Origin of the sequence: Paraburkholderia sp. LEh10 (assembly GCF_017814945.1) — a bacterium.
Taxonomy (GTDB): Bacteria; Pseudomonadota; Gammaproteobacteria; order Burkholderiales; family Burkholderiaceae; genus Paraburkholderia.
Map to the genome: position 1 here is coordinate 1 of NZ_JAGIPX010000066.1, position 42006 is coordinate 42006.

At 64.3% G+C, this 42006-nt stretch carries 35 protein-coding genes and 1 pseudogene; 21 read left to right on the plus strand and 15 right to left on the minus strand.

Annotated features, from left to right (window positions below; genetic code table 11):
• Positions 1–281 precede the first annotated feature (281 nt).
• The gene (locus J8I87_RS35300) at positions 282–719 is read right to left on the minus strand and encodes a PaaI family thioesterase (protein WP_209936974.1); all 438 of its coding nucleotides are present in this window, start codon (positions 717–719) and stop codon (positions 282–284) included.
• 241 nt (positions 720–960) lie between these two features.
• On the opposite strand from J8I87_RS35300, the gene J8I87_RS35305 reads away from it, so the two are divergent.
• A complete protein-coding gene (locus J8I87_RS35305) occupies positions 961–2571 on the plus strand; it encodes a methyl-accepting chemotaxis protein (protein ID WP_209936939.1) in 1611 nt (536 codons plus the stop codon).
• A 95-nt stretch (positions 2572–2666) separates the two neighbouring features.
• On the opposite strand, the gene J8I87_RS35310 is transcribed toward J8I87_RS35305, so the two are convergent.
• Positions 2667–3767 carry an AGE family epimerase/isomerase gene (locus J8I87_RS35310; protein WP_209936941.1) on the minus strand — a complete coding sequence of 367 codons (1101 nt, stop codon included), beginning with the start codon at positions 3765–3767 and terminating at the stop codon, positions 2667–2669.
• Between the two features lie 134 nt (positions 3768–3901).
• Between J8I87_RS35310 and J8I87_RS35315 the strand changes: the two are divergent.
• The 5 genes and pseudogenes from J8I87_RS35315 to J8I87_RS35335 all read left to right on the plus strand — a co-directional run.
• Positions 3902–4218, plus strand: a pseudogene (locus J8I87_RS35315) (MgtC/SapB family protein); the annotation flags it as partial.
• Between the two features lie 267 nt (positions 4219–4485).
• Positions 4486–5796 (plus strand): hypothetical protein, encoded by a 1311-nt coding sequence (locus tag J8I87_RS35320; protein ID WP_209936942.1) that lies wholly within the window; start codon positions 4486–4488, stop codon positions 5794–5796.
• A 352-nt stretch (positions 5797–6148) separates the two neighbouring features.
• The gene (locus J8I87_RS35325) at positions 6149–6307 is read left to right on the plus strand and encodes a hypothetical protein (RefSeq protein WP_209936943.1); all 159 of its coding nucleotides are present in this window, start codon (positions 6149–6151) and stop codon (positions 6305–6307) included.
• Between the two features lie 418 nt (positions 6308–6725).
• Entirely contained in the window at positions 6726–7022 is a 297-nt protein-coding gene (locus tag J8I87_RS35330; RefSeq protein ID WP_209936944.1) for a hypothetical protein, read from the plus strand.
• Between the two features lie 256 nt (positions 7023–7278).
• On the plus strand, positions 7279–7893 hold the full coding sequence (locus J8I87_RS35335) for a flavin reductase family protein (protein ID WP_209936945.1): 615 nt from the start codon (positions 7279–7281) through the stop codon (positions 7891–7893).
• Positions 7894–7911: 18 nt separating this feature from the next.
• Here the strand turns inward: J8I87_RS35335 and J8I87_RS35340 are convergent, their stop codons facing one another.
• On the minus strand, positions 7912–9294 hold the full coding sequence (locus J8I87_RS35340; RefSeq protein WP_209936946.1) for a polyhydroxyalkanoate depolymerase: 1383 nt from the start codon (positions 9292–9294) through the stop codon (positions 7912–7914).
• Positions 9295–9530: 236 nt separating this feature from the next.
• On the opposite strand from J8I87_RS35340, the gene J8I87_RS35345 reads away from it, so the two are divergent.
• On the plus strand, positions 9531–10184 hold the full coding sequence (locus J8I87_RS35345; RefSeq protein WP_209936975.1) for a glutathione S-transferase family protein: 654 nt from the start codon (positions 9531–9533) through the stop codon (positions 10182–10184).
• A gap of 110 nt (positions 10185–10294) precedes the next feature.
• Here the strand turns inward: J8I87_RS35345 and J8I87_RS35350 are convergent, their stop codons facing one another.
• Both J8I87_RS35350 and J8I87_RS35355 read right to left on the minus strand, forming a co-directional pair.
• Positions 10295–12841, minus strand: coding sequence for a heavy metal translocating P-type ATPase (locus J8I87_RS35350; protein ID WP_209936976.1), 2547 nt, complete (start codon positions 12839–12841; stop codon positions 10295–10297).
• A gap of 108 nt (positions 12842–12949) precedes the next feature.
• On the minus strand, positions 12950–13594 hold the full coding sequence (locus tag J8I87_RS35355) for an FMN-binding negative transcriptional regulator (protein WP_209936948.1): 645 nt from the start codon (positions 13592–13594) through the stop codon (positions 12950–12952).
• 238 nt (positions 13595–13832) lie between these two features.
• On the opposite strand from J8I87_RS35355, the gene J8I87_RS35360 reads away from it, so the two are divergent.
• From J8I87_RS35360 to J8I87_RS35375, 4 genes are all read left to right on the plus strand, one after another.
• A complete protein-coding gene (locus J8I87_RS35360; protein WP_209936950.1) occupies positions 13833–15248 on the plus strand; it encodes a DUF1254 domain-containing protein in 1416 nt (471 codons plus the stop codon).
• Positions 15249–15497: 249 nt separating this feature from the next.
• Positions 15498–19271, plus strand: coding sequence for a DUF748 domain-containing protein (locus tag J8I87_RS35365; protein ID WP_209936951.1), 3774 nt, complete (start codon positions 15498–15500; stop codon positions 19269–19271).
• A gap of 243 nt (positions 19272–19514) precedes the next feature.
• Positions 19515–20255: a peptidoglycan DD-metalloendopeptidase family protein gene (locus J8I87_RS35370; protein ID WP_209936952.1), complete on the plus strand. Its 741-nt coding sequence runs from the start codon at positions 19515–19517 to the stop codon at positions 20253–20255.
• 107 nt (positions 20256–20362) lie between these two features.
• Entirely contained in the window at positions 20363–20995 is a 633-nt protein-coding gene (locus J8I87_RS35375) for a septal ring lytic transglycosylase RlpA family protein (protein WP_209936953.1), read from the plus strand.
• Positions 20996–21037: 42 nt separating this feature from the next.
• On the opposite strand, the gene J8I87_RS35380 is transcribed toward J8I87_RS35375, so the two are convergent.
• Positions 21038–22603 carry a PLP-dependent aminotransferase family protein gene (locus tag J8I87_RS35380; RefSeq protein ID WP_209936955.1) on the minus strand — a complete coding sequence of 522 codons (1566 nt, stop codon included), beginning with the start codon at positions 22601–22603 and terminating at the stop codon, positions 21038–21040.
• 173 nt (positions 22604–22776) lie between these two features.
• Between J8I87_RS35380 and J8I87_RS35385 the strand changes: the two genes are divergently transcribed.
• The 5 genes from J8I87_RS35385 to J8I87_RS35405 all read left to right on the plus strand — a co-directional run bounded on the left by J8I87_RS35385 (position 22777) and on the right by J8I87_RS35405 (position 28077).
• Positions 22777–23868 (plus strand): ABC transporter ATP-binding protein, encoded by a 1092-nt coding sequence (locus tag J8I87_RS35385; RefSeq protein ID WP_209936956.1) that lies wholly within the window; start codon positions 22777–22779, stop codon positions 23866–23868.
• Between the two features lie 76 nt (positions 23869–23944).
• On the plus strand, positions 23945–25006 hold the full coding sequence (locus J8I87_RS35390) for an ABC transporter substrate-binding protein (RefSeq protein WP_209936957.1): 1062 nt from the start codon (positions 23945–23947) through the stop codon (positions 25004–25006).
• Positions 25007–25471: 465 nt separating this feature from the next.
• A complete protein-coding gene (locus tag J8I87_RS35395; RefSeq protein ID WP_409518864.1) occupies positions 25472–26734 on the plus strand; it encodes an ABC transporter permease in 1263 nt (420 codons plus the stop codon).
• Between the two features lie 10 nt (positions 26735–26744).
• The gene (locus J8I87_RS35400) at positions 26745–27584 is read left to right on the plus strand and encodes an ABC transporter permease (protein ID WP_209936960.1); all 840 of its coding nucleotides are present in this window, start codon (positions 26745–26747) and stop codon (positions 27582–27584) included.
• Between the two features lie 241 nt (positions 27585–27825).
• Positions 27826–28077, plus strand: a complete 252-nt coding sequence (locus J8I87_RS35405; RefSeq protein ID WP_209936961.1) for a GlsB/YeaQ/YmgE family stress response membrane protein — start codon at positions 27826–27828, stop codon at positions 28075–28077.
• 84 nt (positions 28078–28161) lie between these two features.
• Here the strand turns inward: J8I87_RS35405 and J8I87_RS35410 are convergent, their stop codons facing one another.
• From J8I87_RS35410 to J8I87_RS35430, 5 genes are read right to left on the minus strand one after another with little or no spacing between them, the layout of a single operon-like run.
• The gene (locus tag J8I87_RS35410) at positions 28162–29613 is read right to left on the minus strand and encodes an efflux transporter outer membrane subunit (RefSeq protein WP_209936963.1); all 1452 of its coding nucleotides are present in this window, start codon (positions 29611–29613) and stop codon (positions 28162–28164) included.
• Positions 29614–29625: 12 nt separating this feature from the next.
• Entirely contained in the window at positions 29626–30762 is a 1137-nt protein-coding gene (locus J8I87_RS35415; protein ID WP_209936964.1) for an ABC transporter permease, read from the minus strand.
• Positions 30759–31733 carry an ABC transporter ATP-binding protein gene (locus tag J8I87_RS35420; protein ID WP_209936977.1) on the minus strand — a complete coding sequence of 325 codons (975 nt, stop codon included), beginning with the start codon at positions 31731–31733 and terminating at the stop codon, positions 30759–30761. The genes J8I87_RS35415 and J8I87_RS35420 overlap by 4 nt, the downstream gene beginning before the upstream one ends.
• A gap of 14 nt (positions 31734–31747) precedes the next feature.
• On the minus strand, positions 31748–32707 hold the full coding sequence (locus J8I87_RS35425) for an HlyD family secretion protein (protein WP_209936965.1): 960 nt from the start codon (positions 32705–32707) through the stop codon (positions 31748–31750).
• A complete protein-coding gene (locus tag J8I87_RS35430) occupies positions 32707–33417 on the minus strand; it encodes a TetR/AcrR family transcriptional regulator (protein WP_209936966.1) in 711 nt (236 codons plus the stop codon). The genes J8I87_RS35425 and J8I87_RS35430 overlap by 1 nt, the downstream gene beginning before the upstream one ends.
• A 327-nt stretch (positions 33418–33744) precedes the next feature.
• Here J8I87_RS35430 and J8I87_RS35435 point away from each other — a divergent pair, with 327 nt between their 5' ends.
• The 5 genes from J8I87_RS35435 (at position 33745) to J8I87_RS35455 (ending at position 36897) form a co-directional block, all read left to right on the plus strand.
• Positions 33745–34383, plus strand: a complete 639-nt coding sequence (locus tag J8I87_RS35435) for a response regulator transcription factor (RefSeq protein ID WP_209936968.1) — start codon at positions 33745–33747, stop codon at positions 34381–34383.
• Positions 34358–34756, plus strand: a complete 399-nt coding sequence (locus J8I87_RS35440; RefSeq protein WP_245254385.1) for an Hpt domain-containing protein — start codon at positions 34358–34360, stop codon at positions 34754–34756. The genes J8I87_RS35435 and J8I87_RS35440 overlap by 26 nt, the downstream gene beginning before the upstream one ends.
• Positions 34757–35024: 268 nt before the next feature.
• Positions 35025–35555: a DUF192 domain-containing protein gene (locus J8I87_RS35445; protein WP_313067867.1), complete on the plus strand. Its 531-nt coding sequence runs from the start codon at positions 35025–35027 to the stop codon at positions 35553–35555.
• Positions 35552–36325 (plus strand): TadE family protein, encoded by a 774-nt coding sequence (locus tag J8I87_RS35450; protein ID WP_209936969.1) that lies wholly within the window; start codon positions 35552–35554, stop codon positions 36323–36325. Before J8I87_RS35445 ends, J8I87_RS35450 begins: the two co-directional genes overlap by 4 nt.
• Entirely contained in the window at positions 36325–36897 is a 573-nt protein-coding gene (locus tag J8I87_RS35455) for a lytic transglycosylase domain-containing protein (protein ID WP_209936970.1), read from the plus strand. Before J8I87_RS35450 ends, J8I87_RS35455 begins: the two co-directional genes overlap by 1 nt.
• Before the next feature lie 84 nt (positions 36898–36981).
• Here J8I87_RS35455 and acnA read toward each other — a convergent pair whose 3' ends face one another.
• The 4 genes from acnA to J8I87_RS35475 all read right to left on the minus strand — a co-directional run.
• Complete coding sequence (gene acnA, locus J8I87_RS35460; protein ID WP_209936971.1) at positions 36982–39699, minus strand: aconitate hydratase AcnA; 2718 nt, start codon at positions 39697–39699, stop codon at positions 36982–36984.
• Between the two features lie 48 nt (positions 39700–39747).
• On the minus strand, positions 39748–41199 hold the full coding sequence (locus J8I87_RS35465; protein WP_209936972.1) for a bifunctional 2-methylcitrate dehydratase/aconitate hydratase: 1452 nt from the start codon (positions 41197–41199) through the stop codon (positions 39748–39750).
• Between the two features lie 25 nt (positions 41200–41224).
• Complete coding sequence (locus J8I87_RS35470) at positions 41225–41719, minus strand: hypothetical protein (protein ID WP_209936973.1); 495 nt, start codon at positions 41717–41719, stop codon at positions 41225–41227.
• A gap of 102 nt (positions 41720–41821) precedes the next feature.
• Positions 41822–42006 (minus strand): citrate/2-methylcitrate synthase (locus J8I87_RS35475; protein ID WP_280923133.1); only part of this gene is annotated, 185 nt, incomplete at its 5' end.

Consider the following 42006-nt stretch of genomic DNA (forward strand, 5'->3'; position numbering starts at 1 on the left):
CTTTGCCTACTTTCTTTGCCGCGGCAAAGAAAGTAGGTGCCGCCCCGCACAGGGGCGACGCCCGCGCCGCGAGGCGCGTCGCGGATGCCCGCGCAGGGGCAAGGCGAACCGCATCACGGACGCCAGCGAGAGCGGCAAATAACGAACCGCATCGCGAATGCGCGTGCAGGCAAAATTCAACGAAACCAAATCAAACCTGAACCAACCCGGCAGACAACAACCCGCGTCGCAGACAACAACCCGCGTCGCAGACAACAACCCACAACAACCCACAACAACACTCACTCCCGCTGCGCGCCATTCTCACTTCCATCGCCGATCCGATTAATCGTCCCTTGCGCCACGGCGACAAGCCGTTCCTTATCCCCATCGGTGACAAACACATTGCACTGACACGTCGCCTGCTGCCGTCCAACGTACACCACTTCCGCCCGCGCCATCAGCACCCCTGTCACCGCTGGCCGCAGATAGTTGATCTTGTACTCCCCCGTGACAACCCGCGGCCCCAACGCCAGCGCGCCCGCAAACGTCAGCGCACTGTCGGCGAGATAGCTGATCACACCACCATGCACGTACCCATGCTGCTGCCGCAATTCGTCGCGGATCGGCAGACACAGTGTCAGTTCGTTCGCGCCGACGTACATCAATTCGGTGCCGAGCAGCACGCTGAACGGCTGCGCGTGCAGTGCGGCCCGCGCCCGGTCGAGTAGATCAGTCATCATCGTTCCTTCGGGCATGGCCCGCATCGGGATGTCCCCACTCTAGGAAGCATGAATGCAGCGCGTCAAGGTAATTTGAAAAGATTGCGCGTCAATTATTGTGGGAAACGACGTAAGTGGCCGCGTAAGTCGTCGAAATGCGCACGTGCCGGGAATTTTGCCGACGAACACTCAAGGCGTCGTCCGACATTGCCGTAAACCCGGATGCAATCCCGTCCCTCTCAGCAATTCAGGTGTCTCGATGTTCAGCAAGATCAAGGTCGCATCCGGCCTGCTATGTGTTCTGGCCGCTTTCTGTATTTTTCAGCTGTTGACGGAGGGACTCGGCTTCTGGTCCATGACGCGCACGCATGACGACGTCAACGACCTGGCGAACGTCGCGCTGCATCAGGTGGATGCTGTCAACGAGACGACGCAGCATCTGATGGACGCGCGCATCAACCTGTCGCGCGCCGGCACGCGGATGGTGCGCGGCGGCGCGGAGCCGACCGATATCGTCCAGCACGCACGCGAGCAGCTCGCCGCCGCAGACCGCTCGTTCACCGCGTTCATGAACGCACCCAAGCTCAACGACGAAAACAACGCGCGCGCCGCCGCGCTGAACGAGAAGTATCAGAAGCTGCATACGGCGCTCGGAGAACTCGCGCAATATCTCGATGGCGGCAACATCCAGGCGTTTCTCGATCAGCCGACGCAAGGCATGCAGGACGCCTACCTGACCGAACTGCGCAACTTCACGCAATTCGGCGACGCGACGGGCCGCGCATCGATGGAGTCGATCGATGCGCGTCAAACGCTGTTTCGCACAGTCGGCCTCCTGATTCTCGCGCTGTTGCTGGCGGGCACGGCGGGCGTGTACGTGGCGCTCAGGCGCGGCGTCGTCGGGCCGCTCGAAGAAGTGGGCCGCCATTTCGAGCGCATCGCGCAAGGCCGCCTGAACCAGCCGATCGCCGAACGCGGCACGAACGAAATCGGCCGGCTGTTCTCGGGCCTCGCCGTCATGCAGGCAAGCGTCGCGGGCACCGTGAAGACGGTGCGCGAGGCGGCCGACTCGATCCATATCGGCGCGGATGAAATCGCGACGGGCAACGCCGATCTGTCGGCGCGCACGGAAAACCAGGCGGCGTCGCTCGAAGAGACGGCGTCGAGCATGGAAGAGCTGACGGCGACCGTGCGTCAGAATGCCGACCACGCGCGTGAAGCAAACGCGCTGGCCGAGACGGCGCTCAATGCGACTTCGCACGGCAGCGACGTCGTCAATCAGGTCGTCACGAAGATGCACGGCATCGCGCAAAGCTCGGACCGCATCGCGGAAATCATCACGGTGATCGACGCAATCGCGTTCCAGACCAACATTCTCGCGCTGAACGCGGCCGTCGAGGCGGCGCGCGCGGGTGAACAGGGCCGTGGCTTCGCCGTCGTCGCAGGCGAAGTGCGCGGTCTCGCGCAGCGCAGCGCGCAGTCGGCGAAGGAGATCAAGGAGTTGATCAGCGAGTCGGTGGCGGAAATCCAGGGCGGCTCGGCGCTGGTGGAGCGCGCGGGTGAAGCAATGCGCAACGTGTCCGATTCGATTTCGCGCGTCACGCAGATGATGGCCGAGATCAGCGCGTCGTCGCACGAGCAGAGCACGGGCATCGAGCAGGTGAATCAGGCCGTCGCGCAGATGGATCAGATGACGCAGCAGAACGCGGCGCTCGTCGAGGAAGCGGCGGCGGCGGCTTCTTCGCTGCATCAGCAGACGCGTCAGTTGAAGGAGGCGGTGTCGGCGTTCGAGATCTCCGATGCCGTGCTTGGCTTGCAGCGCGCGCGCATGACGACGCCGCATGTGTTCAGCGAGCCGGTGACGGCCTGATCAGCGGCGTCAAGGACCCATCGCCAATGAAAAAGCCCGCGAAGCGACAAGCTTCGCGGGCTTTTTTGTTCCCCGTCCGGTTTGCCCGCGTGTCGCTAAACGACGGGCAACGCAGCGTAAGCGGTTGCGAGATGGTAAGGCGTCGTCGAGGGCATGTCTTCGCGCGAGACCTCGCCCGCGAGCGTCTTGCATTCGACCCAGCCCTGCGCATGCAGAAAGCGCGGCCGGAAGCGTTCGATCTGCTGCGGCAGCAGCGCGCGCATGGCGGGATCGTCGTGGACCGCAATGGCGCGCAGATATTCCGTCTGCGCCCAGATGCGCTGCGTCGAGTCCATGATGCCGCCCGCTTCGTCGAGCGCGGCATGCACGCCGCCCGTCGCCGCGTCGACGCCACGTTCATGTGCGAACCTGAACGCGCGCCCCAGCGCATCGTGCAGGCCGCAAGCCGCGAGCACATCGCCTGCCTGCTGCGCGAGCCAGAACCATTCGAACTGATGTCCCGGCTCGAGCCGGTTGTCCGCGCTGCCGACGGGCAGTTCGGCGATGCAGCCGCTCGGCTGATGCACGAAGGCGCCCGCAATCGCGTTGCCGAGCCTGCCGAGCACCGTGTCGAACGCGGCGTCTTGCGTCGCAGTGCGCGCCGCAAGCCACGCTTCCGTCAGATGCATCAGCGGGTTTTGCAGCGGCATGCCGCCTGTCGTCGTGAAGTCGGCGGCGAGGGCGGCGTGCAGCAGGCCGTTATCGGCGGCAAAGCGGTCTTCGATCAGCGACGACGCGCGATTCACGACCTCCAGCGCATCGCGGTTGCCCGAGCGCGCGCCGTACTCGGCACACGCGAACACGACAAACGCATGGGTGTAGAGATCCTTGGTCGTATCGAGCGGCACGCCTTGTGCGTCCACGCTATAAAACCATCCACCGCGACTGCTGTCCTGAAAGACATCGGTCAGCGATTCGAACAGCCGTTGCGCATGCTCCAGTTCGCCCGCCTGCGCGAACACGAACAACTGGCGGGCGCACGCCATCGCGCGATAGCGGGCGCCTGGCAACGGCGTGCGGCCATCGGCGGCGACGGCCTCGAACGGCAGTCCGAGCGCCGCATTGAAACCCGGCCCCCGCCAGATCGGCAGGATGACGCGCGCGAAGTGGTCGCGCAGCGCGGCTGTGAGTTCAGGCGTGGAGGCGGTTGCGTTCATGGTCTGGTCGAAAGATGGCGATTGGTTGCATGCCGGGCGCATCAGGGAGGGCACGCGCCGGAGGCTCAGCATAACAAACCCCGCGCGGCGGTCATCCGTTAATCGGGCGGGCGCGTGCGGGGACGGTCAGACGGGTCGCGGCATTCGGGTTCGCGGATGTGCTGGGCGGCGAACATGTCGTGCTCGACCTGTCGTGGAGCGCTGCGCAGGCGCTGTCGGGCATTGGCTTTCTCGGCGCAGGCTCGATCGTGCTGCGCGGCCAGACCATCCGCGGGCTGACGACGGCCGCGAGCCTCTCGTCCGTCGCTGCAATCGGGCTCGCTGTTGGCGGCGGATTGTACATGGCGTCGATTGCCGCGACGTCGATCATTCCGATCATCCTGCGGGCATCAGGCCCATCGAGAAGCGCTTTATCACCGTCGAGCAGCGTCGTCAGCTCATGCTGCCGGTCGCTTTGCATGAGACAATGCGGGCTCTAAAAAAACACTGACGGCATGTTGTAGCGGTGCCCGGCGCCCTGACAGCAATGATCTTGCATCGGACGGGAGCAGGCGCTAAAGCGCCAACTCGCGTCGACCGCAGCTTCGTGCATGGGACGGGAGCAGGCGCTAAAGCGCCGATTCCCGTCGACCGCAGCTTCGTGCATGGGACGGGAGTAGGCGCTAAAGCGCCAACTCCCGTCGACAGGCGACGAACGCTGCCTTCCCGCTTTTTCTTCATGGCAGATTCCGAAGATTCCACGATTTCCAGCCCAGCGCGCGCCCGTTCCCAGAAGCGGCGTCCATCGGCCGTTTCTCCCGAAACGGAAAACAAGCTGGCGCGCGCCGCGCGCTCGGCGCAGCGTCTCGCGCAACTGAGCGACGTCGCGCGTGACAACAGCACGCTCGACCTCTTTCCCGAGGACACCACGCGCGCCGAGCAGCAGGCGATGAACATCGACGTGCGGCAAGGCACGCTGCAAGGCTTTGAATTGCCCGATGTCGTGCTGGCCGCAGTCGGCGCGACGGATGGGGCAGGCTTCGCGGCGGGTTCGCCGGCCGCGACGGAAGGCAAAGGCGCGACGCGAGGGGCGCGCGGCGCGTCGGCGTCCAAAGCGGACGCGACGGGCGACGATCCGCATGCCGGACAAATGGTGATCGAGACGGAAGCGCGTGCGCCGGAACGCGTCATCGAGGGAGGCGGCGCGGCCGTCGTGCAAACGTCGGCTGGTTCGCTCGATAGTGACGTTTCGGCGGCGAAAGCGACGAAAGAGGCTAGCGAGTCCAACGATACAAACGCGGCGAGCAACGCGAACGCGTCGCCGCCGCAAGCCGCTTCGCTGGCTGCCGCGAGCGTCGTGCGCAGCGTGGCCGCGCTGCGTCAGGCGACGTCGGCCGCGCCCGATGCGGGCGATCCGCAAAATGGCAAACGGTCGGCGGCCAGCATTGCTTGGCAGCGTGCCGCTGCAGGCTCGCTGTCGAAGCCAGCGCACCAAGCGGACGCGGCGCAATCGTCTCCGGATGCGCCGGTGCACGCGAACACCGCAAACGCAACGGGACGGGACGCGCAGCCGGCGCCTGCGGCGTCGTACTTCACGCCATCGCAGACGCATGCGCCGCGCGCCACGCCCGACCTGGATCACGCCCGCGCGACGGCATTCGCCGATACCGTCGATGCGTTGTATGGCGTGATTGCCGACCAGCGCCGCGCCGCAGGCGACCATTCCCGGCGCATGAAATGGATGCTGACGATCGTCGTATGCGCGCTGCTGATGACGATTGCGATCGGCATCGCGCAGACGCTGCTGCTGTTCCGTCTTGCACACCAATCGACCGCTCACGAGCAACGCATCGAGCAAATGATGCTGAACCAGCAGGCCACGCTGGCGACCCTGCTCGACACCGATTCATCGACGATCAGCCTTCCCGTCAGCGCGCAGGTTTCCACGCCGGCGGCGGCATCCGCTGCCGTTCCCGCAACGAAGCCCGCCGACGCGCACGTCGCCCACTCTCAGCACGCGCAGCGGCGCAAGTCAGCGCATCCTCACTAAGCAATCCGACGCGGTCGCGCCTCGTTGCGCGACCCGTGAACCCTGTCCGCCTCCGCATTCGCACGCGCAATCTCAGCGGCAGACTTTTTCAAAAACGCATCTGACGGTCCAGCCCGGCGCTGTGGCGGCAAGCGCGCCGCGCTGTCGCATGCGCGCGTCGCGCCGTGAAAAAGGGGCCGGGGCTGGAAGCCGCGCTAATCCGACATGTTGCGCCGCAATAGTCGCCTGAACCCAATGTGTCGAACGACGGGCTGCGAATATTTGCTGCACTGCACTAGCTTTTCTCTAGGGAAAACCCGTATAATTCCCCTTAAGGGAAAACCCTGAATTGCCAACCAACCCGGGAGTCGCCATGAACTATCTTTTCGCGCTGTTCCAAAAGGTTAGCGACCTCTTCGCGTCGCCTCACTTGCCTCTGGATTCGGATTATTCGTACGAAGCACGTCATCGCGAAGCGGAGCGTGTTCGCAAGTCGCAAGCAACCATGTTCGGCATCCGTCTGACCGACTGATCGGCAGGACATCCAACATAAGACGTTGCATAGCGCATCTCGCCGCCATCCAGAAGCGGCGAATCTCAAAAGCCCGGCCCAGCAGCCGGGCTTTTTTATTACCGCACCCACGGCGGTTCGCCATCGCGAATCGCGGCCGCAATCCGACCCGTATTATTTCGCGGGATAAATGGATGTAACGGTCGCTCACGGCACGAGGGCCGCTTCGGATAGCAGCATGCTTATGGCCTCGTGAAAACACGGTGCATCAGCGGGAATCCCGGGCTCCGCGTCCCAGAACTATGAAATGCGCGCTTACAAGTCCTCACGTTTCCGAAGGGTAGAGGCCGCTAAAGTGGGTCTCAAGCGAACGGCGCGAGTCACATACCGATGTCGATTCAGTCGTCGCTCGCAACGAACCTCGATAGGGAAAATAGTCATGAAGACCTTGAACATCACATCGCGCTCGCTCATCGCCGCGTTGCTCGCTGGCGGCGCTTTATTCGGCGCCAGCAGTGCGTTCGCGCAGTCCGTTCCCGTGCACATGCCGCCGACCGTCCACGCGCAGCCGTACATGCTCCCGGTGGGCGTGCAGATCAACATCGGCTGGCACGGCGACCGCTACTGGGACGGCCACCGCTACTGGGCGCACGACGAGTGGATGCGTCATCACCCGCACGACCGCGACCCGTACCACGATCGCGATCACCGCCCGCCGCCGCCGCGTTACTACTGATGCATTGACGGCGCGTTATCCGGCATCCGTAGCGATGTCGTGAAGGCGAAGACAAGGCCGGCCGCTCGTAAGAGCGGCCGGCCTTGTTGCATACGGCGTCGGAATAGCGCGTGCTGCGCTATTCTTGTGGGCTTGATCGGCGAAAGGGTCTCATACGAAGCCCACGCGATTCCCACGCGAAGCCCCCATGATCGCGCCGATCCGCAAACGGTAACGGGCGCCGCCGCCGCGCATCACGAACAACATTGAGAGCGACATGTCGGAAGTCTATTTCTACGATCCCGCCGCAGGCCACGGCCTTCCTTATGATCCGTTCAAGGCGATCGTCGCGCCGCGTCTGATCGGTTGGGTATCGACGCGCTCATCCAGCGGACAACTGAATCTCGCGCCGTACAGCTACTTCGGCGCGTTTGCGACGTTTCCGTCGATCATTGGTTTTTGCAGCGAAGGCCGCAAGGACAGCATCCGCAATACCGAGGAGACGCGCGAGTTCGTCTGGAATCTCGCGACGCGCCCGCTCGCCGAGCAGATGAACCGCACGTCGGCGCCCGTCGCGCCCGACGTCGACGAGTTTCGGCTGTCGGGTCTCACGCCCGTCGCGGGGCGCAACGTGTCGGTGCCGCGTGTCGGCGAGTCGCCTGCGGCGCTCGAATGCAAGCTGCTGCAGATCGTGCGGTTGCACGACCTGAGCGGCAAGCCGATGGACAACTGGCTCGCGCTCGGCCAGGTTGTCGGCGTACATATCCAGAAGGCGTATCTGAAAGACGGCCTCTTCGACACGCACGCCGCGCAGCCGATCATGCGCGCGGGCTATAGCGCCGACTACGCGCAGATCGGCGACATGTTCGAGATGATTCGGCCAACGTCCTGACGATCACGACTGCCACGCTCACTCGGCAGCGGCCTCGTCGGAGGACAGGTCCACATCGGCGGCTTCGGCGGCCGAGGGCGTCGTGCCTGCCGGCGTTGCCGCGCTTGACGCCGCAGCGGGCGCGAGCGTCAACGACGTCCGCGCCCCCGGCGCGCTGACGGGCACCGCACGCGGCTCGTTGTCGTGAATGACGGCGCGAATGCGCGGATAAATCTGCCGCTCCCAGCGCTGCCCGTTGAACACGCCGTAATGTCCGACGCCCGTCTGCACGTGATGCGTCTTCAGATAGGGCCGCAGCCTGTCGCACAGATCCTGCGCGGCGAGCGTCTGTCCGACCGCGCAGATATCGTCGCGCTCGCCTTCCACCGTCAGCAGCGCGGTGCGCCGTATCTTCGAGGGCTCGACGCGCCGTCCCTTCACTTCCAGTTCATGCAGCGGCAGCGCATGCCGCTGAAACACGGTATCGACGGTCTCCAGATAGAAGTCCGCCGTCAGGTCCATCGTCGCGAAGTATTCTTCATAGAAGACGCGGATCGCGTCGGCCTTTTCCGGGTCACCCTTCGATTGCTCGCGATACATCGTTTCGAACGACTCCAGATGCCGTTCGAGATTCATCGACATGAACGCGTTCAGTTGCACGAAGCCTGGATAGACGCGCCGGAACGCGCCCCGAAAGCCAACCGGCACCGCGCTGATCAGGTTTTGTTCGAACCACTCGATCGGCCTGCTCCTGGCGAGTTCGTTCACGCGGGTCGGATTCACACGTGTGTCGATCGGGCCTGCCATCAGCGTCATGCTCGCGGGCTGCGCGGGGTCGTCGTCGGCCGCCATCAGCGCGACTGCGGCGAGCGCGGCGACGGTCGGCTGGCAAACAGCCAGCAGATGCGTGCCGTGGCCGATCGTTGCGGTGAAGTCGATCACGTGCTGCACGAACTCGTCGAAGCCGAAGCGTCCCGCCGATAGCGGCACGTCGCGCGGGTTGTGCCAGTCGGTGATATAGACGTCGTGCTCGGCGAGCATCGTGCGAACCGTGCCGCGCAGCAGCGTCGCAAAATGGCCCGACATCGGCGCGATGACGAGCACGCGCGGCTGCGGCACGTCGAACGATGCGTGCTTGCGGAAATGCAGCAGCGAACAGAAGGGCGTGGCCTGCACGACTTCTTCGAGCACATCGACTCGCTGTCCTTCGACATCGACGCAGCCGATGCCGAACGGCGGGCGCACATGCGTGAGGCCCGCGAGCGTCAACAGATCGGCCGACGCGCGCAGCGTCAGCCCGTCCGGCGTGCCGGCATAGTCCGGCCACGCATCGAGTGCGCCGCACATCAGCGACGCGCCATGCCGCAACGGCAGCATCAGATTGGCGAACGCCTGGTACGCCGGATAAGCGAACGGATTCATGGCTTTCGCACACAAGCAAAAGGAACTGAGCCCGATGAAAGGCAAGTCATATGCCAATCGGCGCAATGGCGGGGCCGAGCGATTGATGCGCGTGCATATGCATTGGCATGGCACTTGCGCCCTTTGCCTCAAGGTGCCTGGTTTGCCGCTATTTGGTGCGTGCGTGCCCGGCATCGTGCATCGCGGGCCGCCGGGAGCGGCGCGACATTCCGAAGGAGGGCGACATGGCTGACGACATGACGAAGACCACGCTGACGATCAGCAGCCGGAACTATTCTTCGTGGTCGCTGCGCGGCTGGCTGCTGGCGAAGTTCAGCGGACTGCCATTCGACGAAATCGTGATGCCCGTCGACGACCCTGCTGCGCGAGCCGAACTTCTGTTGCTGTCGCCTTCGATACTCGTGCCCTGTCTCGTGCACGACGGCGTCAAGGTGTGGGACACACTGGCGATCGCCGAATACCTGAACGAGGTGCGGCCCGACGCGGGGCTGTTGCCGAAAGAGCGCAAGGCGCGCGCGCATTGCCGCGCGATCTGCGGCGAAATGCACTCGGGTTTCAGCGCGTTGCGCTCGGCCTTGCCAATGAATCTGAAAGCGCATTTCCCCGGCTTCAAGGTATGGGCGCGCGCGCAGTCCGATATCGACCGTATCGTGACGATCTGGCGCGAGTGCCTCGAGCAGTACGGCGGGCCCTTTCTGTTTGGCGAGCGAAGCGCCGCGGATGCGATGTATGCGCCCGTCGTCACGCGATTCATGACCTATGACGTGCAACTCGATCGCGACATCGTCGAATATGGGCAGCGCATTCTCGCGATGCCTGAGATGCAGCAGTGGATCGCAGACGCGCACAAGGAGGTCGACGAAATCGACGAACTCGATGTCGAGTTCTAGGCGCGGCGCGCGCAACGCCGCGCCGCACTCACGCAATGCGCACGCGTGGCCGTCCGGCTTGAACACGCTGACCGCCTGCGCGAGCCTTGAAAGCGTGGTTGTTGTTCGAGTCATTGCGAAGAGCGCCATGTTCTGAGCAACAGCGCGTTCGTCACGACGCTTACGCTCGAAAACGCCATCGCTGCGCCCGCGATCATCGGGTTCAGCAATCCGAATGCGGCGAGGGGAATGCCGATCAGGTTATACACGAACGCCCAGAACAGGTTCTGCTGGATCTTGCGCCACGTGCGCCGCGAGATGTCGATCGCGTCGGCGACGAGCGCCGGGTCGCCGCGCATCAGCGTGATGCCCGCCGCGTGCATCGCGACGTCGGTGCCCGTCGCCATCGCGATGCCGATATCGGCGGCGGCGAGCGCGGGCGCGTCGTTGATGCCGTCGCCCGCCATTGCAACGACGCTCGACGTGCGGATCTTCAGGTCGTGCACGACGCGTGCCTTGTCGGACGGCAGGACTTGCGCATGGACTTCGTCGATGCCGAGCGCCGCCGCGACGCTTTTCGCGCTGCCTTCGTTATCGCCCGTTACGAGCGCGCTTTTCACGCCCATCTTCGACAGGCGCTCGACGGCGGCACGCGCGCCCGGCTTGAGCGTGTCGCCGAATGCGATCAGCGCAAGCGCTCGTGCCTGCGATTGTGGTTGCGGTAATGCTTGCGATTCCGCTGGCGCGCCGGCCTTGCCGCGCCCGATCAGCCACGAGACCGTGTTGCCTTGCGCTTCGAGTTCGCGCGCGCGTCCGGCAAGCTCGGGCGGCAGCGCGGCGTTCAGCTCGCCGAGCCAGCGGCTGCTGCCGATCGCGAACGTTTCGCCGTCGATATCCGCTTCCACGCCGCGTCCCGCGACGGCGCGCGCATCGGCGGCAGTGGGTATCGCGCGGCCGGCGCCCTGCGCTTCGAACGCCTTCACGACGGCTTTCGCGAGCGGGTGTCCGCTATGCCGCTGCACGGCTGCCGCGAGCGCGAGCGCGCGCTCGCGTTCGACGCCTTGCGCCGTGTCGAACGCCGTCACGGATGGCTGGCCGACTGTCAGCGTCCCCGTCTTGTCGAATGCGACCACGCCGACCTGATGCGCGATTTCGAGCGCCTGCGCGTCCTTGATCAGCACGCCATGGCGCGCGGCGACGCCCGTGCCCGCCATGATCGCCGTGGGCGTCGCGAGACCGAGTGCGCACGGGCAGGCGATCACCAGCACGGCGACGGCGTTGAGAATCGCCGTTTCGGCGTCGTGCCCGGTGACGAGCCAGCCGATCAGCGTGACGAGCGCAATCGCCAGAATCGCCGGCACGAAGATTTCGCTGACGCGGTCCACCAGCCGCTGGATGGGCGCTTTTTCCGCCTGCGCCGTCTCGACGAGCCGGATGATGCGCGCGAGCGTCGTTTCAGCGCCGATGGCCGTTGTCGTCACCGTGATGGCGCCTTCGCCGTTGATCGAGCCTGCCGTCACGCGGTCGTCGGGCTGCTTCGGCACCGGCAGGCTTTCGCCCGTGATCAGCGATTCATCGATGTGCGTGCGGCCTTGCAGCACCGTGCCGTCGACGGGCACGCGCTCGCCCGGCCGCACGGCGACCGTCATGCCGACGAGCACCTGCGCGAGCGGCACTTCGACCTCTTGCGTTCCCACGACGATGCGCGCGCGCTCCGGCCGCAGCGCATTGAGTGCGCGGATCGCGTCGGTGGTTTGCCGCTTCGCGCGCGCTTCGAGCCACTTGCCGAAGCGCACCAGCGTGATCACGACGGCCGACGCCTCGAAGTACAGATGCATCGTGTCGCCCGGATGCAGCGCCATCTGGTAGACGCTCACGCCATACGCCGCCGACGTGCCGAGCGCGACGAGCAGATCCATGTTGCCCGACCACGCGCGCACGGCTTTCCACGCGGCGCGGTAGAAGCGCGCGCCGAACACGAACTGGACGACGGTGGCGAGCGCGAGTTGCAGCATGGCGGGCAGCATCGCGCGAAGGCCGAGCGGCCCGGCGAACATCGGGACGAGGAGCGGCAGCGTCAGCAGCGCGCAGATGACGACCGCGCCCAGTTCGCGGCGCACGGCGTCGCGAGCGGCGGCGTCCTTATCCGCGGAAGCGGCGGCGGTGGCTGCATCGGCGGCGAGCGGCGTCGCCTGGTAGCCGGCTTTCGTGACAGCCGCGATCAGCTGATCGACGCCGACCGCGCCGTTGGTCGTGACCGTGGCTTTTTCGGTCGCCAGATTGACGGAGGCGGAAGTGACGCCGGGGATTCTCGCGAGCGTCTTTTCGACGCGCCCCGAGCACGCCGCGCACGTCATGCCGCCGATCGCGAGCTCGGCGGTCGCGGCCGTCGAGGCCGCGCCGTAAGCGGGCGGCGGCGCAACGTTGACGGGCTGCGCATCGTAGCCCGCCTTGCGGACGGCGCTGACGAGCGTATCGACGTCAACCGTGGCGTCGGCATCGACGCGGGCCTTTTCCGTCGCGAGATTCACCGATGCGCGCGCCACGCCCGGCACTTTCGCAAGCGCCTTCTCGACCCGCAGCGCGCACGACGCGCACGTCATGCCCTGGATGTCGAGTTCGGCGGATGTCGCCGGACGGGACGTCCCGGCGGCGCGTGGTGTAGCGAGATCGGTCATGGCTTGCAGACTCCAGTTGCGGCGCACAAGCGCTTCACTGAGCCAGTATTGACCTTCCCATGATGGGAAGGTCAAGAGACTTTCGGCACGGGCGCCGGTTAGATCCGCTCAGTCGAGCGCGGGCGGCGCTTCGAGAATCGCTTCGGCCACGGCGCGCTGCCCGTCGCTGCCGCGCTCGTCCAGCGCGGCCGCCGCGCCGCGCCGGTCGGCGGACGCCTTGTTCTGGCTCAGCTTCCATTTGCCAGTCAGCCTCGTCACCTCGATCTCGATGCCGACGATGTTGCCCAGCATCTGCGAGATGAAGTCGGCGGGCGCGTCGCCCATCTTCCACGGCACCGGCTCGCCCGCTTCCATCCTGCGCGTGAGCCGCGCGACGAGGCCGCGCACGAACGCTTCGTCGTCGCGCACGGCGATCGGTCCGTGCGCGTGCACGACCATATAGTTGTACGTCGGCACCTGGCGATGCGCCTCGTGCTTGCTTGGATACCACGTCGGCGAGATGTACGCTGTCGGTCCCTGAAAGATCACGAGCGCGTCCGGGCGTTCGGCCGCTTCCTGCCAGACGGGATTCGCCCGCGCGACGTGCGCCCGCAGCGTGCCGTGCGGACCTTTGCCCGCATCGAACTCGAACGGCAGATGGTTCGCGTCGAGCCCATCCGGGCCGACGGTCACGAGCGAGCCGAGCGGATAGTCGGCGATCAGCCGGTGGAGCACTTCCAGACGGTTCTCTTCGAAGTGGGCGGGGACGTACATGACTCGGCTCCGGGAGGAAGACGGCGGCTCTGACGACGCCAAACTTTTAAACGTACCTGAAAATTCGCTGGCGCGCTCATGTTCTCGCCTTATTGCTTGCCGACGCGGCGCGGATAAGTTAAAACCCGATCACAGAAAAGGGATGTCAGAATTTTTCGGCAAGTCCGGCGCGGGCGGGGGCTCGGCGGACCGCGCCTGTTCTGACACGAAAGTGACATCCAGGACCGCGGTTCATCGAATGATAAAAAATCACCGAGAACAATCTCCGTTTCAACTGGCCTGCGTGGCGTTAGCGGGCGTTGCATTCCTTGCCGGATGCTCGTCGACACCTATCGTGGCGTCCAAGCCTTCTGGATGGATCAAGGACGAAGTCGCCGACTCCTACGTTTTTGCCTATCCGCTCGTGCTGATGGGCGCCATGCGCGACGCAGCCGTCGGCACGGGCCCCGGCCAGGCGCCCGTCAACACGCTGCGCCACGCGACGGCGCTGCCGCCCGTCGGCGCGCATAATCCGCCGACGCCCGGCATCGATACGCTCGACTCGACCGCATGGCTCGATGTCGGCGACGAGCCGGTGATCGTCGCGCTGCCCGCGTCGACGGGCCGCTACATGGATGCGCGCGCGCTCGACATGTGGACCAACGTGATGTGGTCCACGGGCGCGCAGATCACGTCGCGCGCAGCGGGCATCAAGGCGCAGACGGTCGCGTTCGCGAAGCCCGACTGGAAGGGCGATTTGCCAAAAGGCGTCCAGCGTATCGACGCGCCCACGCGCAATATCTGGCTCGACGTGCGCATCCAGTCGAACGGCGCGCACGATCTGTCGGCGGTGCGCAAGTTGCAGCGTGGCATCCGCGTGGTGCCGCTGTCCGTCTACACGGGCGACGCGTCCGCGGCGTCCGTCGCGCCGCGCAGCATGCCGGGCGATGCGAGCGCGCCGGGCACGCCCGCCGAGCAGGTCGCCTCGCTCGATGCAAAAGGCTTCTTCGAGCGCGTCGCACAATTGCTGCCCGACAATCCGCCGTCGCCCGCCGATCCGCACGCGCTCAAGTTCCTCGCCGACCTCGGCGTGAAGCCCGACGAACCCGTCGCGCTGCCCGCATCGGCCAGCGATGCAATCGCGGGCGGTCTCGCGGACGGCCGCGTGCGCATCGCGACGCCGCCTGGCAACATGCTGACGGTCAATGGCTGGAGCTGGTTCGGCGATGGCGTCGGCAGCTATGGTCCCGACTATGCGTTGCGTGCGTATGCGGTTTATGTGCAGCCGGGCATCGGCACGAAGGAGGACGAAGAGCGCGCCAGCGTCTCGCTCGACAGCGACGGCCATGCGCTGAACGGCGCGAACCGCTATGTGCTGCACTTCGAGCCGAACCAGGTGCCGCCCGTGCGCGGCTTCTGGTCGGTCACCGCGTACACGAAGGACGGCGCGCTCGGCGACAGCGCGCCTGCGCGCGCGTCCGTCGGCGACAAGACGGGTGTGCGGCGCAATCGCGACGGTTCCATCGATGTGACCGTGTCGTCGGTGAAGCCGCGTAAGGCGGCGAACTGGCTGCCCGCGCCGCGCGGCGACGTGCAGCTCGTGCTGCGGCTGTATGCGCCGAAGCCTGAGGCCAGCGATGGCACCTGGCAGCCGCCTGCCGTCGTGCGGCAGTAGAGCGGCGACGTGTCCGCTGCATGACGCCGGCGACGGTGCGTGGGACGGGAGTAAGGCGCTGACGCGCCGGCTCTCGAACACGCTTGTATGCGTGCTCCTACCGCTTACACTTTCTAACGTTTATTTGCGTTCAACGGTCGTCATTCTCATGACATTTGATGGTTTGTCAAAAGTTCGCGACGTATACTTCGGGCAAGCTAAATCTTCGTCACAGCGGCGAGCTTTGCGCCGCATCACTCGCGACCGAGCATGGCAAGCCCCAACAAAGCAATTCTCGCTTCCTCCGTTCAGACCGTCCGCGAAGTCGCACAAGGACGCAGCGCAAGACGCATCGTCCTCATCCTGTTCGTCGTGCTGGCGGTGTTCGGCGTGCTCGGCTTTTTCGCCGCGCCGCCGCTGATCCGCCATATCGCCGAACAGCAGTTGAGTCAGCAACTTGACCGGCCGGCCAGCATCGGCCGCATCGCGCTCAATCCGTACACCCTCAATTTCGAAGCGGACCGCGTGCATATAGGCGAGCGCGGCGGCAAGGGCGACTTCGTCGATATCGAGCGGCTGATCGTGCGGGCCTCGTGGAGTTCGATTTTCCGGCTCGCGCCCGTCGTCGATGAAGTGAAGGTCGACTCGCCGAGGTTCACGATCGTCCGCTACGACGCGCAGCGCTTCAATTTCTCCGACCTCATCGAGAAGTTCGCAAAGCAGCCGTCCAGGCCGGACAGCAAGCCCGCGCAGTTCTCGATCTCGAACATCCGGCTGGAGAACGGCAAGGTCACCTTCGATGACCGGCTTCTCGGTGTCACGCATGTCGTCGATCAATGGCGGCTCGGCATTCCGTTCATCGCCACCTTGCCGTCGAAGACGGACATCTTCGTCGAACCGCTGCTGCGCGCGCGGATCGACGGCAGCCCGCTCGCCATCGACGGCCGCACGAAGCCGTTCGCGAAGTCGCGCGAATCGGAAGTGTCGCTGCGCTTCGAAGGGCTCGACGTGCCGAAGCTGCTGTCGTACTCACCGGCGAAGCTGCCCGTCACGGTCGAGGCGGGCAAGCTGTCGAGCGATCTGAAGATGCGCTTCGTGATGACGGACAACGCGCCATCGCTGCGCATCACGGGGACGACGGATCTCGCCGACATCGACGTGCTCGACGAGCACAAGGCGCCGTTTTTCGCCGCGCGGTCGCTGCATCTGGCGGCGGCGATGCTGGAGCCGTTGAAGAGCGTCTACCGCTTCGACGACATCCGCCTCGACGCGCCCACCGTGCACCTCGCGCGCGACAAGAGCGGCGTGCTGAGCGTGCAGCATACGTTCGCACCCGCGCCGGCTGCCGCCGCGAGCGCGCCCGCGGCAGCGTCAGCAACGGGCAGCGAAGCGAGGCCCGAAGCAGCGAAGGCTGCGCCGCCGCTCGATCTGTCGATCAGGCAATTCGCGCTGTCCAACGGCACGGTCAATGTGCAGGACGAGGCGGCGTCGCGGCACGTGTCAGCGGGGCTGAACAATCTTGCCGTGACGCTCGCGGACTTCTCGACGCTCGGCACGACGCCCGCGCGCTATACGCTGAACACGAACATCACGAATCAGCCGCAGAGCACGCTCGCCGTGACGGGCAACCTCGCGCTCGCCGCGAAAACCGCCGACGCGAAGATCGATCTGAAGTCGGCGCAACTGCCCGTCCTGCAGCCGTATCTCGACACGCTGACGGCGGCGAAGGTCGTCGATGGAACGCTCAGCGTGCAGACGAACCTGGCGGCGAACTGGTCGAAAGAACCCGTCGATCTGCAGATCGGCGCAAGCCAGATCAGTCTGCAATCGCTGAAACTGGCGGCCGCCGGGACGAAGCAGCCGGTCATCGCGATCGCGCAAGGCAAGACCAGCGTCAAGCACGTGGATTTGACGGCCCGCAAGGCGGAGATCGACGGCGTCGATCTGACGGGCTTGTCCGTCGATGCGCAGCGCCTGACAGACGGCAGAATCGATCTCGCCGCGCTCGCCGCTCCGCCGAGCGAAGCCGTGCACGAGCGCACCGTGATCCACGCGGCCAGGAAGGCGACGGAAGAAGGGCCTGCGTGGCGCTACAGCATCGGCGAACTGAATCTGAAAGACGCGTCGGCCACGTTCACCGACAACACGACCGCGCGTCCCGTCAAAGTCGTCGTGACGCCGCTGCAGCTGAAAGTGCAGAAGATCACGGAAGACCTGAGCCATGCGCTGCCCGTCTATCTGCAGGCGACGGTCAACGGCAAGGGCACGCTCGGCGTGAAAGGCGACATGACGGCGGCGCCGCTCAAGCTCGCCGTGAAGATCGACGCGAACCAGCTGGACGCCGCCGCGTTCGAGCCGTACTTCGGTAACACGTTGAATGCGACGGTCGCGAGCGCGCTGCTGAACGCGAGCGGCGACGTGACGATGGCGCAGGGCGAGAAGTCGAAGGGCGTGCGCGCGGCTTATCGCGGCAGCGCGGCGCTCGTCGATGTGCGGATGATCGACAAGGCGACGTCCGACCCGTTCGCGGGCTGGCGCTCGCTGGCGCTGACGGGCCTGAAGGCGAACTATGACGAGCACGGCACCGATGTCGATGCGGCCAAGGTCACGTTCACGAACTTCTATGGCCGCGTGCTGCTCGACGCGCAAGGCAAGCTGAATTTGAAAGACGTGATCGCGCATGAGTCGGGCGCGCCGCAGTCGCTGACGCGCGACAAGAGCGGCAAGGGCAGGGAGCCCGTGCCGCTCAGTCCGCCCGCGGCATCGGAAGCGCAGGCCGCTGCGCCCGCTTCCGCCGCTTCGGGCGCGAATGCCACGAACGCGACGGTGACGGCGGCGGCGCCGTCGCAAAGCCCGGTGCGCCTGCACTTTGGTCAGCTCGTGCTGCAAAACGGCCGCGTCAACTACACGGACAACTTCATCAAGCCGAATTACACGGCGAACCTGATCGCAATTCAGGGGACGGTGGGCGCGTTCGGCACCGACTCGAAGCAGCCCGCGCCCGTCGATGTATCGGCGAAGCTCGCCGCCAATGGGCCGATCACGATCCGTGGCACTGTGAACCCACTGATCGCGAAGCCGGCGCTCGATCTGACGGCGACGGCGCACGGCATCGAACTGACCAACCTGACGCCGTACTCGGCGAAGTACGCGGGCTATCCGATCAGGAAGGGCAAGCTCAATGTCGATCTGCACTATCAGCTGGCAAACGACCAGTTGACGGCGAACAACCATATCTTCATCGATCAGCTCACGTTCGGCGACCATGTCGACAACGACACGGCGACCAAACTGCCCGTGAAGCTTGCGATCTCGCTGCTGAAGAATTCTCGTGGCGAGATCGATGTGAATATTCCCGTCTCCGGTTCGCTGAACAATCCGGAGTTCAGCATCGGCGGGTTGATCTGGCATGCGGTGCTGAATCTGCTGCAAAAGGCAGTGACCGCGCCGTTCTCGCTGCTCGCGCATGCGTTCGGCGGCGGTGGCGAGGAACTGGGCTACGTCGAGTTCGACGCCGGTTCCGCCGTGCTGTCCGATACGGCGCAGAAGAAGCTCGACACCATCGTCAAGGCGCTCTCCGACAAGCCGTCGATCCGCATCGAAATCATCGGCCGCGTCGATCCCGCCGTCGATCAGCCGGCGCTGCGCACGGCCTATGTCGACCGGCTCGTGCGCCAGCAGAAGGTGAAGGACGTCGTGGGTAACGGCGCGAGCGTCGATCCGATGAAGGTCAAGGTCGATGACACGGAATACGACAAGTACCTGACAAAAGCCTACAAGGATGCCGACTTCAAGAAGCCGCGCAATATCGTCGGCCTGACAAAAACCTTGCCCGACGACGACATGAAGGCGGCGCTCGCCGAACATGCGCCCGTCACGGATGCGAGTTTGCGCGATCTGGCGCAGCAGCGGGCGCAGGCGGTGCAGCAGTACTTCGAGGGCAAGATCGACAGCAGCCGGGTGTTCATCGTGGCGCCGAAGCTCGATGCTTCGGGCATCAACGACAAGGGCGCGACGACGCGCGTCGATTTCGGCCTGAAGTAACGCACGTCTCGCTTCTTTCAGCGGCGTCGGCCATGTGCCGGCGCGGCGCTTTCACTTACGTTTGTGCACATCTTTGCCGGTTTCCGTGGCGCGCGGGTCAACAATCGTCAAGGATGACTGATCGAACCCCCATAGGGTCAACCCATCCGCGCGACGTTCGTTTAGGATGCCAACCTTTGTGCGGCCACGCTGCGGCATGCGGCTGGCTGGCTCGCCGATGCAATCCTTCACGTCCGTATGTCGATGAAAACTGTCAAACCGCGCCGACTGTTGGCGCAACGGCTGTGTATTGCCAGCGTCGTCACGGCATTGGCTGGCTGCGCAAGCGCGCCGTGGGACGCGCCGTTTGCCGATTCGTCCGCCGCGTCCCCGCCTGCGCTGATGGCGTCTGCGGCTGTCGCGGCGGGCTACTACCGCGTGAATCCCGGCGACACGCTTGCGACCGTTGCGCTTGCGTTCGGGCGTGAACCGTCGCAAGTCGCCAGATGGAACCGCCTTCCCGACGATTACCCCGTAAGCGTCGGCCAGGTGCTGCGCGTCGCGCCCTGGCCGGGCGGGGCGGCTGGCGTGTCCCCGTCCGGCGATGGCGGCGCGCCCGCCGTCGCCGCGAAACGGGCGCGCTTCGTGTGGCCGGCGGTTGGCCCCGTTAGCGCGCGCTCCGACGCTGGCCATTCGAAAGGCATAGAGATCGGCGGCGCTTCCGGCGAGACGATCGTCGCGGCCGACGGCGGACGCGTGATCTATGCGGGAACCGAGATCAAGGCATACGGCCTGCTCGTCATCATCAAGCACGACAAGCGCTTCGTGAGCGCATACGGCAATAACGCCAGGCTGCTCGTGAAGGAGGGCGAGGTCGTCAGACAGGGACAGCCGATCGCGCAAATGGGCGCTTCCGACAACGCCCACCCGTATCTGATCTTCGAAATGCGCGACGGCGGCAAGGCGGTCGATCCGCAGAACTATCTGCCGAAGCGTTCCGGCTAACCCCGTCACGTCACGATGCGCGCCGTTCGCTCGCATATGGCCGGGCGGCCACGACGCGCGAGCCCCGGCGCGCATCGCACGACGCTCATCCGAAGACCAACCATCGTTTGAAAAAGAAACCTCTGCTGCGGCGGCTCGGCGCTTCCGTCTCGTTTTTGTTGCTCGCGAGCGCGCTGCCGGCATCGGCGGGCGCCGCAAAGCACAAGCCAGCCGATCCGAAGCCGCGTCACCGCGCGAAGAACGGCCAGCACGGCGCGCGCATCGATCCCCACCGGGACCCGCATTGCGATTCGCATCATGAGACGCGGGCAAGTGCGCATGCCGATCCGACAAGCCGTGCGAACCGCGCCGCGCACGCCGCTCACGCGGCGAGCCCGCAAGGGCATGCGTCGCGCTTCCGGCAACTGGGGCTCGCGTCGTGGTACGGCGTGGGCTTTCATGGCCGCCGCACCGCGACCGGCGAGCATTTCGACATGTACGCGATGACGGCTGCGCACCGCACGTTGCCGCTCGGATCGTATGTGCGCGTGACGTCGCTGGCCAATTCGAAATCGGTGGTCGTGCGCATCAACGACCGCGGGCCGTTTGCGCGCGGACGCATCATCGACCTGTCGTATCTTGCCGCGACTGCGCTCGGCATCCATCGCGCGGGCGTGGCGAAGGTGGAGATCGAGCGCGTCGAGCAGCCGGAGGTGGAGCGCATCGCGCATCGGCGGATGCATTTGACGACAAATGGATGAGCGTGTGCCGCAAGCAGCCGCCGTTTTCGCCAGAGCATCGCGTCAGGCTGCCCGCGTCGGCGCGACGGGCGGCTTCAGAAGTGTCCTTTCGATCACGCGCGCGAGCGTGTCGAACGCCGGGCCGATGCGGTCGTTCGGCACGCACGCGTAGCCGAGCAGCAGACCGCGCCGCTCGGGCGTCTCGCTGTTGTAGTACGACGCGAGCGGCCGCACGATCACGCCTGCTTCGTATGAAGCCGCCGTCACTTCGCGATCGTTCGCGTGATCGGGCAGGCCGAGCACGAGATGCAGACCGGCCTCGTCGCCCATCACAGGCAGCGTATCGCCGAAACGCGCGGTGATCGCATCGATCAGGATCTGCCGGCGCTCGCCGTACAGCGCCCGCATGCGCCGCACGTGCGAGGTCAGATAGCCGTCCATGATGAACTCCGTCAGCACGGCCTGCTGCATCAGCTGTCCTTCGCGATACAGTTCGGCGACGCCGGTGCGAAACGTATCGACGAGATGTTCCGGCGCGATCATGTAGCCGATTCGCAAGCCCGGAAACAGCATCTTCCCCAGACTGCCGACATAGATCACCTGGCCCGCGTCGTCGAGCCCTTGCAGCGACGCGAGCGGCCGGCTGCCGTAGCGAAACTCGCTGTCGTAGTCGTCCTCGATGATCCACACGCCATGCTGGCGCGCGTATTCGAGCAGCGTGCGGCGGCGCGCGAGGCTCATCACCATGCCGAGCGGATACTGATGCGACGGCGTGACGAGCGCGAGGCGCGGCGGCGTCTGTAAATCCGATTCGCTCGGGTTCAGCCCTTCGTCGTCGACGGGCACGGGCACGAGCGTCAGCCCCGACGACTGCAGCACGCTGCGCGCGCCCCAATAGCACGGCTCCTCGACCCACGCGCGGTCGCCGACATCCGTGAGCAGCCGCACGGCGAGATCGATCGACTGATGAATGCCCGTCGTGATGATGATCTGGTCCGGCGTGCACTTCACGGAACGCGCAACCCGCAGATAGTCCGACAACGCGCGCCGCAGCGGACGATAGCCTCCGCCCGGCGAATAGGTCAGCAGATCGGGGTTCGCTTCTTTCCAGAGCTTCGCCTGCAGGCGGCTCCACGTGCGCGCCGGAAACTCGGCGACATCCGGCACGCCCGGCATGAATGCTCCCCATTGCTTCGCCGACACGCCCGCCTGACGGATCAGCCGCGCGCCGCGCATCGACAGCCCGCTGCGAGCGGAAGCCGCCGCTTGCGGCGCAGCAGCGCCCGCGACGAAGCCGACAGGGGGCCTGGAGCCACTTGCCGCCGATGGCTCCCTGCGCGCGTTGACGGCGGCCGTATCGGGCCGCGTATCGGCGACATAGGTGCCGCTGCCCGTCGTCGAGATCACATAGCCTTCGGCCGTCAGCTGGTCGTACACGTGCAGTACCGTGTTGCGCGCGATGCCGAGATCGCCGGCGAGCGTGCGCGAGCTGGGCAGCTTCGCGCCGGGCAATAGCTGGCCCGTCAGGATGGCCTGCTGCATCAACCCGAGCACCTGCCGGTAGACGGGTTCGGCGGCCGTCCGGCCAAGCCGCGCGGCGAGCCAGTCCGACAAAATGACCGTGTCCAAGTGGTTCTATCCGGAATTATGAAATGGTTCCCTATTGTAGAACCGTAACCGGCTATAGTGGATCACGCAATCGATGCAATTCTTCAAAACGGGTAGAACCAAATCTGCGTAGAAACCCGTAGATGGAACGGCAACAGCAACCCTCTCGCAGGGGACCGTAGGAGACGGACACGATGAAAACCGAAGATGTAATCGTCAGCTTCCGGGGTGTGCGCAAGACGTACGACGGCGAAACACTCGTCGTCAAGCAACTCGATCTGGATATCTATCAGGGCGAATTCCTGACGCTGCTCGGACCGTCCGGCTCCGGCAAGACGACCTGCCTGATGATGCTCGCGGGCTTCGAGTTTCCGACGGGCGGCGAGATCTGGCTCGATGGCCAGTTGCTCAACAACGTGCCGCCGCACAAGCGCAACATCGGCATGGTGTTTCAGAACTACGCGCTGTTCCCGCATCTGACCGTCGAACAGAACGTCGCGTATCCGCTGACGGTGCGCAAGCTGCCCGCCGACGAACGTGCGGACAAGGTCAACAACGCGCTGAAGATGGTGCGCATGGAGAGCTTTGCGAAGCGCTATCCCGCGCAACTGTCGGGCGGGCAGCAGCAGCGTATCGCGCTGGCTCGCGCACTCGTCTTCGAACCCAAGCTCGTGCTGATGGACGAGCCGCTCGGCGCGCTCGACAAGCAGTTGCGCGAGCACATGCAATACGAACTCAAGTCGCTGCACGAAAAGCTCGGCGTCACCTTCGTCTATGTGACGCACGACCAGGGCGAAGCGCTGACGATGTCCGATCGCGTCGCCGTGTTCGACAAGGGCATCGTGCAGCAGCTCGATACCGTCAATAGCCTCTACGAAGCGCCGTGCAACGAGTTCGTCGCGAACTTCATCGGCGACAGCAACCGGCTGCGCGGCACGATCGCGAATGTCGATGGCGATTACTGCGAGTTTCACCTGATCGACGGCACGCGGCTCGTCGGGCGCAATATCGGTGGCGCGGCGGCGGGCGCGCAAGGCGTCGCGTGCATCCGCCCCGAACGCATGAAGCTCGCGGCAGGCGCGTCGAGGCCGGGCGCAAATGCGCTCGCGGGCGAAGCGCGCGGCCTCATCTACTTCGGCGACCACGTGCGCATGCGCTGCGGTCTGCCGCAACAGGACGAGTGCTTCGTGAAGGTGCCGCTCGGCACGGAAGCCCTCAACGGCTTCGCGCCCGGCGCGCCCGTCGCGCTCGAGTTCGCGCCGGAACATCTGCGCGTGTTCGCGTGAGCGGCATCAGCAAAAAGCAGGCATCACAACAACCTCCACGTCGTAAGCAGCACAACCACAACATAGAGGAACCATCATGAAGAAGATCGTGCAATCGCGCTGTGCCGTGGCTGTCGGCGCTTTCGTCCTCGCGCTCGGCTCAGCGGGAATGACACAGGCGGCGAACGCGGCGGAACTGACGGTCGTGAACTTCGGCGGCGCGAACGGCGACGCGCAGAAGGCGGCCTTCAACCAGCCGTTCGAAACGCAAAGCGGCACGAAAGTGACGGCCGTCGAATACAACGGCGAGCAGGCCAAAGTGAAGGCGATGGTCGAAGCGAAGCATGTGAACTGGGACGTCGTCGAAGTCGAATCGGGCGACCTCGGACGCGGCTGCGACGAAGGCCTGTACGAGAAGCTCGACTGGTCAAAGCTCGGCAAGAAGTCGGATCTGATCCCCGAAGCGCCGCAAACGTGCGGCGTCGGCATCTTCGTGTGGTCGACGGCGATGGCGTACAACGCCGACAAGCTGAAGACGGCGCCCACGAGCTGGGCGGACTTCTGGGACACGAAGAAATTCCCGGGCAAGCGCGGCATGCGCAAGGGCGCGCGCTATAACCTGGAGTTCGCGCTGATGGCCGATGGCGTCCCGCCGAAGGACGTCTACAAGGTGCTCGCAACGAAGGAAGGCCAGGACCGCGCGTTCAAGAAGCTCGACGAACTGAAGCCGAATATCCAGTGGTGGGAAGCGGGCGCGCAGCCGCCGCAGTTCCTCGTCGCGGGCGACGTCGTGATGTCGACGGCTTATAACGGCCGCATCGATGCCGCGCAGAAGGAAGGCAAGAACCTGAAGGTCGTGTGGAACGGCAGCATCTACGACCTCGACTATTGGGCGATGCCGAAGGGCACGCCGAACAAGGCGCTCGCCGAGAAGTACATCGCGTACACGATCTCGTCGAAGCCGCAGCAGGACTACGCGAAGCACATCGCGTACGGCCCGGTGAACGAGTCGGCGATCAAGTCGCTCGACGCGAAGACGCTCGCCAATCTGCCGAACTCGCCGGCCAACGGCAAGAACGCAGTGCTGCAGAACCTGACGTTCTGGACCGATCACGGCGACGAACTGGAGCAGCGTTTCGCATCGTGGGCATCGAAGTAAGCGTGCCGCGAGGGACGCGACGCGGCTTCGTGTGACGCGGGCGGCATCGCAGGATCGCGGCATCGCAGAGGTGGCTCGTCAGGGGGCTGGGGAGGTGGTGGAGCGCTAACTTCGGTTGACCCCGGCGTGGGACCGGAGGTAGGCGTTGAAGCGCCGACTTCGGTCGACTCACCAGGGGTTGGAGTAGGCGCTGAAGCGCCAGCTTCGGCCGACCCCGGCGTGGGGCCGGAGTAGGCGCTAAAGCGCCAACTCCGGTCGACTCACCAGGGGGTTGGAGTAGGCGCTGAAGCGCCAACTCCAGCCAACCAAGGCGTGGGACCAGAGTAGGCGCTAAAGCGCCAACTCCGGTCGACTCACCAGGGGGTTGGAGTAGGCGCTGAAGCGCCAACTCCAACCGACCTGGCGTGGGACCAGAGTAGGCGCTAAAGCGCCAACTCTGGTCGACAGGAGAAACATGTGACAACTATCACCATCGCCGCCGACTCGGCCCCCGAGTCGACCAACAAACTTAAGCGCGAACTGAAGGCCGCGGAAGCGAAGAAGCGCGCAATGGCGCTGCTGCTGATCGCGCCGCTCGCAATCTTTCTGCTGATGATCTTCGTCGTGCCGATCGGCGCGCTATTGACGCGCGCCGTCCAGAACCCCGAGATCGCGAGCGCGCTGCCGCATACGGTGACGGCGTTGCGCGACTGGGACCGTAAGTCCGCGCCACCCGACGCCGCCTACACGGCGCTGGCCACCGACCTCACGGCGATCGCCGATGGCGAAGCGATGGGCGCATTGGCGCGCCGGCTGAACACGGAAATTCCGGGCTACCGTTCGCTCGTCGCGAAGACGGCGCGCGCGATGCCGCTCAACGATGACGCAGGCCAGGCATTGCCGCCCGCGCAGATCAGGGCGAAGCTCCTCGAACTCGACGAGCGCTGGGGCGACGCGAAATACTGGCAGGCGATCGCGAAGAACGGCAGCGCGTACTCGCCGTTCTATCTGCTCGCCGCGCTCGATCACAAGCAGGATGCGTTCGGCCACATCATCCCGACCGACCCCGACCAGCAGATCTATCTCGCCGTGTTCAGCCGCACGTTCGTGATCGGCTTCGCGGTGACGATGTTCGCGCTCTTGCTCGGCTATCCGCTCGCGTACTGGATTTCGACGCTGAACGAACGGCGCGCGAATCTCGTGATGATCCTCGTGCTGATTCCGTTCTGGACGTCGATTCTCGTGCGCGTCGCCGCGTGGATCGTGATTCTGCAAAGCGAAGGGCTCGTCAACAAGGCGCTGCTCGGCATGGGCGTGATTCACGACCCGCTCGCGTTGCTGTTCAACCGCACCGGCGTCTACATCTCGATGACGCATATCCTGCTGCCGTTCATGATCCTGCCGCTCTATAGCGTGATGAAGTCGATTCCGCCGAGCTACCAGCGCGCGGCGATTTCGCTCGGCTCGCATCCGTTCGCGGCGTTCTGGCGCGTGTACGTGCCGCAGACGTATCCGGGCGTCGGCGCGGGCGCGCTGCTCGTGTTCATCCTCGCGATCGGCTACTACATCACGCCGGCACTGCTCGGCGGGCCGAACGACCAGATGGTCAGCTACTACGTCGCGTACTTCACCAACGTGACGATCAACTGGGGCATGGCGTGTGCGCTCGGCGGCCTGCTGCTCGCGGCGACGCTCGTGCTGTATGTGATCTATGGACGCTTCACGCGTTCGCAAGTAAGCCTGGGTTGAGGAGCGCGCGATGAAACTGGCCAAACCGATGTTCGCGCCGCATACGTCGATGATCGAGCGCGTGTGGTACTTCACGCTGCGCGGGCTTGCCGTGCTGACGCTGCTGTATCTGATCCTGCCCGTGCTCGCGATCGTGCCGCTGTCGTTTTCGTCGAGCACGTTCCTCGTGTATCCGATTCCGGGCTGGTCGGTGCGCTGGTATCAGAACCTGATCGCCTCCGACGAATGGCGGATGGCCGCGAAGAACAGCTTCATCGTCGCGCCATCGGCGACGGTGCTCGCCACCGTGCTCGGCACGCTTGCGGCAATCGGCCTGACGAAGGCGAACTTCAAGGGCAAGGCGCTGCTGATGGCGATCCTCATTTCGCCGATGATCGTGCCCGTGGTGGTGGTCGGCGTCGGCATGTATCTGTTCTTTGCGCCGCTCGGGCTCGCCAACACGTATATCGGCCTCATCATGGCGCACGCGTCGCTGGGCGTGCCGTTCGTCGTGACGACGGTGGCGGCGACGTTGCAGGGCTTCAACTACAACCTCGTGCGCGCGAGCCTGTCGCTGGGCGCGAACCCCGTGAAGACATTCTTCAGCATCACGCTGCCGGTGATTGCGCCGGGCGTGATCTCGGGCGCGCTGTTCGCGTTCGCAACATCGTTCGATGAAGTGGTGGTCACGCTGTTTCTCGCGGGCGCGGATCAGACGACATTGCCGCGGCAGATGTTCACCGGCATCCGCGAAAACATCAGCCCGACGATTGCCGCGCTCGCGACGATTCTGATTGTGTTTTCGACCTGTCTGCTGCTCGCGCTGGAGTGGCTGCGCGGCAGGAATGCGGCGCGGGCGGTGGCGGTGTAAGCGCGCAGTTTGCCCGATTGAAAGTCCGGTTGCGGTGGAAGGGCCTCACGGTTTGTGAAAATCGTGGGGCCCTTTCTATTTGCGATCAGCGATCCGTGAGTCTTCTTCACAAACGTTGACAACCCAAGCCACGTACTGCTGTACAACTACCGCCGACCACACGTGTGGCGTCAAGCAGAGCGGGATCATCGCAACGACATGCTCTCGCCCGGATAACTCAAGGCACTAACCTGGGAAAACTATGGAACACGGAATCATTGCGTGGTTGATCATCGGCGGCGTCGCGGGCTGGCTCGCGAGCATGCTCGTGTCCGGTGGCGGCTTCGGCGTGATCGTCGATATTCTCGTCGGCATTGTGGGGGCGTTCATCGGCGGCTGGCTGTCGCGCGTATTGCATGTCTCGCTCGGCAACGGATGGATCGGCTCGATCATCACGGCGTTCATCGGAGCCGTCATTCTGCTGTTCGTGATCCGGCTTTTCCGGCGCCGATGACGTTTTTCGCATCACGCATACGCAAAAACGACAAACCCGGCATCGGCCGGGTTTGTCGTTTTTGCTCGTGCATTGCATGCGGCATTACTGCTTTCCCAACTGCTCGACCTCATCTGGCGGCATCCCACCCAGCGCCTGAAACAAAGCGGCCGTATCCGCGAGACGCTCGGCCTGCGCGCGCGTCCTGTCGAGCGCCGTCTGCAATGCCTGCCGCTGTGTATCGATCAGGCCGAACTGGCTGACACCGCCCGCAGCATATTGGCCCCGCGCGATCTTCACGCTCGCTTGCGCTTCACCGTCAGCTTCGTCGCGTGCCTGCAGTTCATGCGCGTCGTCATTCAACGCGTGCAGCGCATCGGCGACCTGTTGCAGCGCCTGCAGCACGGTCTGCCGGTACGACGCGAACGCCGCGTCATAGGCGGCCTGCGCAGCGCGCTTCTTCGCGTGCAACTCGCCGCCATGAAAAAGCGGCTGCGTCAGATTCAGTCCGATGTTCCAGATGTTCATGCCGTTGACGATATCCTCGACGCGCGTGCGCTGAGACCCCGCACCCGCTGACACCACGAACTGTGGATACAGGTTCGCGGTCGCGACGCCGACGTTCGCGCTCGCCCGATGCAGCAGCGCTTCGGATGCGCGAATGTCGGGGCGTTCGCGCGCGAGCGTCGACGGCAGCGTGACGGGCACGGTGTCGGGCAGATGCAGCGCATCGAGCGTGATAGCGCTGAACTCCGCTTTCGATGGCGGCGCGCCGAGCAGGATCGCAAGCTGATGGTCGGCCTGCGCGAGTTGCGCCGTCAGTGGCGGCAATTGCGCGCGTGTCTGCGCGAGCAGCGTGCGCTGCGTGCGCACGTCGAGTTGAGCGACACCGCCCGCGGCATAGCGTCCTTCGATGATCGTCAGTTGTTGTGCCTGTGCGTCGGCGCGTTGCTGCGTCAACGCAAGTTGCTGTTGCAGCGACGCACGCCGTATCGCCGTCGATACCACGTTGCCTGCGAGCGTCAGCCGCGCGGCGGCGAGTTCAAAACGCTGATAGTCCACTTGCGCGAGCAGCGCTTCAAGCGCGCGCCGGTTGCCGCCGAAAACATCGAGCACATACGACACGCTCACCGATGCATTGAACAGCGTGAACGGCCCCGTATTCGGCACATTCGGAATGCCGAAGGCCGTCGGATCGACCTTCTGGCGCGAGCCGGAGAGCTTCGCGTCGATCTCCGGAAACTGCGTCGCGCCCGCCTGCGCGACATAGTTTTCATGCGCCTCGGCGAGCTTTGCCCGTGCCTCGTCGAGCGTCGGGCTGTGTTGCAGCGCCGTGTCGACAAGACGGTTCAGCGCGTCGGAGCGAAACTGCATCCACCAATGCGGCAGCGCGCTGTCCGCGATGGCGAGCGTTTGTGTCGCGCCTGCCGCTTGCGTCGAATTGGGCAATGCTTCACGCGTGTACGTTTGCGCATCGGGTGCGGCGGGCGAGCGGAAGTCCGGGCCCACCGCGCAACCGCACAGCGCAAGCGCGGACAACAGCACATAGCGTTTCATCGTCGAGCCCTCCTAATCCAGCGTGCGCCGATAGAAGCGCACCGCAATCGCCATCACGATGACGGTGAAGATCGCGACGGGCCACACGGAAGGCCACAGGTCCACCCAGCCGTTGCCCTTCAAGAGAATGCCGCGCACCAGACGGTTGAAATACGTGAGCGGCAGCAGATTGCCGATCCATTGCGCCCAGACGGGCATGCCCGCAAACGGGAACATGAAGCCCGACAGCAGCAGGCTCGGCAGAAAGTAGAAGATCGTGAGCTGCATCGCCTGCAACTGGTTTTGTGCAATCGACGAAAGCGTGATGCCGACCGTCAGGTTCGCCGCGATGAACAGCAGCGCGGCGACATAGAGCGCGATCAGGCTGCCGACGAACGGCACATGAAACACATAGCGCGCGGCCGCGAGAATGATCGACGATTGCACGAGCCCGATCGCGATGTACGGCACGAGCTTGCCCGCGATCACCTCCAGCGGCAGCACGGGTGTCGCGAGCAGGTTTTCCATCGTGCCGCGCTCGCGTTCACGCGTCATCGCGAGGCCCGTCATCATCACCATCGTCAGCGTGAGGATCGTGCCCATCAGGCCCGGCACGACGTTGTATTGCGTGATGCCTTCAGGGTTGTACAGCTTGTGAATCAGCACGTCGAACGCGGCGGGCGCGCCGTTCAGACGCGCAAGCGGTCCCGTAATGTCCTTGTCCGCCACCGATTGCACGAGCCCCGGCAGCGCCGCAAGCGGCGCCTGGGTCGCGGTTGGATCGCTCGCGTCCGCTTCGACGAGCAGCGAGGGCCGCTCGCCGCGCAAGAGCCGCCGCGAAAAATCGGTGGGAATCGACACGACGAACGTCACATCGCCTCGCGCGAGCGCGCGGCGCGCCGCTTCGTCGTCGTGCAGCGTATCGACGATATCGAAGTAATCGGAGTTCTTCATCGCGGCGACGAAGCTGCGCGAAAACTGGCTCTGGTCACTAATGACGACAGCCGTGCGCAGATGCTTCGGGTCCGTGTTGATCGCGAAGCCGAATAGCGCCAGCTGAACGATCGGCAAGCCGACGATCATGCCGAACGTGATGCGGTCGCGACGCAACTGGATGAACTCCTTGAGCACGATGCCCCACCAGCGCGTCACGGAAAAAATTCGGTTCACGCTGCTTTCCCATAGTTGTCCGCCGAGCGGCTCATCATGTAGATGAACACGTCTTCGAGGCCGGTCTCGATCGGTTCGATCCGCACGGGCATGCCGGACGTCGTCTGTCTGATCGCCTTTTCGAGCGCTGCGTGATCGTGTCCGCTCACGTGCAGCGCGGAGCCGAACACGACGGTCTGATCGACGCCGGGCGTCTTGCGCAACTGCTCCGACAGCTCGGTCAGGCGTTCGCCGTGTATCGACCAGGTGGCGAGATCCTGTGAATCGATGACCTGTTGCGCGGTGCCTTGCGCAAGCAGCTTGCCGTACGCGATATACGCGAGCTTGTGGCAGCGCTCTGCTTCGTCCATGTAGTGCGTGCTGACCAGCACCGAGATGCCTTGCGCCGCGAGACGGTGCAGCTCTTCCCAGAAGTCGCGGCGCGCGGTGGGATCGACGCCTGCCGTGGGCTCGTCGAGCAGCAGCAGCTTCGGCTCGTGCAGCATGCATGCGGCGAGTGCGAGCCGCTGCTTCCAGCCACCCGACAGCGCGCCCGTCAACTGATCGGCGCGTGTCTTGAGCCCGAGATTCTCGAGCGCGCGGTCCACCTTCTCCTTGCGCTCGCGCATCTGATAGATGCGCGCGACGAAGTCGAGATTCTCGCGGATCGTCATGTCTTCCCAGAATGAGAAGCGCTGCGTCATATAGCCGACGTTGCGCTTGATCTGCGCACTTTCCCGCACGATGTCGTAGCCAAGGCAGGTGCCGCTGCCTGAGTCGGGCGTGAGCAGTCCGCACATCAGGCGGATCGAAGTCGTCTTGCCGCTGCCGTTGGGTCCGAGAAAGCCGAAGATCTCGCCGTGCGCGACCTGTAGCGTCACGTCGTTGACGACATGCTTGTCGCCGAAGTGCTTGTTCAGGTTGTGCACGTCGATCGCGGGCGTGCCGTTCAGTGAGCCATTTGGCGAGCCGTTCGGTGAGCCGTGCTGCATTCCGTTCTGCGCGCTCATTGCAACGTCACCGAAACAGGCTGGCCGGGATGCAGGCGCGGCGCATCGTCGGCAGATGGATGCGCTTCGACCATGAACACGAGCTTCGCGCGGCTCTCGTTGCTATAGATGACGGGCGGCGTGTATTCCACCGCATTCGACACGTACGTGATCTTTGCATTGACATCGGCGGCGCAGCCGTCGCAATGGATCGTCAGTGCGCGGCCGGGCGCGAGCGAGCCGACCACCGTCTCCGGCACGAAGAAGCGCACCTTGATGTTCTGCGGCGGCAACATCTGCACGACGGGGCTGCCCGCCTGCACCCATTCGCCGAGGCGATAAAGCGTGTCGTACACACGTCCTTTCGCGGGCGCATTCACGTGCTTCTGGTCGAGCTTCCATTGCGCTTGCGCGACGGCCGCCTGCGCCGCGTCGACCTGCGCGGCCTGTGCGAGCAGTTGCTGAGAACGGCCCGGCAGCCGCGCGACCTCGACCTCGTGCGTCAGCTCCCGCACTTGCGCATTGGCGGCGTCGGCGGCTGCGCGCGTATCGTCGAGCTGTCCCTTCGGAACGCCGCCGACGCGATACTGCGCTTCGTCGCGCGTCAATTGCAGCGCGGCCTTGCGTGCATTCGCGACGGCCTGTGCAAGCTGCGCCTTCGTCACGTCGATCTCGACCGGGCGCTTGCCCGTCTGGATATCGGCGAGCTGCGCACGGGCGGCGGCAAGCTGCTGCAGTGCCTGTTGCAGCGCTGCCGCTTCGTCGACGGATTCGAGCGCGAACACGGGCGCGTTGAGCGCGATCTCTTCGCCGCGCGCGACGTCGAGCTGTGTCAGCTTGCCGGATTGCGACGAGCCGAGATACACGAATTCACCTTCGACATAGCCTTGCCAGGTCTTGTCGTCGCGATGCGAGCAAGCGCCGAGCACGGCGCATGCAACGAGTGCGGCGATGAGCCGGAGATGGGAATGTTTCATCACCTGGACCTCGTGGATGTGCGGCGCGCGGTCTTGCGAGGGGCGCGGGGCGCCGTCGCGGGCGTTTTCATGCCGCCCAGCAGCAGCGCGGCGACGTGCCGTTTCAAGGTGTCGCGCTCGATCGGCGCAAAGCCGCGGATGCTTTGCCACAGCGTCGCTGCGGCCTGCGGCAGCATCACGAGCGCGATGATCGAGTTGAACATGAGCAGCGCATCGAGTTCGGGATTCACGTCGCCCGCCTGCTGCGCCTCTTTGATGCGCGCGCCGAAGCGCTTGATGTTGTCGAACGGAATGCGCGTGATCATACGGTCGCGCAGCATGCCGCCCTCATTGACGACCTCGCGCAGCCATAGCGGCGGCAGCCACGGCATGCGGCCCGTCACGTCGAACAGCCGCGTGACGAATTCGCCGACCATCACGAACGGATCGTCGTCCGAATCGCCGCCGGTAGCGCCCCAGACAAAGCCGACGGCGGGCGCGAGCCGCTCCTCGACGATCGCATCCAGCAGGGTCTCGCGATTCGTGAAGTAGTAGTGCACGAGCGCGGACGTGACGCCCGCCGCCGTGGCGATCTGCGCGACGGTGGTGGCCGCGATGCCGCGCTCGGAAAAGAGACGCGTGGCCGTATCGAGCAGATGCTCGCGCACGTCGAAGTTTTCGACTGCGGGACGCCGGCCGCGCGGTTTGGCCGGTTGACGTTTCGTGTTCATGGGATAGAAGCTTAATTGACGAGTTAGTTAAATTCAAGCGGGTTTACCTCAGGTGCGACGAGTTGCCCGCTGATCGCGGGCCGCACGCGTGTCGCAGCGAAGCGAGGTTTTCGCCTGCCTGATTTACTCGGGAATTGCCGCCGGCGGAATAACAGACTTCATCGAAAATATCGCAAAGAAAAATTTGGATTGCAGAACATTCCGCAGTCTGAATGTGGTTGTAATGATCTAGAATAATTGCCTTAAAGAGGCGTTTGGGTGATTAACCGGAAAATTGGCGTCGACCGCTGTTGCGGCGAATCAAAAAGAATATCTGGAGGAAGGCATTTGGCTTCTATATTAATCGTGGATGATCATCCGGCGTTTCGTCTGGTTATCAAAACTCACCTATTGCAATTGCTTGGAACTCAACAGGTATTGGAAGCCGACAACGGTCAGTCCGCAATGGAAATGGCGCGTCAATATACGCCGGATCTCACCATTCTCGATCTGGATATTCCGCGCATAAACGGCCTCGATGTACTTGCGCGCCTGAAAGCCGCGCATCCCGGCATGCGTGTGCTGATCCTGTCGAGCCACGACGCCGGTACGTTCATTTCTCGCGCGATGCGTGCGGGCGCACAAGGTTTCGTCAGCAAGTCGCAGGACGTGAAGGAAATCATGCGCAGCGTCGAAGCGGTGATGTCGGGCTATAGCGTGTTTCCCGTCGCGCCGTCAGCGAGCGGCGGTTCCGTCCAGCACGCCGCGCGCGACGGCAAGCTCGAGCGGCTGTCCGACAAGGAACTCGTGATCCTGCAGATGCTCGCCAAGGGCATGTCCAACAAGTCGATCGGCGATGCGCTCTTCATCAGCAACAAGACGGTCAGCAGTCACAAGACGCGTCTGATGAACAAGGTGGGTGTCGAGACGCTCGTCGAACTTGTCGATTTCGCGCGGCGCTATGGCATCGCCGCTGCCCAGCAGTGATGCCAGCGCGATGTGCAACGTATTCAATCACGCGACGAGCACAGGCGCGCTGCAGCAGAGAATCGACGCGCTCGCGATTGGCGATCGCGCTGTCGCCCGGGACGTGACGCGCGCGCTGATTGAAACGAACCGTGCAACGCTCCAGTACATGTGGGCGGCCCGTCATGCCGGGTTGTGGGGCGATCTGGGCCGGGCCGCTCATCGCCTCGCGGGTTCGCTGCGAATGCTCCGGTGCAATCGGGAAATCGCCCTGACCCTGCGGCTGGAGCGCGCCGCACTCGAGCGCGATGCGCGTCGCGTCGACGGACTACTGCCGATCGTGACGCAAGCCGTCGATCAGTTGAACGAGCAACTCGACCACCTGCTGGCCTGACGCGACGCGTGAAAAAGCCGCTGCGCTGTGCCTATCGTGGCGCGAGCGGCAATTAATACTTGCTTGCGACAAATCGGGCATTTTCTCCTGCATAGACGAATCGACGCCCTATACTGATGGTTAGCGCGGCCGGGCGGCCTTCCCCGGGTCCGCACAGACCAGCCGCGCCAACCGCACACGGTTCTCTGATCGTCTCCACCGTGTTTCGCGGTGTTCGGGCCCGCATTCTGCGGGCCTTTTCTATTGATCTTCAATCAGGCTCGGCTTATTGGCTGACTTTCCAGCGGGAACTGGCGCGGTCGAGTTCCACCATTTGCGCGTTCATCCGCGCAACGAGCCCACCGATCAAAGCATCGTCGAGAGGCGTCTGCGCGGCGCTTGCGCGTTGCAGCGCATGCATCAGGCCACGATTTCCGATTGCGATGAAATTCATCCAGCAGGGGTTGCTGTGAGACGGGCGCGTCTGAATCATCGCGGCGAGAGTATCCCTGTCGTGGTCGATGTCGTTGAACGCGCGATCGAACGGATGCGGGGGCTGCTTGGCCGCGCATGCTTCGACATGTCGGAAGCCCTGTGGCTCGAACCGTGCAACGCGATTCACACGTTCGGCATGCGTTTTCCGATCGACGTAGTGTTTATCGATGCCAGCGGCCGCGTGCTGACGATTCATCCCGATGTGGGGCGCGCGCGCATGCTGGTCTGCTGGCGAGCGCGGGCGGCGCTCGAAATGCGCGCGCATGCGGCGCAGGCGTGGCGGATCGCGGTCGGCGATTCACTGGCATGGGAGGCGGTGTCATGAAGCGCCGCGATGCAAGCAGGCGGCGGATCGCGGGGCAGGGGATGACGGAATTGCTGGTTGCGGCTCCGCTTCTATTGTTCTTCGGTTTCGTGACGGTGCAGCTCGTCTTGCTGTATCAGGCGAAGTCGACGCTCGATGTCGCCGTGCTCGAAGCCGCGCGCGAAGGGGCGGTGAATCACGGCTCGATGAACGCGATTCAAGCGGGTCTGGCGCGTGGTCTTACGCCGCTGTATGCGCGTCGCGCCGATGCGCCGGGTTTTCAGGCAGCGCTGCTCGCAGCCCGGCGCGCGGTCGCGTCGATCGAAATCGTCAGCCCGACGCCCGCGATGACGCGCGACTTCGCGCGGCCTCGCTTCTATCCCGACGAAGGCGCGACACACGATGAAATCCCCAACGACACGCTGATGTATCGCGACACGGTGCGTGGCCCGGAGTCCGGCGTGAACGTGCAGGACGCCAATCTGCTGAAGGTGCGCGTGCATTATTGCTTCGACATGGCGGTGCCCGTCGCGAACAAGGTGCTGTACTACGCGACGAATGTGATCGGCAACATCGCGGCGAACGGCGTGTTTTCGCGTGAGCCGGCGGATGCGAATGTCGATGTGTACGGTTCGCCGCGACGGCCTGACGCCGTGTGCAGCACCACGCTCGCCGATGGATTGCAGAGCGGACGGTGGCCGGTTGCGCTCGAATCGGAGGCGGTCGTGCGGATGCAGTCGCCGTTTCCGGCGGACGTGGCCAATGAGTTTCGCGTGATGACGGGGCGTTGATGCGTCGCGTGGTCGTATCCGCGATGCTGGCGTGCGCCGCAGGCGGCTGCGTTAGCGCGACGCGCGCGGCGGCGCGGGTCGAGACGGTGATCGGCGGATTGAAGAACGCTGAGGACGCTGGCGACAGCGAGCCGTTGGTCATCGACTTCGCCACGCCATTCGATGCTAAAGGCGCACGCTCAAGCGTTCTGGCATGGACGCCCCTCGTCGAGGAAGCGGCGCGGCGTTTCGGCGTCGATAGAGCGCTGCTGCTGGCCGTCATCGACGTCGAGTCGGGTGGCAATCCGTTTGCGATGTCGCCGAAGGGCGCGAGGGGTTTGATGCAGTTGATGCCGGCAACGGGTCTCCTGCAAGGCGCCGACGATCTGTTCGATCCTTACCAGAACGTCCGGGCGGGTGCGCGTTTGCTCGACACGTTGCTCGCGAAATACGGCGAAGTCTCGTTGGCGCTCGCTGCGTATAACGCGGGTGACGGCGCAGTGCGAAAGAACGGCGGCGCGATTCCGCTGTATGGTGAAACGCAGAACTATGTGCGGCGCGTGATGGAGCGCGTGGCCAGGTACCGTCGCTAGCGGGTGGACAAAAAAAAGCCCGGCAGAACCGGGCTCATAAAAGTCACTGCGTCCTCATCGAGAACGCAGCACCTGCAAAACTGCTTATGCCGCGAGCAGCGAGCGCAGCACGAACGGCAGGATACCGCCGTGCTTGTAGTAATCGACTTCGATGGGTGTATCGATACGCAGCAACACAGGCACGCGCTGGTCAGAACCGTCCTTGCGATGGATCACCAGCGTGACTTCCTGTTGCGGCTTGAAGTCGTCGCCGAGGCCTTCGATGTCGTACGTTTCTTCGCCCGTGATGTTCAGCGACTGCACGCTGTCCGAGCCCTTGAACTGCAGCGGCAGAACGCCCATGCCGACCAGGTTCGAACGGTGGATACGCTCGAAGCTGCGTGCGACCACAGCCTTCACGCCCAGCAGTTGCGTGCCCTTCGCTGCCCAGTCACGCGACGAGCCCGTGCCGTACTCTTCGCCCGCGAACACGATGGTCGGCGTGCCGGCGTCGATGTACTTCATGGCTGCGTCGTAGATCGACAGTTGTTCGCCGCTCGGCTGGTGAATCGTCAGGCCGCCTTCGACGCGCGTGCCGTCTGCCTTCGCCGGAATCATCAGGTTCTTGATGCGGACGTTTGCGAACGTGCCGCGCATCATCACGTCGTGGTTGCCGCGGCGCGAGCCGTAGCTGTTGAAGTCGGCCTTCTGCACGCCGTTTGCCTTCAGCCACTTGCCTGCGGGCGAATCTTCCTTGATCGAGCCTGCCGGCGAGATGTGGTCGGTCGTCACCGAGTCACCGAAGATGCCCAGTGCGCGTGCGCCCTTCACAGCGGCGATGCTCGAAGCCGGCTCCATCGCGAAGTCCGTGCCGAAGAACGGCGGCTCGGCGATGTACGTCGACTTCGGCCAGTCGTAGACCTGGCCTTCTTCGCCTTCGATCTTGCTCCACAGGTCGCCCTTCTTCGTGAGCTGCGAATAGTTCGTGCGGAATGCGTCGGCGTCCAGCGCGTACTTGAGCAGCGCGTTGACTTCTTCGCTCGACGGCCAGATGTCGCCGAGATAGATGTCGCGGCCGCCCTTGCCCTTGCCGACGGGTTCCGTCATCAGATCGCGCGTGATGGTGCCCGCGATCGCGTAAGCGACGACCAGCGGCGGCGATGCGAGGAAGTTCGCGCGGATGTTCGGGTGAATCCGCGCTTCGAAGTTGCGGTTGCCCGACAGCACGGCTGCCGCGACGATGTCGTTCTTCGTGATCGCTTCGTTCAGTTCCGGCGTCAGGTCGCCCGCGTTGCCGATACAGGTCGTGCAGCCATATGCAGCCAGCGTGAAGCCGAGTTTGTCGAGGTACGGCAGCAGGCCCGTCTTCGTCAGGTACTCGGTGACGATGCGCGATCCCGGCGCCAGCGATGTCTTGATGTGCGGCGCGACTTCCAGGCCGGCTTCGACAGCCTTCTTTGCCAGCAGGCCAGCCGCCAGCAGCACGCTCGGGTTCGACGTGTTCGTGCACGACGTGATCGCGGCGATCAGGATGTCGCCGTTCTTCACGTTGACGCCGTTGCTCGTCGTGTATTGCGTGTCGAGTTCAGCAGCCTTCTTGGCGAAGCCGTTTTCGTTGACGGGCTTCGAGAACAGGTCGGTGAACGTCGACTTGACGTTGGTGATCTCGATGCGGTCTTGCGGACGCTTCGGACCGGCCAGCGACGGCGCGACCGTGCCCAGGTCCAGCGTGACGACCTTCGTGTAATCGATGTCGCCTGCGTCGGGGATGCCGAACAGTTCCTGCGCCTTGAAGTAGTTTTCGAACGCCGAGATTTCGGCGTCCGTGCGGCCCGTGCCCTTGAAGTAGTCGATCGTCTTTTCGTCGACGGGGAAGAAGCCCATCGTCGCGCCGTATTCGGGCGCCATGTTGCCGATCGTCGCGCGGTCCGGCAGCGACAGCGAGCGCGTGCCTTCGCCGAAGAACTCGACGAACTTGCCGACCACCTTCTCCTTACGCAGCAGCTCGGTGATGGTCAGGACCAGGTCCGTCGCCGTCACGCCTTCGCGCAGCTTGCCCTTCAGGTGCACGCCGACGACGTCCGGCGTCAGGAAGTACACCGGCTGGCCGAGCATGCCTGCTTCCGCTTCGATGCCGCCCACGCCCCAGCCGACCACGCCGATGCCGTTGATCATCGTGGTGTGGCTGTCCGTGCCGACGAGCGTGTCCGGGTAGTACACGGAGTCGCCGTTGTCAGCCTTCTTGTGCACGCCGCGTGCGAGGTATTCGAGGTTCACCTGGTGAACGATGCCGACGCCCGGCGGCACGACCTTGAACGTGTCGAACGCCTGCATGCCCCACTTCATGAACTGGTAGCGCTCGTTGTTGCGCTGGAATTCCAGCTTCATGTTCAGGTCGAGCGCGTCCTTCTCGCGGAAGTGGTCGATCTGTACCGAGTGGTCGACGACGAGATCGACGGGCACCAGCGGCTCGATCGACTTCGGGTTCTTGCCGGCGCGCTGCGCAACGCCGCGCATGGCCGCGATGTCGGCAAGCAGCGGCACGCCCGTGAAGTCCTGCAGCACGACACGCGCGACGACGAACGGAATTTCGTCGACGCGAGAAGCCGTCGGCTTCCAGTTCGCGAGCTGTTCGATGTGTTCTTCTGAGATCTTCTTGCCATCGTAGTTACGCAGCACCGATTCCAGCACGAGGCGGATCGACACGGGGAGCCGCTCGATCTTGACGTTCAGTGCCTTACCAAGCTGCGGCAGCGAATAGAACTTGCCTTTGCCGGAACCGCTGTCGAATTCCTTGAGCGTTTTGTGGAGGTTGTGGGCCATGGTAGTTTTCCTGAGGTTTCGAGGAAATGACGTTGCTACGTTTCTGAACTAAATGACATACAGATCGACGTATTCATTGACCGGCATCGCTTCTAGCTTTGCCTGGTCCAGCGACACATCGAGGACCGCCTGTTGTTGCTTCGCCGGAAAGCGCCGCGCGAGGTTCGTCTTGAACTTCTCGACCAGCAGCGGGATGCCTTCGGCGCGGCGACGCTTGTGACCGATCGGATATTCGACGACCACCTCGTCGAACTTCGATCCGTCGGTGAACTCGACTGTCAGCGCATTCGCAATCGAGCGCTTGTCCGGGTCGTGATAATCCTTCGTGAATCGCGGGTCTTCCACGCAGTGCATCTTGTTGCGCAGCGCGTCGATGCGCGGGTCCTGCGCGACTGCGTCTTCATAGTCCGCTGCCGTCAGGCGCCCGAAAATGAGCGGCACCGCGATCATGTACTGGATGCAGTGATCGCGGTCGGCGGGATTGTTGAGCGGCCCTTTCTTGTCGATGATGCGAATCGCGGCTTCGTGCGTGCGAATCGTGACCTTCGCGATGTCTTCGACGCGTTTGCCGCTCGCGCTCAACTGCTGATGCAGCGTCATCGCCGCTTCAGCGGCTGTTTGCGCGTGGAATTCGGCGGGGAACGAGATCTTGAAGAGCACGTTCTCCATCACGTATGAACCGTACGGCCGCTCGAAGCTGAACGGCTGTCCCTTGAACAGCACGTCATAGAAGCCCCACGTCTTCGCAGTCAGCACCGACGGGTAGCCCATTTCGCCCGTCTTCGCGATCAGCGCGAGGCGCACCGCGCGCGACGTTGCGTCGCCTGCTGCCCAGGACTTGCGCGAGCCCGTGTTGGGCGCATGGCGGTAGGTGCGCAGCGCATGTCCATCGACAAACGCCTGCGAGACTGCGTTGATCAGCTCATCGCGCGTCAAGCCGATCATCTGGCCGACCACCGCTGTCGAAGCGAGCTTCACGAGCAGCACATGGTCGAGGCCGACCTTGTTGAACGAGTTTTCGAGCGCGATGCAGCCTTGAATTTCGTGCGCCTTGATCATGCCGATCAAAACGTCTTTCATGACCAGCGGCTTCTTGCCGTTGGCGATGGCGGTGCGCGAGAGCCAGTCGGCCGTCGCGAGAATGCCGCCGAGGTTGTCCGACGGATGGCCCCACTCTGCTGCGAGCCAGGTGTCGTTGAAGTCGAGCCAGCGGATCATCGCGCCGATGTTGAACGCGGCTTGCACAGGGTCCAGCTGGAACGGCGTGCCCGGCACCTTCGCGCCGTTCGGGACGATCGTGCCCGGCACGATCGGTCCCATCAGCTTGGTGCAGGCAGGGTAGGACAGGGCCTCGAGTCCGCAGCCGAGCGTGTCGATCAGACAGTTGCGCGCCGTCTCCAGCGCGAGATCGCTCTCGAGCCTGAAGTTCAGCACGTAGTCGACGATATCGACCAGCACTGTGTCCGGATCGGGCCGGACGTTGGAGACGGGTGCGGACATCGAGGCTTATCCTGTTCGGCCCGTGTTACTGGGCCTTGTTGATGGCGTTCGACTGCGTCGGCGCGGGTGCGCCAGCCGTCATCGCAGCCGTCTTGCACTCGTCAGCCAGACGCGAGCTGTCCTTGTCCGAGAACAGCATCGCCTTGCTCGGAATCACGACGAGGTCCATGCCGCTGGCTGCGTCGTGGAAGCGGTCTGCGCCCGTCGTCGTGGCTTCACGCGGCAGGTTGTAGTTCTTGTTGCCCCAGTGGACGGTGACGATCTGGTCGCGCTTCATGTCGCCCTTCATGTCGAACGACAGACCTTCGTTGCACGACCACTTTTCCGAACCTTCCGGCACGGCATCGACCTTCGCTTCCTTCTCCGGATTCGGCTTGCGCTTGATCAGGCGCTTGGGCTGCGGCGCCTTCGGCTTGGCATGCGTCGGCGAGGTCGACGATTGTGCGAATGCGCTGGGCGCCGTCACCAGCAGTGTCGAAGACAGAGCGCCAATAACGGTAGCGATCAGCAGTTTTTTCATGGGTGAGAACCTTTCTATCTAATTTCAATGTTTAAACAGTGCGCGATTGCGACTTCCGCAACCGCCGGGGTGCTGCACGCGCCCCGAAGCGCACAGCGGACGCTATTTTCTCCTATTTAGCGCCATGAATTTCAAATTCTCCGGACCCGTGTAATTCGCGCTCGGGCGGATGATCTTGTTGTCGATGCGCTGCTCGATGATATGCGCGGACCAGCCGGAGGTGCGCGAAATCACGAACAGCGGCGTGAACATCGCGGTCGGCACGCCCATCATGTGGTACGACACGG

Bases quoted from the DNA above. Each gene is read 5' to 3' on its own strand.
- J8I87_RS35300 (WP_209936974.1), bottom strand. From the start codon at position 719: ATGACTGATCTACTCGACCGGGCGCGGGCCGCACTGCACGCGCAGCCG.
- J8I87_RS35305 (WP_209936939.1), top strand. From the start codon at position 961: ATGTTCAGCAAGATCAAGGTCGCATCCGGCCTGCTATGTGTTCTGGCC.
- J8I87_RS35310 (WP_209936941.1), bottom strand. From the start codon at position 3,767: ATGAACGCAACCGCCTCCACGCCTGAACTCACAGCCGCGCTGCGCGAC.
- J8I87_RS35320 (WP_209936942.1), top strand. From the start codon at position 4,486: ATGGCAGATTCCGAAGATTCCACGATTTCCAGCCCAGCGCGCGCCCGT.
- J8I87_RS35325 (WP_209936943.1), top strand. From the start codon at position 6,149: ATGAACTATCTTTTCGCGCTGTTCCAAAAGGTTAGCGACCTCTTCGCG.
- J8I87_RS35330 (WP_209936944.1), top strand. From the start codon at position 6,726: ATGAAGACCTTGAACATCACATCGCGCTCGCTCATCGCCGCGTTGCTC.
- J8I87_RS35335 (WP_209936945.1), top strand. From the start codon at position 7,279: ATGTCGGAAGTCTATTTCTACGATCCCGCCGCAGGCCACGGCCTTCCT.
- J8I87_RS35340 (WP_209936946.1), bottom strand. From the start codon at position 9,294: ATGAATCCGTTCGCTTATCCGGCGTACCAGGCGTTCGCCAATCTGATG.
- J8I87_RS35345 (WP_209936975.1), top strand. From the start codon at position 9,531: ATGACGAAGACCACGCTGACGATCAGCAGCCGGAACTATTCTTCGTGG.
- J8I87_RS35350 (WP_209936976.1), bottom strand. From the start codon at position 12,841: ATGACCGATCTCGCTACACCACGCGCCGCCGGGACGTCCCGTCCGGCG.
- J8I87_RS35355 (WP_209936948.1), bottom strand. From the start codon at position 13,594: ATGTACGTCCCCGCCCACTTCGAAGAGAACCGTCTGGAAGTGCTCCAC.
- J8I87_RS35360 (WP_209936950.1), top strand. From the start codon at position 13,833: ATGATAAAAAATCACCGAGAACAATCTCCGTTTCAACTGGCCTGCGTG.
- J8I87_RS35365 (WP_209936951.1), top strand. From the start codon at position 15,498: ATGGCAAGCCCCAACAAAGCAATTCTCGCTTCCTCCGTTCAGACCGTC.
- J8I87_RS35370 (WP_209936952.1), top strand. From the start codon at position 19,515: ATGAAAACTGTCAAACCGCGCCGACTGTTGGCGCAACGGCTGTGTATT.
- J8I87_RS35385 (WP_209936956.1), top strand. From the start codon at position 22,777: ATGAAAACCGAAGATGTAATCGTCAGCTTCCGGGGTGTGCGCAAGACG.
- J8I87_RS35390 (WP_209936957.1), top strand. From the start codon at position 23,945: ATGAAGAAGATCGTGCAATCGCGCTGTGCCGTGGCTGTCGGCGCTTTC.
- J8I87_RS35400 (WP_209936960.1), top strand. From the start codon at position 26,745: ATGAAACTGGCCAAACCGATGTTCGCGCCGCATACGTCGATGATCGAG.
- J8I87_RS35405 (WP_209936961.1), top strand. From the start codon at position 27,826: ATGGAACACGGAATCATTGCGTGGTTGATCATCGGCGGCGTCGCGGGC.
- J8I87_RS35410 (WP_209936963.1), bottom strand. From the start codon at position 29,613: ATGAAACGCTATGTGCTGTTGTCCGCGCTTGCGCTGTGCGGTTGCGCG.
- J8I87_RS35420 (WP_209936977.1), bottom strand. From the start codon at position 31,733: ATGCAGCACGGCTCACCGAACGGCTCGCCAAATGGCTCACTGAACGGC.
- J8I87_RS35425 (WP_209936965.1), bottom strand. From the start codon at position 32,707: ATGAAACATTCCCATCTCCGGCTCATCGCCGCACTCGTTGCATGCGCC.
- J8I87_RS35430 (WP_209936966.1), bottom strand. From the start codon at position 33,417: ATGAACACGAAACGTCAACCGGCCAAACCGCGCGGCCGGCGTCCCGCA.
- J8I87_RS35440 (WP_245254385.1), top strand. From the start codon at position 34,358: ATGGCATCGCCGCTGCCCAGCAGTGATGCCAGCGCGATGTGCAACGTA.
- J8I87_RS35450 (WP_209936969.1), top strand. From the start codon at position 35,552: ATGAAGCGCCGCGATGCAAGCAGGCGGCGGATCGCGGGGCAGGGGATG.
- J8I87_RS35455 (WP_209936970.1), top strand. From the start codon at position 36,325: ATGCGTCGCGTGGTCGTATCCGCGATGCTGGCGTGCGCCGCAGGCGGC.
- acnA (WP_209936971.1), bottom strand. From the start codon at position 39,699: ATGGCCCACAACCTCCACAAAACGCTCAAGGAATTCGACAGCGGTTCC.
- J8I87_RS35465 (WP_209936972.1), bottom strand. From the start codon at position 41,199: ATGTCCGCACCCGTCTCCAACGTCCGGCCCGATCCGGACACAGTGCTG.
- J8I87_RS35470 (WP_209936973.1), bottom strand. From the start codon at position 41,719: ATGAAAAAACTGCTGATCGCTACCGTTATTGGCGCTCTGTCTTCGACA.